Annotated in this window: 51 protein-coding genes and 1 pseudogene (2 of these 52 cut by a window edge); 24 read left to right on the top strand and 28 right to left on the bottom strand. The window is 60.8% G+C overall.

Going from position 1 to position 57,671, the window contains the following annotated elements; genetic code table 11:
• On the top strand, positions 1-74 hold the final stretch of the coding sequence (locus NX782_RS03795) for a YybH family protein (protein ID WP_075796154.1). 355 nt of this gene lie to the left of the window's left edge; only the last 74 of its 429 coding nucleotides appear in the window; its start codon lies off the left edge, out of view; it ends in the stop codon at positions 72-74.
• A 61-nt stretch (positions 75-135) separates the two neighbouring features.
• Here NX782_RS03795 and cadR read toward each other — a convergent pair whose 3' ends face one another.
• The 8 genes from cadR to NX782_RS03755 form a co-directional block, all read right to left on the bottom strand.
• Positions 136-576, bottom strand: coding sequence for a Cd(II)/Pb(II)-responsive transcriptional regulator (cadR, locus tag NX782_RS03790; RefSeq protein WP_075796155.1), 441 nt, complete (start codon positions 574-576; stop codon positions 136-138).
• A 93-nt stretch (positions 577-669) separates the two neighbouring features.
• A complete protein-coding gene (locus tag NX782_RS03785; RefSeq protein ID WP_075796717.1) occupies positions 670-1,728 on the bottom strand; it encodes a cation efflux transmembrane domain-containing protein in 1,059 nt (352 codons plus the stop codon).
• 102 nt (positions 1,729-1,830) lie between these two features.
• The gene (locus NX782_RS03780) at positions 1,831-5,031 is read right to left on the bottom strand and encodes an efflux RND transporter permease subunit (protein WP_258844105.1); all 3,201 of its coding nucleotides are present in this window, start codon (positions 5,029-5,031) and stop codon (positions 1,831-1,833) included.
• 36 nt (positions 5,032-5,067) lie between these two features.
• The gene (locus NX782_RS03775; protein WP_075796157.1) at positions 5,068-6,291 is read right to left on the bottom strand and encodes an efflux RND transporter periplasmic adaptor subunit; all 1,224 of its coding nucleotides are present in this window, start codon (positions 6,289-6,291) and stop codon (positions 5,068-5,070) included.
• 3 nt (positions 6,292-6,294) lie between these two features.
• A complete protein-coding gene (locus NX782_RS03770) occupies positions 6,295-7,569 on the bottom strand; it encodes a TolC family protein (protein ID WP_141839242.1) in 1,275 nt (424 codons plus the stop codon).
• Positions 7,570-7,625: 56 nt separating this feature from the next.
• Positions 7,626-9,557 carry a cytochrome c/FTR1 family iron permease gene (locus NX782_RS03765; RefSeq protein ID WP_075791031.1) on the bottom strand — a complete coding sequence of 644 codons (1,932 nt, stop codon included), beginning with the start codon at positions 9,555-9,557 and terminating at the stop codon, positions 7,626-7,628.
• Between the two features lie 23 nt (positions 9,558-9,580).
• Positions 9,581-10,819, bottom strand: a complete 1,239-nt coding sequence (locus NX782_RS03760; RefSeq protein ID WP_075791032.1) for a calcium:cation antiporter family protein — start codon at positions 10,817-10,819, stop codon at positions 9,581-9,583.
• A gap of 100 nt (positions 10,820-10,919) precedes the next feature.
• A complete protein-coding gene (locus tag NX782_RS03755) occupies positions 10,920-11,348 on the bottom strand; it encodes a hypothetical protein (protein ID WP_141839240.1) in 429 nt (142 codons plus the stop codon).
• 690 nt (positions 11,349-12,038) lie between these two features.
• Between NX782_RS03755 and NX782_RS03750 the strand changes: the two genes are divergently transcribed.
• From NX782_RS03750 to NX782_RS03730, 5 genes are all read left to right on the top strand, one after another.
• Positions 12,039-14,273: a heavy metal translocating P-type ATPase gene (locus NX782_RS03750; RefSeq protein ID WP_258844104.1), complete on the top strand. Its 2,235-nt coding sequence runs from the start codon at positions 12,039-12,041 to the stop codon at positions 14,271-14,273.
• 558 nt (positions 14,274-14,831) lie between these two features.
• Entirely contained in the window at positions 14,832-16,124 is a 1,293-nt protein-coding gene (locus tag NX782_RS03745; protein WP_075791035.1) for a TolC family protein, read from the top strand.
• 18 nt (positions 16,125-16,142) lie between these two features.
• Positions 16,143-17,357, top strand: coding sequence for an efflux RND transporter periplasmic adaptor subunit (locus NX782_RS03740; RefSeq protein ID WP_075791036.1), 1,215 nt, complete (start codon positions 16,143-16,145; stop codon positions 17,355-17,357).
• A gap of 14 nt (positions 17,358-17,371) precedes the next feature.
• On the top strand, positions 17,372-20,539 hold the full coding sequence (locus NX782_RS03735) for a CusA/CzcA family heavy metal efflux RND transporter (RefSeq protein WP_075791037.1): 3,168 nt from the start codon (positions 17,372-17,374) through the stop codon (positions 20,537-20,539).
• Positions 20,540-20,649: 110 nt separating this feature from the next.
• Positions 20,650-20,832 (top strand): hypothetical protein, encoded by a 183-nt coding sequence (locus NX782_RS03730; RefSeq protein WP_156895505.1) that lies wholly within the window; start codon positions 20,650-20,652, stop codon positions 20,830-20,832.
• A gap of 40 nt (positions 20,833-20,872) precedes the next feature.
• Here NX782_RS03730 and NX782_RS03725 read toward each other — a convergent pair whose 3' ends face one another.
• Positions 20,873-21,748 carry a WD40/YVTN/BNR-like repeat-containing protein gene (locus NX782_RS03725; protein WP_083684434.1) on the bottom strand — a complete coding sequence of 292 codons (876 nt, stop codon included), beginning with the start codon at positions 21,746-21,748 and terminating at the stop codon, positions 20,873-20,875.
• Between the two features lie 204 nt (positions 21,749-21,952).
• Between NX782_RS03725 and NX782_RS03720 the strand changes: the two genes are divergently transcribed.
• The 4 genes and pseudogenes from NX782_RS03720 to NX782_RS03705 all read left to right on the top strand — a co-directional run.
• The gene (locus tag NX782_RS03720) at positions 21,953-24,622 is read left to right on the top strand and encodes a heavy metal translocating P-type ATPase (protein ID WP_083684437.1); all 2,670 of its coding nucleotides are present in this window, start codon (positions 21,953-21,955) and stop codon (positions 24,620-24,622) included.
• On the top strand, positions 24,619-25,338 hold the full coding sequence (locus NX782_RS03715) for a ZIP family metal transporter (RefSeq protein ID WP_075791038.1): 720 nt from the start codon (positions 24,619-24,621) through the stop codon (positions 25,336-25,338). The genes NX782_RS03720 and NX782_RS03715 overlap by 4 nt, the downstream gene beginning before the upstream one ends.
• Before the next feature lie 143 nt (positions 25,339-25,481).
• Positions 25,482-26,087 carry an SIS domain-containing protein gene (locus NX782_RS03710; RefSeq protein ID WP_258844103.1) on the top strand — a complete coding sequence of 202 codons (606 nt, stop codon included), beginning with the start codon at positions 25,482-25,484 and terminating at the stop codon, positions 26,085-26,087.
• Between the two features lie 146 nt (positions 26,088-26,233).
• Positions 26,234-26,400 (top strand): annotated as a pseudogene (locus NX782_RS03705) (transposase domain-containing protein); the annotation flags it as partial.
• A gap of 31 nt (positions 26,401-26,431) precedes the next feature.
• On the opposite strand, the gene NX782_RS03700 reads toward NX782_RS03705, so the two are convergent.
• From NX782_RS03700 to NX782_RS03690, 3 genes are read right to left on the bottom strand one after another with little or no spacing between them, the layout of a single operon-like run.
• Positions 26,432-26,644, bottom strand: a complete 213-nt coding sequence (locus NX782_RS03700) for a GDCCVxC domain-containing (seleno)protein (RefSeq protein WP_075791064.1) — start codon at positions 26,642-26,644, stop codon at positions 26,432-26,434.
• 4 nt (positions 26,645-26,648) lie between these two features.
• Positions 26,649-26,924: a mercury resistance system periplasmic binding protein MerP gene (gene merP / locus NX782_RS03695; RefSeq protein WP_075791065.1), complete on the bottom strand. Its 276-nt coding sequence runs from the start codon at positions 26,922-26,924 to the stop codon at positions 26,649-26,651.
• 12 nt (positions 26,925-26,936) lie between these two features.
• Positions 26,937-27,281, bottom strand: coding sequence for a mercuric transporter MerT family protein (locus NX782_RS03690; RefSeq protein ID WP_075791066.1), 345 nt, complete (start codon positions 27,279-27,281; stop codon positions 26,937-26,939).
• Between the two features lie 66 nt (positions 27,282-27,347).
• On the opposite strand from NX782_RS03690, the gene merR reads away from it, so the two are divergent.
• On the top strand, positions 27,348-27,746 hold the full coding sequence (gene merR, locus NX782_RS03685) for a mercury resistance transcriptional regulator MerR (protein WP_075791067.1): 399 nt from the start codon (positions 27,348-27,350) through the stop codon (positions 27,744-27,746).
• Between the two features lie 85 nt (positions 27,747-27,831).
• On the opposite strand, the gene NX782_RS03680 is transcribed toward merR, so the two are convergent.
• The 4 genes from NX782_RS03680 to NX782_RS03665 are packed head-to-tail and all read right to left on the bottom strand — an operon-like array spanning position 27,832 to position 29,458.
• Positions 27,832-28,029, bottom strand: a complete 198-nt coding sequence (locus NX782_RS03680; RefSeq protein ID WP_156895506.1) for a hypothetical protein — start codon at positions 28,027-28,029, stop codon at positions 27,832-27,834.
• A 21-nt stretch (positions 28,030-28,050) separates the two neighbouring features.
• Entirely contained in the window at positions 28,051-28,752 is a 702-nt protein-coding gene (locus NX782_RS03675; RefSeq protein WP_229503783.1) for a cytochrome c biogenesis CcdA family protein, read from the bottom strand.
• On the bottom strand, positions 28,749-29,015 hold the full coding sequence (locus NX782_RS03670; protein WP_075791068.1) for a thioredoxin family protein: 267 nt from the start codon (positions 29,013-29,015) through the stop codon (positions 28,749-28,751). Before NX782_RS03670 ends, NX782_RS03675 begins: the two co-directional genes overlap by 4 nt.
• Positions 29,012-29,458 carry a heavy metal-responsive transcriptional regulator gene (locus NX782_RS03665; protein ID WP_229503784.1) on the bottom strand — a complete coding sequence of 149 codons (447 nt, stop codon included), beginning with the start codon at positions 29,456-29,458 and terminating at the stop codon, positions 29,012-29,014. The genes NX782_RS03670 and NX782_RS03665 overlap by 4 nt, the downstream gene beginning before the upstream one ends.
• Before the next feature lie 116 nt (positions 29,459-29,574).
• Between NX782_RS03665 and NX782_RS03660 the strand changes: the two genes are divergently transcribed.
• The 4 genes from NX782_RS03660 to NX782_RS03645 all read left to right on the top strand — a co-directional run bounded on the left by NX782_RS03660 (position 29,575) and on the right by NX782_RS03645 (position 34,250).
• Positions 29,575-32,034 (top strand): heavy metal translocating P-type ATPase, encoded by a 2,460-nt coding sequence (locus NX782_RS03660; protein ID WP_075791069.1) that lies wholly within the window; start codon positions 29,575-29,577, stop codon positions 32,032-32,034.
• 24 nt (positions 32,035-32,058) lie between these two features.
• Positions 32,059-32,286, top strand: coding sequence for a heavy-metal-associated domain-containing protein (locus tag NX782_RS03655; protein ID WP_075791070.1), 228 nt, complete (start codon positions 32,059-32,061; stop codon positions 32,284-32,286).
• Between the two features lie 158 nt (positions 32,287-32,444).
• Entirely contained in the window at positions 32,445-33,641 is a 1,197-nt protein-coding gene (locus tag NX782_RS03650) for an MFS transporter (RefSeq protein WP_075791071.1), read from the top strand.
• Positions 33,642-33,920: 279 nt separating this feature from the next.
• The gene (locus NX782_RS03645) at positions 33,921-34,250 is read left to right on the top strand and encodes a YnfA family protein (protein WP_308632806.1); all 330 of its coding nucleotides are present in this window, start codon (positions 33,921-33,923) and stop codon (positions 34,248-34,250) included.
• A gap of 47 nt (positions 34,251-34,297) precedes the next feature.
• Here NX782_RS03645 and arsH read toward each other — a convergent pair whose 3' ends face one another.
• The 6 genes from arsH to NX782_RS03615 form a co-directional block, all read right to left on the bottom strand.
• Positions 34,298-35,014, bottom strand: coding sequence for an arsenical resistance protein ArsH (gene arsH / locus NX782_RS03640; protein WP_258844102.1), 717 nt, complete (start codon positions 35,012-35,014; stop codon positions 34,298-34,300).
• Positions 35,011-35,433: an arsenate reductase (glutaredoxin) gene (arsC, locus tag NX782_RS03635; RefSeq protein ID WP_258844231.1), complete on the bottom strand. Its 423-nt coding sequence runs from the start codon at positions 35,431-35,433 to the stop codon at positions 35,011-35,013. Before arsC ends, arsH begins: the two co-directional genes overlap by 4 nt.
• 25 nt (positions 35,434-35,458) lie before the next feature.
• Positions 35,459-36,739, bottom strand: a complete 1,281-nt coding sequence (locus tag NX782_RS03630) for an arsenic transporter (RefSeq protein ID WP_075791084.1) — start codon at positions 36,737-36,739, stop codon at positions 35,459-35,461.
• Positions 36,740-36,813: 74 nt separating this feature from the next.
• Positions 36,814-37,293: an arsenate reductase ArsC gene (locus NX782_RS03625; protein ID WP_075791085.1), complete on the bottom strand. Its 480-nt coding sequence runs from the start codon at positions 37,291-37,293 to the stop codon at positions 36,814-36,816.
• Positions 37,294-37,329: 36 nt separating this feature from the next.
• The gene (locus NX782_RS03620) at positions 37,330-37,674 is read right to left on the bottom strand and encodes an ArsR/SmtB family transcription factor (RefSeq protein ID WP_075796165.1); all 345 of its coding nucleotides are present in this window, start codon (positions 37,672-37,674) and stop codon (positions 37,330-37,332) included.
• A 61-nt stretch (positions 37,675-37,735) separates the two neighbouring features.
• Entirely contained in the window at positions 37,736-38,248 is a 513-nt protein-coding gene (locus tag NX782_RS03615) for an arsenate reductase ArsC (RefSeq protein ID WP_075796166.1), read from the bottom strand.
• A 523-nt stretch (positions 38,249-38,771) separates the two neighbouring features.
• Here NX782_RS03615 and NX782_RS03610 point away from each other — a divergent pair.
• The 4 genes from NX782_RS03610 (at position 38,772) to NX782_RS03595 (ending at position 43,953) form a co-directional block, all read left to right on the top strand.
• Positions 38,772-39,416, top strand: a complete 645-nt coding sequence (locus tag NX782_RS03610; RefSeq protein ID WP_258844101.1) for a hypothetical protein — start codon at positions 38,772-38,774, stop codon at positions 39,414-39,416.
• A gap of 122 nt (positions 39,417-39,538) precedes the next feature.
• Entirely contained in the window at positions 39,539-41,434 is a 1,896-nt protein-coding gene (locus NX782_RS03605) for a TnsB C-terminal domain-containing protein (protein ID WP_258844100.1), read from the top strand.
• 10 nt (positions 41,435-41,444) lie between these two features.
• A complete protein-coding gene (locus NX782_RS03600; protein WP_258844099.1) occupies positions 41,445-42,422 on the top strand; it encodes an AAA family ATPase in 978 nt (325 codons plus the stop codon).
• Between the two features lie 7 nt (positions 42,423-42,429).
• Positions 42,430-43,953 (top strand): hypothetical protein, encoded by a 1,524-nt coding sequence (locus NX782_RS03595; protein ID WP_258844098.1) that lies wholly within the window; start codon positions 42,430-42,432, stop codon positions 43,951-43,953.
• Between the two features lie 196 nt (positions 43,954-44,149).
• On the opposite strand, the gene NX782_RS03590 is transcribed toward NX782_RS03595, so the two are convergent.
• Complete coding sequence (locus tag NX782_RS03590) at positions 44,150-44,869, bottom strand: ZIP family metal transporter (protein WP_258844097.1); 720 nt, start codon at positions 44,867-44,869, stop codon at positions 44,150-44,152.
• Positions 44,866-47,460, bottom strand: coding sequence for a heavy metal translocating P-type ATPase (locus NX782_RS03585; protein ID WP_258844096.1), 2,595 nt, complete (start codon positions 47,458-47,460; stop codon positions 44,866-44,868). The genes NX782_RS03590 and NX782_RS03585 overlap by 4 nt, the downstream gene beginning before the upstream one ends.
• Before the next feature lie 147 nt (positions 47,461-47,607).
• Between NX782_RS03585 and NX782_RS03580 the strand changes: the two genes are divergently transcribed.
• The 5 genes from NX782_RS03580 (at position 47,608) to NX782_RS03560 (ending at position 54,324) form a co-directional block, all read left to right on the top strand.
• Entirely contained in the window at positions 47,608-47,970 is a 363-nt protein-coding gene (locus NX782_RS03580; protein WP_258844095.1) for a hypothetical protein, read from the top strand.
• A 111-nt stretch (positions 47,971-48,081) separates the two neighbouring features.
• On the top strand, positions 48,082-49,365 hold the full coding sequence (locus tag NX782_RS03575; protein ID WP_258844094.1) for a TolC family protein: 1,284 nt from the start codon (positions 48,082-48,084) through the stop codon (positions 49,363-49,365).
• Positions 49,362-50,561 (top strand): efflux RND transporter periplasmic adaptor subunit, encoded by a 1,200-nt coding sequence (locus tag NX782_RS03570; protein ID WP_258844093.1) that lies wholly within the window; start codon positions 49,362-49,364, stop codon positions 50,559-50,561. Before NX782_RS03575 ends, NX782_RS03570 begins: the two co-directional genes overlap by 4 nt.
• Before the next feature lie 11 nt (positions 50,562-50,572).
• Positions 50,573-53,737, top strand: coding sequence for a CusA/CzcA family heavy metal efflux RND transporter (locus NX782_RS03565; protein WP_258844092.1), 3,165 nt, complete (start codon positions 50,573-50,575; stop codon positions 53,735-53,737).
• Between the two features lie 257 nt (positions 53,738-53,994).
• The gene (locus tag NX782_RS03560) at positions 53,995-54,324 is read left to right on the top strand and encodes a YnfA family protein (RefSeq protein WP_308632805.1); all 330 of its coding nucleotides are present in this window, start codon (positions 53,995-53,997) and stop codon (positions 54,322-54,324) included.
• A gap of 83 nt (positions 54,325-54,407) precedes the next feature.
• Here NX782_RS03560 and NX782_RS03555 read toward each other — a convergent pair whose 3' ends face one another.
• The 4 genes in view from NX782_RS03555 to NX782_RS03540 are tightly spaced (at most 37 nt apart) and all read right to left on the bottom strand, a layout consistent with a single transcriptional unit that may run on beyond the window.
• A complete protein-coding gene (locus NX782_RS03555; RefSeq protein ID WP_258844091.1) occupies positions 54,408-55,769 on the bottom strand; it encodes an ATP-binding protein in 1,362 nt (453 codons plus the stop codon).
• Positions 55,766-56,431 (bottom strand): response regulator transcription factor, encoded by a 666-nt coding sequence (locus tag NX782_RS03550; RefSeq protein ID WP_258844090.1) that lies wholly within the window; start codon positions 56,429-56,431, stop codon positions 55,766-55,768. Before NX782_RS03550 ends, NX782_RS03555 begins: the two co-directional genes overlap by 4 nt.
• 32 nt (positions 56,432-56,463) lie before the next feature.
• Entirely contained in the window at positions 56,464-57,468 is a 1,005-nt protein-coding gene (locus NX782_RS03545; protein ID WP_258844089.1) for a YncE family protein, read from the bottom strand.
• 37 nt (positions 57,469-57,505) lie between these two features.
• Positions 57,506-57,671, bottom strand: the end of a protein-coding gene (locus NX782_RS03540) for an efflux RND transporter permease subunit (protein ID WP_258844088.1). It continues 2,915 nt past the right edge of the window; the window shows 166 of its 3,081 coding nt (coding positions 2,916-3,081); its start codon lies beyond the right edge, outside the window — the gene reads right to left on this strand; the stop codon is at positions 57,506-57,508.

The following is a 57,671-nucleotide window of genomic DNA, read 5'->3' as shown; positions in this document are numbered from 1 at the left end:
CCGCAGTCTTGGAAAAGAAAGGTGAGGGATGGGTCGTTACGCATTTCCACTGGTCGTCCCGGAAAGTGAAGTAGAAGAGTTGCTGCAACGGCACGGGTAGCTTTCGCGTTACCTTTCATGGTGCTCGAGCTTGCTTCAACGCTCAGCGACGTGTTCACTTCTGGGACCGTCTGACGAAGAGGTTTCGCCCAGTTGTTTGAGGATTTCACACCGCGCAGCGGGACGCGCAGAATCGCATTGCCTACGCAGTTCGGAAAGCTCGGCATGCAGGGTACGAAGGTCTGCAATCTGCCGGTCGATCTCAAGAATATGCTGGTCGACCAAATCGTTCACTCCGCCGCATGTCATGTCCGGCCGATCCTGAAAACCTAGCAGAGTCTGCACTTCATCCAACGATATTCCTAGCGCGCGACAACGGCGGATGAAGTGCAAACGATCAGCATGGCTGGCGTCGTACAAGCGGTAGTTCGCATGCGACCTGATCGGCGCCGGCATTAGCCCCTTTTGCTCATAGAATCGAATCGTCTCGGGTTGGCAGGCCGCGAGCTTCGCCAGTTCGCCAATTCGCATGTTCATTTTTACACCTCATGTTAGGCCCTCGAGTAGCCATAAGGATTCGAGTTCGTTCTTTCGCCTTCCTGCCACAGGAAGCAATCACGGCTTACGAATTCAGCGCAGTTGGAGGATCCTACGCGCCCCATTGAGGACCACCAAGCCGATGATAATACCGATGACCAGGTCCGGATAAGGCGAACCGGTCCAATTCACCAGTACACCGGCCACGATCACTCCAAGGTTGGCCACAACGTCGTTCGCGGAGAAAATATAGCTTGCCTTCATGTGGGCGCCGCTGTCGCGCTTTTTGGTAATAAGTACAAGACAGCTCACGTTTGCCGCCAGGGCGAGCAGGCCAATACCCACCATCAGGAGCGATTGCGGTTCGCTGCCGTACACGAAGCGCCGGACGACCTCGCTGAGCGCTCCGATCGCCAAAGCCATCTGCAACCACCCGGCAATATGAGCGGACCGCGTCTTCAGATGCGCCGCACGGCCGACTGCATACAGCGCCAGTCCATAGACTGCAGCGTCGGCGAACATATCTAACGAGTCGGCAACCAGGCCCGCCGACTGTGCGATCCACCCGACGAGCAGCTCGACAAAAAACATGACGCCGTTGATCGCCAGGAGCAGGCGCAGAGTCCGCGCCTCCGCCCCATCCTCGTCGCTTGAATGCCGTGAGTGATCCGGATCGGTGGTCGCCGCGCTCGAACTGCGCAGGCTGGCGCCCAGCCTGAGGGGCAGGAGCAGTTCGAGCACGTGCTCGGCCGATCCGGTATGCATCACCTTCAGCTCCCTGTTCGGCAAATCGAACGACATCGACAGTACGTGGAGGTCATCGTTGCACGCCATCCTGATGAGGTTCTCTTCGGATGCGCAGTCCATCTTGGGAATGGTGAACACGCTTTCCCATCGTGGCCCTTCCGAGGACGAACTTTCAGGAGTCAAAGCTGGTTGTGAAGCCTTGAGTACAGCGCCCAGGTTCAGCGGGCGCAGCCGACTCAATATCGTTTCCGCTTCACCCAGATGTACCACCGTAAGTTCCTGTTTGGATAGATCGAACATTAACGATCGAATGCCAGAACGGTTGCCAAGTGCCATGCGGATCAAGTTTTCTTCGGATGGGCAATCCATCTTGGGAATGGAAAAAGTGCTTTCCAAGTAGGTCATCGTAACGCTGGACATAGCTTGCTATTGATTCATGTAGGTTATCTGGATGTCGAGCTTACGTGATTGCAGATTCCGAGTGCGTGCACGAAGCCGTCCTCATTTTTACGAGACTGACGTTCTACCTCTCTCCGTCATGGCAGACGTGTTCGTCGGCCGTGCGAAGCGAGCACAAAGGGCAGGAAGGACGAACAGAGTCAGCAAGGTGGCCGAAATCAACCCGCCAATGACCACTGTTGCCAGCGGACGTTGAACCTCCGCTCCAGCGCCTGTCGCCAGGGCCATCGGTACGAATCCCAAGGACGCTACCAGGGCAGTCATCATGACCGGACGCAGGCGCCGCACCGCGCCTTCGCGTACTGCGCGCTCCCAAGGCATGCGTGTCGCGAGATCGTCGATCGCGCTCACCATCACCAAGCCGTTGAGCACTGCCACACCCGACAGGGCAATGAAACCCACGGCCGCAGTGATAGAGAACGGAAGTCCACGCAGCCATAGGGCAGCCACACCGCCGACCAGGGCCAACGGTACTCCAGTGAAAATGATCGCGGTCTTGCGCCAGGAGCCCACCGCCGAGTACAACAGCGACAGGATCAAGACGAAACAAAGCGGCACGACGATCGCGAGGCGGGATCGTGCGCGCTCCAGGTTCTCGAACTGGCCACCCCATTCGAGCCAGGTACCGGCCGGTAACCGCACCTGCGACGCGATGCGCGCCTGCGCTTCCTGCACCACGCCGGCGATGTCACGACCGCGAACGTTGGCTTGCACAACCACGCGGCGCTTGCCGTTCTCGCGGCTGATCTGATTGGGTCCCTTGGCTGCAACCAGCGAAGCCACCGACCCCAAGGGGACGAAGCCGCCCGCCGGGGTAGGAACAGGCAATTGCCGCAGACCGTTGATGTCCTGCCTTACCGCATCGGGAAGTTTCACGACGACCTCGAAGCGGCGATCGCCTTCATACACGATACCTGCTTCCTGTCCGGCGAGCGCCGCAGCCAGTGTGCCGTACACATCCTGGGCCGTCAGTCCGACACGGGCCATGGCGTCCCGGTCGAGCCTTGCATCGAGAAGGGGAAGTCCTGCCACCTGTTCGACCCGCACATCGGCCGCTCCCTCGGTCTCACGCAACTGGGCGGCAATCCGTTCGGCCGTCTGGGTCATCGTCGTGAAGTCGTCACCGTAGACCTTGACCGCGATGTCTCCTCGAACGCCGGCCAGCAACTCGTTGAAACGCATCTGGATAGGCTGTGTCAGCTCATACGTTTGACCGGGAAGAACGGCGACAGCGCGCTCAATCTTCTCGACCACCTCGGCTTTCGACATGCCTGGTTCTGGCCACTCGGAGCGCTCTTTCAGGATGATGAAGGTATCGGTACCGTTGGGCGGCATGGGGTCGGACGCGAGTTCGGCGGTGCCGGTGCGGGAAAAGACCAGTTTGACCTCTGGAAGCTTCGCCACGGCTTTCTCGATCGCGAACTGCATCGACTGGCTTTGGTCCACCGAGGTTCCCGGAATACGCCAGGCTTGCAGCAGAACGTCTTTTTCGTCGAGTGTTGGCAGGAATTCCTGGCCCAGCGTCGTAAACAGCAGCAGTGCCAGACCCAGGGCGCCAACACCGATGCCACCTGTCAGCTTTGGCCGTGCCACGGCACGGTCGAGCCAGGTGGCGTAGCGCCTTGTCGTTCCCGCCACGAACCGGTTCTCCTGTTCCTCGACGTGTTTCGACAGCCAGAGGGCGATCATTGCAGGCACAAAGGTCAGCGACAGGACGAATGCGAACGCGAGCGCCAGAATGACCGTTACGGCCATCGGCATAAACATCCTTCCTTCGACCCCTTGGAACGTCAGCAGGGGAACATACACCAGCATGATGATGCCCTGACCATAGACACTAGGCCGGATCATCTCCCGCGCGGCGGTCGCTACCACTTCAAGGCGTTCAGCCTTGGTCAGTACGCGGCCGGCGTCGTGCTGCCGATCAGCGAGACGTCGCAAGGCATTCTCGACGATGATCACGGCGCCATCAACAATCAGCCCGAAGTCGAGCGCACCGAGGCTCATGAGATTTGCGGTCACGCCGGCCCGCAGCATGCCGGCCGAGGTCAGCAACATCGTTATGGGAATGACCGCAGCCGCGATCAGCGCGGCCCGGATATTGCCGAGCAGTGCGAACAGCACCACAATGACCAGCAGCGCACCTTCTATCAGGTTTTTGGCGACAGTGTGGATCGTTGCGTCGACGAGCCGGGTTCGATCGAGTACCGGCTTGACGATAACGTCAGCTGGTAACGAGCGGGCAATTTCCTTCAATCGTGCATCGACCGCGGCGGCAACGGTCCGGCTATTTTCTCCTATCCGCATGACGGCGGTACCGAGTACGACTTCGTGGCCGGACTCCGACGCAGAACCAAAGCGCACTGCATGGCCAACGGTAACCTGTGCGACTTGCGAAACGAGGATAGGTGTGCCGTTACGCGTGGCGACGACGATCTTGCTGAGATCGTCCACCGTGGTGACGCGTGCATCGGCCCGCACCGTGAGCGCTTCACCGTTACGTTCAACGATTCCGGCGCCTGCGCTGGTATTGTTGCGTTCCAGCCCCTCGGCCAGGGCGGTCATGGTCAAGCCTGCCGCCGCGAGTCGTTGCGGATCGGGCATGACCACGTACTGCTTGACGTATCCCCCCAGGACATCGATACCGGCAAGCCCTTTCGTTGTCTTGAGCTGCGGTGCTACGATCCAGTCCTGGATCGTACGCAGATACGTCGTTTTCTCGACCTCGTTATGCAGCCGGGTGCCTTCTGGCGTCACGTAGCTGCCGTCCGGTTGCAGGCCGGTCTTCGCCCCGGATTCGTGTCGGCCGGAAAACTCCACTGTCCACATGTAAACGTCGCCCAGACCGGTGGCGACAGGCCCCATGGCAGGAGCGACACCTGTAGGCAGATCGCGTTCGGCGGAGCGCAGGCGCTCAGCCACCTGCTGGCGGGCGAAGTAAATATCCGTGTCTTCCGAGAACACAGCCGTGACCTGAGCAAAACCGTGCCGGGTCAGCGAACGCGTGGATTGCAGCCCCGGAATTCCTGCCAACGCTGTCTCGATAGGAAAAGTTACTTGCCGCTCGACGTCGGCCGGTGACAAGGCGGGAGCCGACGTATTGATTTGTACCTGGACGTTGGTAATGTCGGGCACGGCGTCGATGGGAAGGCGCGACAGAGCGACGGCACCGGCCAGGGCCGCCAACAAGCTTGTGAACAGTACCAGCCAACGACGGGCTACCGCGAAGGTGACGATGCGAGCAATCATTTCAGGCCCCGTCCTCGCATCCGTGGAAGCGTCATGTTAATCATCATCACCACCTTCGCCTTTGCCCAGCTCGGCTTTCAGTACATAGCTGTTGGTCACGGCGACGCGCTCGTCACCCGTCAAGCCAGAGACGACCGTGACATAATTGCCATTGGACGGGCCGAGCGTGACAGGCCTGACTGCAAAGCCGTCATTCGTACGAACGAAGACGGAAGGCTTGTCCTCGACCGTCTGCAGCGCGTTCTGAGGGACAGCCAGGACAGTCTTTCCGTTCGGATGCTCCAGCAGGACGGCAGCGCGAACTGTTTCACCCACCCGCCAGAGACCTTGGGCATTCGGCAGGGTCGCCAAGGCCTGCACCTGACGCGTGTTTGCGTCGATCACCCGCGATACGAAGGCGATATGTGCAGTGCCATTGCGGGTCGGCGTGGAGACGTCCACCGCGGCGCCCACATGCACACGACTGGCATCCTCGGGGGCCAAAGCCAGCGCGACCGACACTTCGGACAAGTCGGCGATACGGAAAAGCTCAGTGTTGGGTCCAACGACGTTGCCCAATACCGCTTGGCGCGCAACCACGTAGCCTTTGATGGGGGAGCGCACCACAAGACGGTTCAAGGGGCCACTCCCGCTGCCTCCGGCAGCAGCCAGTCGCTGCTCGGCGAGCCGGTAACGTGTCTGCCCTTCAGCTGCGGCAGCCTTGGCAGCGATATAGTCTTGTTCGGCTGACACTTTTTCTTTGAACAGCCGCTCTTCGCGCTGCAAGGTGCCCCGCGCGAGTTCGCGGTCTCGCCGTGCCGCTTCCAAATCCGCTCTCAGCTGAGCCGCCTCGCCACTTTCGACGACCGCGAGCACATCACCACGATTTACTGGCTCTCCTAAATTACGGTGCAGGGCGGTAATCCGACCACCAACGGCGACCGCAACCACTTCGGAGCGTGAAGGACTCGCATCGATCATCCCTGGCGCTTCGACCGAGTCGGTGGCGATCTGACGTACTGGTGCTACCTCGATGCTCGATGCGACAAGTTGTGCATTCGTCATGCGAATGGTGTCGGCTTTACCCTTCTCGGAGGCTTCACCTTTCTCAGCCGACTCCCGTTTCTCTGCCTCTTCAGTTTTGTCATTCTTGCGCTGTTCGCCCGTGTGTTCCACATGCGGTTGTTCGGCAGCTGGTTCCCTGCCAGCCTGCGGTGATTTGGAGCACGCTGCCAGCCATAACAAGCACGCGTAGATGAGGGGACGGTAAAACTTGGGCATCAATCAGTCCTTATAAATTGGGTCGAGGTGTCCGAGCAGTCGCGCCAGACGAGCGCGGGCGTCGTGAAACGTGGCCAAGGCGTCGATGGCAGCTTCCTGCGTCTGTGACAGAGAGCGTTCGGCCTCAATCAGATCGAGTTGCGAAAACTTGCCCTCGGCGTAGCCGATACGCGCGATACGCGCCGCCTCCTGGGCCGCAGCTAGCTCGGGACCGCTCGCAGATATGGCGCTCGCCCTAGCGTCAGTGACGTCGGCCCGGGCAGATGCAAGGGCTTCAGCGAGGTCTAGTGCGGCAGCGTTGCGTTCTGCTTCCGCCTTGTCCAGTTCGGCCCTCGCACGGGCCACCTCTGCATCGCCCCGGTTGAACAGGGGAAGTGGAATCGATAGCGCGACGACTGCTGCGGTGTCGCTTGTTTCCTTTATCCGGCGCGTACCTGCGCTGACGGTCAGGTCTGGGATGCGGGCGCGACGCGCGCTATCTACGCGCGCACGGGCAGCCGCCACCTGGGCCTCGGCGGCCGCGCGTGACAGCGAGCTTTCTGGCGCATCGATCCCGGCTTCTGCACTCGTATCGTCGAACCACGGCGCCACGATTGCCAATGGTTGTGTTGCCCCGATTAATCGGGCCAGGTTTGCTCGCGCCACTTCTGTCGCACGCGCGGCACGACCTGCGTCGACATCCGCTCTGAGACGCTGGGCGGACGCTCTCTGTTCGTCGATAGGGGAGACCTTGCCGGCACCAACGCGAAGGTGTGCGACGCGTTCAGTCTGCACTGCCAGTTCCCGCCGTTGATCCGCTATCCTGAGACGCCGTTCGCTTGCCGCGACGGCAATGAACGCCTGGGTTATTTTTAACGTCAGGTCTGCTTTGGCGACGGCAACACCAATTTGTGCCGCCGACTGCTCGGCTTGTGCGACCCGAGTGCGGGAACTACGTTTCCCGCCAAGTTCCAGCGGCATCGCGACAGAGTAGGTCGTTTCGCTTCCGCCGAACCGTGCATAACGACCTGTGCCAAGAATGTTTTCAGCTTCCACGGATAATGTCGGGTTTGGAAGCAATCGTGCGGCCTGCACTGCAGCGTCGGCACTATCGACCGCGGCCTTGGCGCCCTGAACCCCAGGTGCACTTTCCTGAGCGCGTGCAACAGCTTCCCGCAATGTGAATGCCTGTCCAGTCGCAAATACTGTTTCAGCATGAAGCGGCTGTGCCGTCGACAAGACATTGGATAGTATCGCTATGAAGAGGAATTTCGATATGTTATGAGAGCAGTTCGCCATGCAGAACCTTTACGTACGGATATTCGCTATTTATAAACTCTGCAGTTACTGGAGGGTCAAGCACTTTCTGCGTTCAAGTTTTTTCTAGAGCGCAGATTGTATGTAACGGAAATAATTACGACGGCGACGAGCAGCAGTTGGGCTGTCAAGGTCTGCAAAGACGGGTAAATACCAAGAATCTCGATGTGCGGAGCGCTAACCGCCGTGTTCTCGAATATCCCCACTTTTTGCAGAGCGGCCACTCCCTTTCCGATCAATACCGTGGCGAGCACCGCAACCAGGGCTGAGCTGAATGCGAAGAACTGGCTTATCGGCAGACGCGCAGACGACCGCAGCAGGACGACTGCGATCGCGCTTAAAATCGCGATTCCGCACCCCAGACCTGCGAGCATGTACGGACCGTTCCCATCGCTCCACAGAGCCGCGTAGAACAGTACTGTTTCGAAGACTTCACGATAGACGGTCACAAAAGACAAGGTAAACAGCATTAATGCCGAGCTCTTTGTCAGTGCCGAAGATAGCTTGTCGCGCACATACGCCTGCCAGCGGCCGGCAAGACTCTTCTGGTGCATCCAGATTCCCACCGTGAGCAGGACAATAGCGGCAAACACGGCGGAGAAGCCCTCTGTCATTTCGCGGCTGGCGCCAGACACATCTACAAGATAGGTGGCCACTCCCCAGGTCGCGGCGCCGGCAGTCAATGCGGCGACCCAGCCCGCGTGAATGTACGGCAGAACATCGCGACGATCAGCCTTCTTCAGGAAAGCGATCATTGCAACTACCACCAGCAACGCTTCTATGCCCTCCCGCAGCAGGATCGTCAGTGCACCGATGAAGGTCGAGAGTGGATCGCTGGCTCCGCCAAGCGCCGCCTGGGCTTCGGTCAACAGGTCCTGAAGGCGCTGCTCGATAACCCGCGCTTCGGCTGGTTTTCCCGACGTGATAGCGCTTCGAAACGCGCCCATCGTCGTTTCGATGTGGTTGAACAAAGATTCATCCTTTGCCGCAAGTGCAGGTTCTACCGGCTCGAATCCATCGAGATAGGCAGACAGTGCCAGCCGCGATGCGCCTTGCATATCGCCTTTGTCGATAGCCGCCACGCTCTCTCGCAGCTTCGCCTTCGCCAATGGCAAGGTGTCTACGGTAGCGGCGCCTGCCGACGCCGGGGTTGACCGCAGGTACGCTACTAGCGGGCGAGCCACGTCAGCGCCAACGGTCGACACGAGGTTCGCTTCGGAGAGTTGGCTTAGCTTGGCTAAATCCGGCACGGCGGCGTGTAGATTCGGGCGCGACGCCCAAAGCGCTGCACCGGCCTGGCGGTCGTTGTCGCTGTACGAAAGTGATGAAGCGAAGTAGGCGAGTGCCCATCGGTCGTCATCGGACAGTTGGGCAAAACTGGGCATGGACGTACCTTGCACCCCATGCGTGATGATCTGCTGTAGTGCGAAGACACTTCGTTCCCGCGCCCTCGTATGGTCGGCGAGGACAATCGGCGGTGGACTCAGTGTCACTGACAGCGGCCCGTCGGAACGGCCAGACACGCCATGACATGCCGCACAGTTCGACTGATACAGTTCTGCGCCACGCTTCAGGTCGGGCAGCCGAACCGGGGCCATTGGGATTGGATAGATTGTGACGAGAGCAGCGGCTAAGGCGCGTGCTTGCGCCGAAACCACCTCGGCACTTGCTTTCTGGTCAATAGCGAGTCGAAGCTTATGAGCATTGGCAACCAGATCCTGCGACGGTGGCGGAGCCAATTCACCTAGTTGGCGCTCGGCGGCAGTGGCGAACTCCTGCATCTCGGCATACTCGGCGGCGCTCGAAACCGTGCCATCCTTAACCGCCTTTCTATAGTCGACGGCTAGATAGTCCAGTAGTTGCCAGATCTGCTTGGCCTTCGTCTGTGTCGACTGTTCGTCGGCATTGGCCATCGAAACGGATAAGAACAGCCAGGAGACGGCAATAACAAAATTACGAATCAAGTACATAAAATTTACGAAAAAATTGCTGCTTATTGGATGGGGGCGGGACCGCGGACAACTGATCTGATCACTGAAGCGAGACCAGGAAGTTGCTTAAGGAATAAGGGGACAGACAAGCCTAGATATACCCAGGCCAATATGGTCAATGAAGCGATAACCTTTCCTTCGTCGTGCTGAAACACGAACGCGATCGCAATCTGAGCGGCAAACAGCAGGATCAGAACCATCCCGCTCCATAGCGAGAAGCGAAGGCGTAAAAGCAGTGAAAGCGCAAAAATTGACTGCGCAGCGGTCAAGAAAAACTCCTCGTGCTGTCGCCCGTCCAGGCGCAACCCGATGACATCGCCGGCACCGAAGCTCATAGCAAGGGGAAGCATCCCAACCAAGAGGGTCCACTGATTAATTTTGTCGCTGATCATGGTTGTCAGCGCATTGGCAGCACGTCGGGAAAGCACAAAGAGGATGGCGATTGAAATCGATGGGGCCTCACTGGCGATCGGCGCGATCCATTGAATGAGCAAAAACTCGTCGATGCCGATTTGCCGTCCGGATGCGACAATAGCTTCGGCGAAGGGTTCAGCTGACATCAGGATGGCGAATGCCGCGAACAACCCGAGGCCTGCCATCCAGGCCCACTGGGCGCAAAGCGGCAGTGCCGACAGCGCAGCGGCGGGTCCTGGCTCCTCATCCTCTTCGGCCGCTTCGCTGTTCTCTGCTTTTGGAATGCGGCCCACCTGCCATATATAGCATGCGAACACGGCGAACAAGACGGCAAAATCGATCAGATCGATCCGGTTTTTGAAAAGGATTACAAAGCCATACACGCTTGCGAGCAGCAGGAAACCAATTTCGAGCCTGTTCGCGGAGCCGAGCACGATGTGCCGCTCTCGATTACGCCACCAGTGCAGCAACATGATCGTAGGCCAGGCAAGACCGACGAGCATGCGATTGGCCCCGGTCATATTGGCGGCAGCATAATGGACGTAACTGGACTCTGGAGCTTTACCCGCCTGAAACGCGTAGTACATATCGACAGCGTATTCGGGCAACACGGTGACCAGAGCAACTGCCGCGAGAATCAAGCCTTGGGAAATGTGCTTCTCAGCCGTCTCCGCTCCCCACGAGAGCATGAACCCGGCGGCTACCACTGCAATACCGAAAGTCGAGGCAGCAGCAAGAGGTGACAGCTTCCACCCTGTCATTCGGACGAAAAGCGCGGGAACAATAGCGGCGAACGCGATGCCAACAAGCATCAAAAATCGTTTCATCTGTGAACTCCTGTCTTGCCACATGCGGGGTAACGACACAATTTGGTAAGTGCCTGACCAGACTCGTCGGCGTTGCCGAAGTAACTGATGCTGCGACCGTTCACGAAGCGGGCTTCAATATCTGGATTACTTGTGGCACCGTGCCATCCTTGCAGAATGGCGGTGAGATCTCGACCTTGTCGTGGACATGGAGTTTTATCGAAGCAGGGACCAACGCACTTACATATCGATAAGAGCGAAAGTGAGACACCGAAATTTCGGCATATCGGTTTTCTGCTATTTGCTCGGCGCTGAGCCCGGCAAGACACTTGGGGCGATCTTGCTGCAGTTTCTCCACAGTATAAAACTCGGTTACCCACCCGGTTTTACTGTTTGGCCCCAGTCGTGGATCAGCACACCCCGCCAAACCAATCAGCGTAACCAGTCCAAGGGCGTGAATTGTTATGTTTGTCATCATTGTTCCTTCATCGATCGGCGTTCCACCGTGCGTCATGTACAAACGCACGGCAGTACAGGTGATGTCACGCATGGTGACAACCTGACGGTACCTAGCAAGGAATTAAAACGACTAGGTCAGCGAGATCTCTCGCACGAGCCTTGAAAGAGCGTAGAAGAAGGCACGCCGTCAGCTCAGCTGACGTGACGCCACTGGGGCCGGATTGGCCCGTCTGGAATGTATGATCGATACTCGAGGAACGTCGATGGGAGGAGTATCGATACCTGAGCAGGCGAAGGTGCGACACCGAGCGTGCTCACCGGAAGCGGTGCGGCAAAGTGACAGAACACGTGGCATCCGGCACAGCAGCCCATCTTGTACTTGCTATCCTCACCCGTGAATGACGCAGGTAACTCAGACGCCGTCGAGGCACTCAGCGCTGGGGACGATGCAGTGCTGAACTCAGCCAGTTCACGCACGCCTGCCACCGCTGCCCACGTAGTGTGAAGCGGTATCAATGCCATCAGCAGGATGAGTAAAAGGCGTTTCATACAAAGCGATTATACACAAGCACACCCAAGATGCCCGGAGTGGACTTCCGCCCACTGCGCTAAACATTCCTTGCCCCTAGCAAAATTTCGCCGAGCCAACAATCTTCATAACTTCGCCGATTTTCCTTGACTCTGAGGTCGCTACAGGGTGTTAACTCCAAGCTTATGGTAGACATGGCTGCGGCCAAGTCTGGATTCAGTCGTGGTATTGCTTTTCAAATTTGAGACGCTTATGAGTGAACTTAGCCGAACTACTTGTGACGCCGCTGGCAAGGCATGCGGATGCTCGGAATCTGCCTTTGTCCCTGGTGCGGTCCCGGTCGCCGAAGGGACCACCGTCACTTATCGTATTGCCAACATGGACTGTCCGTCGGAAGAAGGACTGATCCGCCGTAGGCTTCACGGCATGGACGGAATTCTTGACTTGCGCTTCAACCTGATGGGGCGTTCGCTGGACGTCGTGCACGATTTGCGATCCGTACAGCCGATAACCGAAGCACTGCACGGCATCGGCATGAAAGCGGTTGTCGTGGATGAGAGTGCACCAGCGCCCGTCGTCGCAGAGGAGGCAGCACTCAGCCCTTTACAGAAGGTGGGACTGGGAGTGGCTGGTTTATGCGCCGTCGCGGCCGAAGTCCTTGCGTGGCAAGGAGCGGCAGAATCTTCCCCGCCTGTAATCGCCTTGTCCCTGATTTCCATCCTCACGGCAGGCATCCCAACGCTGCGCAAAGGGTGGGTAGCGCTCAAGACGTTCACCCTCAACATCAACTTCCTGATGTGCCTGGCAGTTGTCGGCGCCGTTCTTATTGGGCAGTGGCCGGAAGCGGCCATGGTGATTTTCCTGTTCGCGATTGCCGAATTGATCGAGGCTTTGTCCCTCGACCGTGCCCGGGGAACGGTCCATGGCCTGTTGCGCCTGGCGCCGGATGAGGCCAATGTGCGCGACGCGCAAGGACAATGGCAGGTAATCGAGGCCGATCGAATCAATGTCGGGGCGATCGTACTAGTCAAGCCGGGCGAGCGGATCGCGGTAGACGGCGAAGTCGTCGAAGGGGAGTCGTCGGTGAACCAGGCTCCCATCACGGGCGAAAGCATGCCAGTACGGAAAAAGCCCGGCGACGCCGTCTACGCCGGCACGATCAACGAGCACGGCCTGCTCGAAGTGCGGGTCACGACGCAGCGCCGCAACAGTACGCTCGCCAAGATCGTATGCGTCATCGAAGAGACGCAGCAGAACCAGGCACCGACGCAGCGGTTCGTCGATACCTTCGCCAAGTACTACACGCCGGCGGTCGTCGTGGCCGCGCTCCTGGTCGCCATTTTGCCGCCGTTGCTTTGGCATCAGCCGGTACACGAATGGTTGTACAAGGCGCTGGTGATGCTGGTGATCGCCTGCCCATGTGCATTAGTGATTTCGACGCCGGTCACCGTGGTCAGCGGGCTGACAGCTGCAGCCAAGCGGGGCATCCTCATCAAAGGCGGACAGTTTCTCGAAGCCGGCTACAAGATCAAGGCGATCGCTCTCGACAAGACCGGTACGTTGACGCAAGGTCGGCCAGCAGTGGTCGCCGTTGCCCCGGTGTCCACTCATTCGCGCGATGAAGTCTTGAACATCGCCGCGAGCCTCGACGCGAATTCCGATCATCCGCTGGCTCGAGCCGTCGTGGCCGCGGTCACGCCAGGTACGCAGTTGCAGCGCGTGCAGGGGTTCGAAGCTGTAGCCGGGCGCGGCGTGCGCGGCGTGATCGACGGACTCCAGTACTACTTGGGAAACCAGCGCCTGATGACCGAGCATGGAGTTAATTTCGATGCGGTGCGCGACGACCTGGCGGAACAGGAAGCAGTCGGACGTACCGCCGTGATGCTGGCCAATGACAATGGCCTGATGGGCATGATTGCGATCGCGGATGTCTTGCGCGACAGCGCTATCCCCGCGGTCGAGCGGCTGAAGGCGCTCGGCGTTACGCCTGTCATGCTCACCGGCGACAACCTCGCGACAGCACAGCAGATCGGGTACCAGGTGGGAATCGACCAGATTCACGCTGACCTACTACCCGAGCAGAAGCTCGGCGCTGTCGAGGTCCTGGAATCGAAATATGGCGTGGTTGGCATGATCGGGGACGGCATCAATGATGCCCCTGCACTGGCCCGCGCAAAGGTTGGGTTCGCCATGGGCGCGGCCGGCAGCGATACCGCGATCGAAACAGCCGACGTTGCCCTGATGGATGACGACCTGCGAAAGCTGCCGGTCTTCGTCAGCCTGAGCAGGCAGACGCGCCGGATCCTGGTGCAGAACATTGTTCTTGCACTTGGGATCAAAGTAGTTTTCTTTGCGCTCGCCCTGTCGGGGCTTGCCACGCTCTGGATGGCGGTCTTTGCAGACGTCGGTGCGAGTTTGCTGGTCGTATTCAACGGACTCAGGCTACTGAGGTTCGATCAGGCTGCAGCCACGAACAAGAGGGTCTGAACGCAATGGTATATCGGATGGCGAGTAGCAGCGGTGTACGAACTGGCCTGCGGAAGAAGGGCCATCCATGCTATATTTCGCGGATGGCTCGCCGCTTCGTCTACATCCTTCTCGCTGTCATTGCGCTCCAGTTCAGCTGGTCGGCGGTGGCTGCGTATTGCATGCACGAGACAGGCCGCGCCGCACAACATTTCGGGCACCACCAGCATGTCGAGGACGGTGACGAGTTTCCTGTTGCCAATAAAGATACGCCTGCCGTAGTCAAGAAGTTCTCTGTGCACTCACACTGTGCATCGTGTCATCACGCTACGGTAGCGATCGACACATTCCACGTTCCGCTGTATTTGCATGTGGCTGCCGCCGCTCCGGACACGGAAATTGTCCCGCTGTCGTCTGTCTACATCCCTCCGCCTGAACGGCCTCAATGGAACTCCGCTGCGTAGATCCGGCGGAACCATACTTTTCTCAAAGTTAGTACCTTTGCTTGAGGGCTCGATGCAGCCCTGACTTTGCTATGGCGCCGCCGGATGACCTTCGTTTTCATTTTCGGAGTTATCCATGCAAACCAGACTTATCATGCTGGGAGTTGCGGCTTTGTCCATGCCGCTGCTCGCAGTAGCTGCACAGCAAAGTGGTCAGCAAACAGTTTTAGTGGCCGAGCGCCCGCATACGTCGGCACCCACGACCACGGGCACGATCATTACGCTGGACGAGGCAATACGCCTGGCTTTGGCGTCGAATCCGACATTGCGTTCTGCTACGCAAAGTGTCGCGATTGCCGATGCAACCAAGTCGCAGGCCGGTCTCATCGTCAATCCCGAGCTCTCCGTTCTACGCGAGGGCATGGATCGGGCGAACCGGACACAAACCGTCCAGATCAACCAGCGCCTCGAACTGGGCGGCAAACGCTCGGCGCGGGTCGACGTGGCTGAACGTGAGCGGCAGATGGCTCTTCAGGACGTCGCGGTCGCGCAAGCGCAGTTGCGTGCCGATGTGACTACCGCCTATTTCGAAGCGCTCATTGCCCAGGAGCGCCTGGAGCTCGCACAGGCATCGGTGCAGGTCGCCGAAAAGGCCACGCTAGCTGCGTCCAAGCGCGTCACTGCGGGCCGTATCTCACCCATTGAAGAATCGCGGTCAAAGGTCGCGGAAGCGGGTGTGCGGCTCGAGTTGGCGCAAGCGTTGTCCGAGCTAAGCCTGGCCAAGCAGCGGCTTGGCGCACTCTGGGGCCGCATCGACGCAGGGCCGCTGTCGCTGGAGCGGCCTGCCGGCGACGGCACGGCGTTGCCGCCTTTTGACATGCTGCGCCAGCAGCTTGAAGCGGGGCCCCAACTGCGCCGCGCCCGGAACCAGGTTGAGCGGGAAGAGGCCCAGGTACGGCTCGAACGCGCCCAGCGTGTACCGGATCTCACGGTCACCGTTGGCAGTCAGCGCGACAACCAGATCGGCCATAACCAGGCTGTCGTCGGCGTATCGTTCCCACTGCCGCTGTTCAACCGTAACCAGGGCAACATGCTGGCCGCGCTGCGCCGTACCGACAAAGCGCGCAGCGATCTCGACGCAGAACGCCTGCGTGTGAGCCAGGCGCTGAGCGAGGCCTATCAGCGTGCCCAGTTGGCGCAGCAGGAAATCGCCAGCATTACGACCGACATCCTTCCAGTCGCGCAAACGACCTATAACGCCGCGGTAACAGGCTTCGAAGCCGGCAAATTCAGCTTCCTCGATGTGCTCGATGCCCAGCGGACCCTGTTCCAGACGCGTGCCCAATATTTGCGAGCGCTGTCCGATCGCTACCGCTCGGTAGCCGACCTCGGGCGCTATGTCCAGCTCAGGCCGGACCAGAGCAAGTAATTACACAGGAATCTCAACATGAAGTTCAATATCGATAAGAAGTCCCGGAAGTCCATTCTGGGCGTCGTACTCGTCGGCATTCTGCTCGGCGCCGCCATCATTTTCTGGAAGAAAGACGGGCAGACCGAAGGCGTGCAGGAAGCGCATAGCGAACAGGCGAGTTCGTCGAAAGAGGAAAAGGGAGAGGAGCACGCGGAAGCCAGTAACGGCCTCATCGTGCTGTCCGAGCAGCAGATCCGTACTGCCGGCATCGCCACCGCCAAAGCGGCGCCTGCAACCATCGGTGCGGTTGTCCAGCTGCCAGGCGAAGTACGTTTCAACGAAGATCGTACGGCCCATGTGGTGCCTCGGGTAGCTGGTGTGGCCGAGTCCGTTTCTGCCGACCTCGGACAGACTGTCAGGAAGGGACAGGTCCTGGCCGTCATCTCGAGCCCGGAACTGGCCGATCTGCGCAGCACGGCCCTGGCGGCACAAAAGCGCCTAGGCCTGGCGAAAGTGACTTACGAACGTGAAAAGAAGCTGTGGGAGGACAAGATCTCGGCCGAGCAGGATTACCTGCAGGCCCAACAGGCTCTTCGCGAAGCAGAAATCGCTGCCCAGACGGCGAACTCGAAGCTCACCGCTCTGGGCGCCAATGGACCAAGCGGTCCACTCAACCGATATGTTTTGCGCGCTCCCTTCGACGGCGTCGTCGTCGAGAAGCACATTACACAAGGCGAAATGGTGAAAGAGGACGCCAATGTTTTCCTCCTGTCCGATCTGTCCACGGTGTGGGTCAATATCGTGGTGACGGCAAAGGACCTGGAAGCGATCCGCGTTGGCGAGACCGCCACCGTGAAATCGACAGCATCGGACTCGTCGGCGACCGGCAAGGTTAGCTACGTGGGTGCGCTGCTGGGTGAGGAAACCCGCTCTGCCAATGCGCGCGTCGTTCTACCTAACCCCAAGCTGGCGTGGCGCCCGGGGCTCTTCGTCAACGTCAACATGACCCGCGGGACGCGTGAGGTTCCCGTTGCAGTCGCCGCGGACGCAGTGCAGACGGAAAATGGCAAGTCGAACGTCTACGTGCGTGTTCCCCAGGGCTTTCAGGAGAAAAGCGTGAGCCTGGGTGCGAGCGACGGCAAGTTTGTCGAGATTGTCTCCGGGCTTGAGCCCGGAGCTGTGTATGCCACGGCCGGCAGCTTCGTATTGAAAGCTGAGCAGGGCAAGGGCAGCGCCGAGCATGAAGACTGACAGGAGGCTGCCCCATGTTTGATCGCATTATTCGCTTCGCCATCGAGCACCGCTGGCTTGTCATGCTGGCCGTGTTCGGCATGGCCGCAATCGGGGTCTACAGTTACCAGAAGCTGCCCATCGATGCAGTCCCTGATATCACCAACGTCCAGGTCCAGATTAACACGTCGGCGTCCGGTTATTCGCCGCTCGAGGTCGAGCAGCGCGTCACCTTCCCGATCGAGACCGTGATGGCCGGCCTGCCGGGGCTGGAGCAGACCCGATCGCTCTCGCGTTATGGCCTGTCCCAAGTGACCGTAATTTTCAAGGATGGCACGGACATCTATTTTGCTCGCCAGTTGGTCAACCAGCGCATCCAGGAGGCCAGGGAAAACCTGCCGGCCGGTGTCTCGCCGATGATGGGGCCGATATCGACCGGCCTGGGTGAGATCTATCTGTGGACGGTCGAAAGCGAACCGGGCGCGAAGAAGCCGGACGGGACACCGTACACGCCAACCGACCTGCGCGAAGTCCAGGACTGGATCATCAAGCCGCAGCTGCGCCAGGTCCCGGGCGTCACCGAGATCAACTCCATCGGCGGCTTCGCCAAGGAGTATCACATCACGCCGGATCCTGCGAAGCTGAGTTCCTACGGCCTGACGCTCAAGGACGTCGTCGCGGCCATCGAGCAGAACAATGGCAATGTCGGCGCGGGTTACATCGAGCGCAGCGGCGAGCAGCTCCTGATTCGCGCCCCCGGCCAGGTGCGTACCCTCGACGACATCCGCAACACGATACTGCACAACGTTCGCGGTGTGCCGATCCGCGTGCGCGACGTCGCCGAAGTAGGCCTGGGCGCGGAACTGCGCACCGGTGCTGCGACCGAGAATGGGCGCGAGGTCGTGCTGGGCACGGTGTTCATGCTGATCGGCGAAAACAGCCGGGTTGTCGCGCAGGCAGTCGCGAACAAAATGGTACAGGTCAATCGCACGCTGCCTGCAGGTATCCATGCGGTCCCGGTGTATGACCGGACCGTACTCGTCGACAAGGCGATCGCCACGGTGAAGAAGAACCTGCTCGAAGGCGCCGTGCTGGTCATCGTCATCCTGTTCCTTTTCCTTGGCAACTTCCGCGCGGCGCTGATTACTGCGATGGTCATTCCATTGGCCATGCTGTTCACCTTTACCGGCATGGTCACGTACAAGGTCAGTGCAAACCTCATGAGTCTTGGCGCGCTGGACTTCGGCATCATCATCGATGGCGCCGTGGTCATCGTCGAGAACTGCGTGCGCCGCCTGGCGCATGCTCAGGAACACCATCGGCGCGAATTGACGCTGCGGGAGCGTTTCCATGAGGTGTTTGCGGCGGCCGGCGAGTCGCGCCGTCCGCTGTTGTTCGGACAGTTGATCATCATGGTCGTCTATCTTCCGATCTTTGCGTTGTCCGGCGTGGAAGGCAAGATGTTCCACCCGATGGCCTTCGCCGTCGTGGCGGCGCTGCTGGGGGCGATGATCCTGTCGATCACCTTCGTGCCCGCCGCGGTTGCACTCTTCATCGGAAAGCGCGTGGCGGAGAAGGAAAACCGGCTGATGGGCTGGGCGCGCCAGGGCTATGCACCGATGCTGGAGAGGGTGCTGGGGAACGGCGCACTGGTTGTCACGAGCGCGATCGTGCTCGTCGTGCTGTCGGGTTTACTGGCGGTGCGGCTGGGCAGCGAGTTCGTGCCCAGCTTGAACGAAGGTGATATCGCGTTGCAGTCGCTGCGCATTCCGGCGACCAGCCTTACGCAGTCGCTTGATATGCAGAAGCGCCTCGAGGCCGGGCTGAAAGCGAAGTTCCCGGAGATCGACCGAGTCTTTGCGCGAACAGGTACGGCGGAGATCGCATCGGACCCGATGCCTCAGAATATTTCGGACGGCTACGTCATGCTCAAGCCGGAAGACAAGTGGCCGGCGCCAAAGAAGAGCCGCAACGAGCTGATTGCCGCAATCAAGGAAGAGGCCGAGAAGTATCCAGGAAACGGCTATGAATTCTCGCAGCCGATTCAGCTCCGCTTCAATGAGCTGATCTCGGGCGTTCGCAGCGACGTGGCGGTCAAGGTGTTCGGCGACGATATGGATGTGCTGGCCGAAACGGGGCAGCGGATCGCCGAGGTGCTCGGGCGCGTGCCGGGCGCAACCGAAGTCAAGGTCGAGCAGACGGGGGGCCTGCCTATGTTGACCGTCCAGATCGATCGCGAGAAGACGGCCAGGTACGGCCTGAACATCAACGATGTCCAGGAAACGCTCGCCATTGCCACCGGAGGCCGTGAAGCCGGCACCGTGTTCGAGGGCGACCGTCGCTTCGACATCACGGTTCGCCTGCCGGAAACGCTGCGCGCCGACCTCGATGCGCTCAAGCGGCTGCCGATCTCGCGTCCGCCAAGCTCGCCTGAAGGCACGGCTTCCTTCATCCCGCTGGGTGAGGTCGCCACACTGTCGTTTGCCCCGGGGCCGAACCAGATCAGCCGCGAAAACGGCAAGCGCCGGGTGGTCGTCAGCGCGAACGTGCAGGGCCGCGACATTGGTAGCTTTGTGCCGGAGGCAGAGGCCGCGATTCAAAAGAACGTGAAGATCCCGTCCGGCTACTGGACGACCTGGGGCGGCACGTTCGAGCAGTTGCAGTCGGCAACGCGCCGCCTGCAGGTCGTGGTGCCTTTGGCGCTGTTCCTGGTCTTCACGCTTCTCTTCGTCATGTTCAACAACGTCAAAGACGGCCTGCTAGTGTTCACCGGCATTCCGTTCGCGCTGACCGGCGGTGTTCTTGCATTGACCTTACGGGGCATACCGATGTCGATTTCGGCGGCAGTCGGCTTTATCGCGCTGTCCGGGGTCGCAGTGCTCAACGGCCTGGTGATGATCTCGTACATCAGGTCACTGCGAGAGAGCGGCATGCCGCTGGAGGAGGCGATTCGCCACGGTGCGCTGACCAGGCTGAGGCCAGTATTGATGACAGCCCTGGTCGCGTCGCTTGGCTTCGTACCGATGGCTCTGGCCACCGGCACCGGTGCTGAAGTGCAGCGTCCTCTGGCTACGGTCGTTATCGGCGGCATCCTGTCCTCGACCGCGCTGACGCTGCTGGTGTTGCCGCTCTTGTACCGGCTGACGCACCGAAGCGATGACCTGGCGGACATCAAGTCGGAGCCGGTCCGGGTGCCTGTGTAAAGGCAGACGGAGCGTGCGCCACTGGCTCCTTGCTTGTGGCGTACGCTTCCAACAGTAGAGAGGTCGGGTGACAACCGCGGCCCATCGTTCAACTTCAGAGGAAACACAGTATGGATCCGCACGCGGATTTTCATGGCCTGACGATTGTTATTGCGATTGCAGTGGCAATTTGCGGTGTGTTGGCATTGCTGATTTTCTTTTTTTGGATTGAACGCCACAGCAAGCGCGGTTCCAGAACCGGCGCCGATCGCGGAAAAGTAGTACGGTCAGCACGCAAGAAAAAGCGAAAGTAACAGACCTGGTTTCAATACAAGTAGACGCGGCCTGCGCAGGTCACTCGGCAACAAATTCCCAAGTGACGCCCCGGTCGTTGCTGCGAATCAATTTGCCATTGATGGCCCCATACAGCCGGCTGGACGGCGTGCTGGCGAGTGCGGTAATCGGTGCAACTGGTGACCGCATCCGGATCCAATGGTCGCCGCCATCCTGGCTAATGAAGAATCCTTCACGCGCCGTGGCGTACACACGTTCCCGCCACCCGGTATCGCTGGCCACAACCTGGAAGTTCAGCTGGACTTCGCCGGCCTTACGCCATCCACAAAAACAATCCATAGCGCGACGAACACCTTTGGGTGTCGCCGCGAACAGCCATCCGGTTCCGATTTCACCTGGCATCCTCGAGTGTGCAAGTTGCACGACTGACTCGCTGGGGCCGTGATTTACGAAGCTCCAGCTTGCGCCGGCATCCCGGCTACGGAAAATCCCTTTCCCAAACACGTAGGCATACACGGTTCGGGCTTGGGTAGCGTGCGCGGCCAATGCCACAACGCCGCTGTTGGTCAGTCCTCGATTGCGCGACAGCCAGGTGCGTCCGCCATCGTGGCTGTGTAACACGCCTGAGCCGACGACTGCGACATAGATCGTTTTCGGGCGGCCCGCCGAGATCGTGAGCGAGGCGATATTGCCTTGCGCTGCGGCTGGCAGAGCCACGGACTTCCATGTCCGCCCCTCGTCATGGCTATGAGCAAGCGATCGGGAGGTCGCCTTCCAGAGCTTGCCGCTGGCATCGTCGAACTCGAGGGCAACAATCGGTGGAGCGGAGGGCGAGGGCGCCGCCTTTACCGCGCCAGGTAGCCCCGCCAGTCCAATCGAAACCGTTATGTTGCCAAGCGCCCATATGACTTGATCGCGTTGTTGCAGCAGTCTCATTGCGTTTCTCCGCGTTGAGTCAGTTAGGTGCCATCGCCCACCAAATAATCGCCATGACGAACACACAGTAACGTAAACATTAAAGCTCAAGCGCGACAGTATGAAGTGTCGCCTGATGTGATTCATGAGTACGATTCGGTGCGCTTCTGCACGGACCAGGCAGGAGCTGGACTCCATACTGCTCGCGTCGAGGAAAGGAACTATATGAAAACCGCCGAGCGAGTCCGACTGGAACTGCCTTTGGTACTCCCAGAGATAGACGACCCGAACGACCCATGCATCGATCGGCTGATCGGTCTACTTGAGGGGCGCCCGGGCGTCGAGCACGTCCATATGAAAACGCTTGAGAATGCCCAACCTGTACTCTGTCTGCATTACGATCCCGCAGTGATCAACGTGTCGAGGTTACGTGACCTGGTGAGGGCGATTGGAGCGCGCTTGACGGAACAGTTTGCACATTACATCGGGCGCACGCCAGTGCCGCTGCATGCCCGGAGTGCCAGGGTGTTCGCTGATCGGCTGCGCCGGACCTCGGGTGTGTTGGAAGCAGAAGTATCACCGTCGGGAGCCATTCGCATCGAGTACGAGCGCTCTGCGATCACGCAGCGGGAGTTGGAGGAACAGATACGGTCGCTCGGCGCGGCGCTCGCGAACGACGCTTCTCCTGCCGAAAAACTCACTGAATCGACTGCCGCTACCGAGCAGCCCACGCATGGTCGCCATCAACACGAGCACGACAACCATGCCGGCCACGGTCACAAGCATGACGAAAAAGAAGGGAAAGCACATGCTCATGAGGACCGGGATGGCCACGCGGGACATGCACATTCCCACGGTGGGATATTCGGCGAACACACCGAATTAATTTTTGCTGTCCTTGCTGGTGTTTTCGTCCTGGCCGGCTGGCTGGTCGATCGGAGCGAATCTGCTCCTGACTGGGTATCGCTAGCGCTATATATCGGGGCTTACCTGTGCGGGGGCTTTTTTACTGCAAAAGAAGCCATCGAAAACATCCGTGAGCGCCGCTTCGAAATCGATACGCTGATGCTCGTGGCGGCAGTCGGCGCGGCGGCCCTGGGTAAATGGGCAGAAGGGGGCCTGCTTTTATTCCTGTTCAGTCTCGGTCACTCCCTGGAACACTTCGCCATGGGACGCGCACGCCGCGCAATCGAGGCGTTGGCGGAGCTCGCTCCCGAGAAGGCGCTGGTCAAGCGTGGCGACGGCACAGAGGAGGTTGCGGTCGAAACCCTCAAACCCGGTGACGTCGTGCTGGTGAAACCGAACGAACGGCTGCCGGCGGATGGTGTCGTGGTGAAGGGTACGTCCAGCGTGAATCAGGCGCCGGTAACCGGTGAAAGCGTTCCGGTCGATAAAGTCGCTGTGAAGGATGGTCAGGCGGCGATCGCTGCATTCGACCGCGTAGACGCAAGTAACAGGGTGTTTGCCGGCACCATAAACGGGGCTGGGGCGATCGAAGTCATGGTGGCGCGCCTGGCGTCACAGTCGACCATGGCGCGGGTCGTCCAAATGGTTGCCGAAGCCGAAGCCCAGCGCTCGCCCACCCAGCAGTTTACCGACAAATTCGAGCGCATTTTCGTCCCCGTCGTCCTCGCGCTGGTAGCGCTGCTGATGCTTGCGTTTCTCGTCGTCGACGAATCCTTTTCGGACAGCTTTTATCGCGCGATGGCGGTGCTGGTGGCGGCGAGCCCGTGTGCGCTCGCGATCTCTGTACCGAGTGCCGTTCTTTCCGGCGTCGCGAGAGCTGGGCGCAGCGGTGTCCTGGTGAAGGGTGGCGGTCCTCTGGAAAATCTCGGCAGTCTCAGTTCGATCGCCTTCGACAAGACCGGGACTCTTACCGAGGGGCGTCCCAAGCTCACCGATGTGACGACGGCTGGCGGTGTCAGCGAAGCCGAGTTGCTATCCGTCGTCGTGGCCGTCGAATCACATAGTGACCACCCCCTGGCTACGGCACTGGTGGAGGGCGGACGGCAACGGCTGCAGGCTGGCGGCCAAGTTGTACAAGCCGAAGACGTCCGCAGCATCACCGGCAGGGGTGTCCAGGCGATGGTCGATGGCGAGAAGACGTACATCGCCAAGCCGGTGTTTTTCAGCGAAATGGATGGCATGAAGATGCCACCCGAGCTAATCGACGCCAACGACAGCTTGGTCAAGTCCGGACGGACCACGATGGTTGTGCGAAAAGGGGACCGATTCCTCGGTGTGATCGGCGTAATGGATACGCCGCGTCCGGCTGCAACGGCAGTAATGGCCCAGCTACGTGAGCTGGGAATCGAACGGCTGGTAATGATCTCGGGTGATAACCAGCAGGTTGCCGATGCCGTCGCACGTACGGTTGGCCTGACCGAGGCCAAAGGCGACCTGATGCCGGAGCAAAAGGTCGAGACCATCAAGGCCTTGCGCGAGCGCCACGGCAAGGTTGCGATGGTTGGCGATGGCGTCAACGACGCCCCGGCAATGGCGAACGCAACTGTCGGCATCGCCATGGGCGCAGCCGGTTCGGACGTCGCGCTCGAGGCGGCCGACGTCGCACTCATGGGCGATGACCTCAGCCAGTTGCCATTTGCGGTCGGGCTCTCGAGGCGTACCAGACGGGTGATCAAACAAAACCTTTGGGTGAGCCTTGGCGTTGTCGCGGTATTGATCCCCGCGACGAGCTTCGGCCTAAACATCGGCACCGCGGTTCTGTTTCATGAGGGGTCGACCTTGCTTGTCGTGATCAATGCGCTACGCCTGCTGGCTTATCCAGGAACGCCTAAAGCAAGCGAGGGGCAGGAACCTGCTGCACGGGCTGGGAAAGATGCGGACATCTCTGTTGCCACGAAGTCGCCAGAGCCACCAAAGGTTTCGTCATGACTAGCCTGCTACCGAAGGTATTGACGTATGCAGCGTTTCCGGCTGTCGCCATAGTGGTCGGCTCCCTTATCGCAGCCATACGTGAGCCTGGCGCAGGCTTACGCAGTGGTGTTCAGCATTTTGCTGCCGGCACGGTGTTCAGTGTTCTCGCGGTCGAACTGCTTCCCGATCTGATGCATCGCCGGATGCCGTGGCCTACCTTGATTGGATTCTCGCTTGGCGTGGCATTGATGCTGACGCTGAAATGGATTGGCGACCGAGCGGAAAAGGCGGAAGGTGAGCGCAGTACACGCGGCCTGGTCACAGCCATGGGCGTGGATGTCGGCCTCGACGGCACATTGATTGGCTTATCCTTTGCGGCCGGAGCGAAACAGGGATTGCTGCTGACAGTGGGGCTGGTCCTTGAGCTGCTTTTCCTTGGGGTTTCCTGCGCGACCTCGCTTCGCAGTGCGGGAAGGGCCAGGTCCGTGATCATCCGAACGACCGCGATGCTTGTTGTCGCACTACTGGTCGGCGCTGCAGCCGGCGCAATTCTATTAAGTTCCGTCACGCCGGTCTATGTAGACGCCATGCTCGCTTTTGGCGTGGCCGCATTGCTGTATTTGGTGACTGAGGAACTGCTGGTCGAGGCTCACGAGGAAATCGAGACACCGGTGCAGACTGCAATGTTCTTTTTGGGGTTCATCCTGCTGTTTATCATAGACATGCTGATATGACGTTGCCACGAACTTCCGTCGAACTACTCGTCGGCAGAATTCACTGCGACGTCTCGCTGCGGCAAGGAATGCATCGGTCCGATTCGACCGCGAAGCATGGCCAAGCGAACGGCACCGCCAATAGCAAATACCGAGGAAAAGCAATGATAGACTACATCAAGGGCAATCTCGTCGAGGCACGTGATGCGCTGGAACGCCTCATCAATAACAGTGCGCAACTGGGCAATATTGAGGCAAGCGCAAGCCTTCTAATCGAAGCGCTGGAACGTGGACGCCGCGTTATTTCGTGTGGGAACGGCGGCTCGATGTGCGACGCCATGCACTTGGCGGAAGAGTTATCCGGGCGTTTTCGTGATGATCGTCCTGCAATGGCGGCAGTCGCGATCAGCGATCCAAGCTATATCAGTTGCGTTGCCAACGACTACGGCTATGAGCAAGTTTTTGCTCGTTTCGTTCAAGGTAACGGTAGTGCGGAAGATATTCTTTTTGCCATCAGTACGAGCGGTAATAGTCCTTCGGTGGTCCTTGCTGCCCAGGCGGCGAGAGCTAAGGGGATGAGGGTAATTGGTCTGACTGGACGCCCCCATTCGCAATTGGAACTCCATGCCGATATTTGCATTTGCACCAGCGCGGGCCAATACGCTGACCGTGTGCAAGAGCTTCATATTAAGGTTATCCACATTCTGATTGAGCTTGTAGAACGTGCTTTGCAACCAAAAAATTATGAGAATGAATCGCCACGAGTTTAGTTGATGGGTGTTACGAATGCCTGGCAGGCCGACGAGGAGTGCGATACCCCCAGCCGGAATCGGCCCGGCCCTAGCTAGTGCCACCGTCCTCGCCTTTAAGCCTAGAGTCAGTTAGGACAGCGTACCATGAACAAATTCCTGAAAATGAACGTGGCGGCGAGCGCGAGGCCGCCGCCTATTCGCTGATCGGCATGGCGAAAGTGACTGGCGTGGGTTCTGAGACATGGTTGCGCCATGTGCTTGCCATATTGCCGACCATCCGGTGAATCGCATCGACGAGTTTTTGCCGCCGGATTGCGCGGAAGTGCTGTCGTCAGCAATAGCGAAGCTCCAAGGAACGTACGTTAGCCACAGCAGGGACGCTCCAGTTGAATCGGCGGGCACTTCACCGTACCGTATGAGCAAAAGACACAGCAGTCACCGGCCTTTGGCCGCAGCACGACGGCACAGCCTTCGCACTCGTAGTAGAACTGGCATGCATCAGTCGGCATGGTTTCCAGTTTGCTCAGCCCGCAATGCGGACAGGTCAGGGTCGACTCTAAAATTGCCTCGGTCATCGCATCACTTCCTGACGGTCGAAGGGAAGCCTGCGTCAGCGGTCGCTTTGGTCAGCATGGAGACGTTGGCTTTGTCCGTATCCAGGTGCACGGTGGCCGTCTTGTGCACGAAGTCGATGCTCACCTCGCTCACGCCAGGAACGTGTTCAAGCGCCTTCTTGACCGTGATCGGGCATCCGGCACAGGTCATGTTTTGCACGTTAAGGGTAAGCGTTTCTGAGGTGCCGGCGAAGGCTGATCCGCTCAGTAACACGGACACGATTAATGTAGAAATACGCATCGGGAAATCCTTTTAATAGAACAGCGGGGCGTACAAGGGAAACGTCAGCAGTAGTACGGAGGGGACGGCAACGAACCAGAACATGATGCGCTGGTTCCTGAGGACACGGTCAACGGCGCAGGCGTCGCCAAGCGCGCAGGCGCGCCGGCGCAGGTACAAGTTGTGGAAGGCGGCTCCTAAAAATAGCACCGTCAGCGCGGTGAAGTAGGGGCTGTAGGGTTCGAACGCAATCAGGTGAGATGCCCATCCGCCGCTAATGCCGAGCAGCAGGAGGATGAGCGGACCGGCGCAACATGCTGAGGCGCCAAGCGCCGCCAACGCGCCTGCGACCAAGGATCCCTTCGTTCCGATTGCCATGCTCGCTCCAAACAGCTTTTATGGTGAAACAGGATAAACTCCGTACACATATACGGAGTAAAGTACATGACAGAGAAAATGACCATCAGCCGCTTGGCCAGCGCCGCCGGCGTGAATGTGGAGACGGTCCGGTTCTATCAACGAAGTGGACTGATCGATGAGCCGGCGCGGCCGTACAGCGGCTACCGCACCTATGCGGGCGAGGATGTACGCCGGATTCGCTTCATCAAGCGGGCACAACACCTTGGCTTTACGCTCGATGAAATCGCGAGTCTTCTCAAGCTGGAAGGCTCGCAGACCTGTGCCAGCACCCGCGACCTGGCAGCGAAGAAGCTCGCCATGGTAGAGGCTAAATTAAGCGATCTGCTTGCAATGAAGACAGCGCTCGCAACGATGGTATCGCGCTGTGATAGCGAGCATCCTGGTGCCGGTTGCCCAATAATCCAGGCACTGATCGATGACTGATTTCTTTCACGTCCTTGCCAGTGGCCGGCCAGTCGCAGCGGCAAACAAGGTGTTAACGGTTCGCATCTTACCTGCAAGAGCGTTCTCAAGGTATTAATCGACTCTCAGAGGAGAAAACAAGCCGGAGGTGGCGCGTCCTTCGTGCCTGTTCATCGGCCTGGTCGCGCTCGGACAGTGCTTCCAGTGCCTGGAGTAGGAACTCGGCAATTTGCCAGTCCTTCTCCCTGCACGCGCGTCCGAATGCCGCTGTGATGTCATCAGATAACGTGGTCGATTCGCTCATGGCGATCACCGTTGAGGCGGCTCACGCCGCCAGCGATGGAATGATGAAGAAATAGGCGTTCAGCATGTATAGCCCCGCCGCGATCAGCGCGATGCCACCGATGACTTCGAACGTTTTCGAGTATTTGGAAAATGGCTTCAAGTTCTCCAGCCAGCCTATAGCCCACGCCCCCAAGCCAACAGGGATCGAGCGCCCGATCGCGAATGCCAACAGCAACGCAGCGCCCAGTAGTGGCGAGCCGGCCGAAGCGGCCCCTCCCAACAGGACCAGCAAGGCTGGCGTGCAAAATGGGCAGACCGCTACCGAGAAGACCATGCCCAACGTGAAGGCGCCCCAAACGCCGGTAACACGCCGCGCGCGAACGGACACGGTCGGGAGCGGCAATCGAAGCCAGCCCGGCCAGATCAGACCGAGGAGAATCAGGAACGGCCCAAGCACGAGTCCCCATTGGCGCCCGAGCAGGCGCGCGACCCAAAGTCCGCTCAGGCCGGCCAGCAACCCGAGCAGCACGTGCATCGCGAGCATGCCAAGAATGAACATGCTTCCAAAGGTGATGGACTCGCTCCGGTCCCGCGCCTTTGTGACGTAAGCGAGCGACACCGGGATCGCCGCGACGGCCACGGGATTCAGGCTGAAGAAGAGACCGGTCAGAAACCCTACGCCAACAGCAGCGAAACCGGCATGCTGGACGGCTTGCCCCAGCGCTGAGGGATCCATGATCATGACCTTTCCACGCTGGCCGCCTTACGAGCGATGGCAGCGGCAAACTGCTTCACGTTTGGCAGCGCCGGGAACTCGAGCACTCCCTCGATGGCGATGGCCGGCAAGGTAAGCACCCCAAGTTCGACGGCATATTCCATATGCTCGAGCACGTTCAACTCGCACCACTCGACGTCAGGGATGCACTGGCTGGCAGCTGCCTTGAGATTCTCACGATTGGCAGCGCATTTGTCGCAGCCTGGTGCGTAGAACAGTTCAATCTTCACGTTTTTCCTTCGTTGTCGGAAGATGTGCTTGCCTTCTCGAGAGCCGCCAGGATCGGGCAGCCGTTGATAGGGTGGGTTTCATTGGCACAGTCAGCGATCAAATGGTCCAGCGCCTTGGACATGGCCGAGAGTGCCCGTATCTTTCCCTCCACCTGCAGCTTCTTTTCGATCGCCCGCTGCCGGACATCGCCACAGCAGGCCTCGCTCTGGCCGCGCAACACCAGCAACTGCTGGATTTCGCCCAGCGTGAAGCCGCAGTCCCGCGCCTGTTTGATGAACCGGAGCCGGACGACCGAATCCTCATCATAGAGCCGGTAACCGCCTTCGCTCTTGCTCGCCGGAGCGAGTAGGCCCTCGCGCTCATAAAACCGCAGCGTATCGACCGTCACGCCCGACAATGTTGCCAGTTTTCCTATCGTTATCACTTGCACCTCCGATTGCATTCTAAACCCTGGAGGTAGGTCCAGAGTCAAGCCCTGTCTTGCGAGCGAAAAGGCCTTGACCCTTGACTATGCTCCAGCCTTCAGAATGGCGGCATTCGACAACTTCGGACCAACTCATGAGCACGGCTGAAAGCACTCTGGAGGCTTCTTCTAATCTGGAAAGCCCTATGTGGACACAGGAACCAGGTAGCCACCCCGACCGGATGCGCATGCGAGCGCGGGTCGCCGGGATGCACTGCTCACTTTGCACGGGCACGATTGAAAAGGCGCTGCGCCAGCACCCGGGCGTCGACGCCGTGGCCGTCAGCCTTACGCACGAGCAGGCGCTGGTGGAGTACGACCCGGCCAAGGTTCGGCCACAGGTACTGCTGGAGACTCTGCGCCAGATGGGCTACAGCATTTCGGATCCACGCAAGCTAAAGCCCTTTGAAGAGGATGAACGCGATCTGGTACATGGAGCAAGGCGGTTTCTTTGGGCGACGTTCTTCAGCCTGGGGTCGCTGACGCTGGTCGCGCGGCCGGGGGATTTCTGGTACGCACTACTCGAAGCGTTTGTCGCCGTATCGCTCATTGCGGCGGTGTTCCTCGTATTGCGCCCGCGCGGTTGGGCGCAAGCGACTGCAGGAACACTCCTTGCGCTGGTCGAAGTCATTGGCCTGACATGGCTGCGGCAAAGCGGGCGGATGGGGGGCCACGAAGCTTGGCTCGCTGCCGTTCTTGCCGTGGTAGTCGTCTTCGTGCTCGCGCGGCAAATCCTTTACATCGCCTGGCAATCGCTGCGACGCCGGATCATCAACCAGCACGTCTTGCTGGAAGGAGCGGCGTTTGCGGGCCTGGCCGGCGGCGTGTACGGCATCGTTGCCGGCGGCCCGACCTTTCCGGCAGCCCCCTTCTTCTGTGTGGCTGTCATGGTCTGCAATTACCACATCTTTTCGGAGTGGCTATCGCTAATCGTGAAGACGCGCAGCTCACAAGCGGTGCGGCGCTTGCTTGATCTGCAGCCCGACACCGCGTACGTGCTGCGTAATGGCCAGGAACAAGAGCTTCCGATCGAACAGGTCGTTATCGGCGACCTGGTGCGTGTCCGTCCTGGCCAGCGTATCCCGGTCGACGGCGTCGTGGCCGACGGCCATTCGTCCGTCGACGTCTCGCTGGTCACCGGCGAGCCGCTTCCGGTCGAGTGCAGGGCCGGCGGCACTGTCGTCGGGGGATCGATGAACGGACTGGGTACATTACTTGTTCGCGTGACCGCGGTCGGAGCAAGCAGTTTTCTGCAGCGCGTAGTGCAAGAGGTCGAGGATGCCCGCGCCTTGAAGCCCGGAATGCTGCACCTGGTCGACAAGGTGCTGAAGCTCTACGCTCCTGCCGTGCTGTCGCTGTCCGCACTTTCCTTTCTCGCCTGGTGGATTCTCCCTTTGCTGACCGGCAACAGCCCGGGCATCGAGCGTGCCGTGTTTGCAGGCCTTACGGTTCTCGTGATGGGCTACCCTTGCGCCCTCGGCATCTCGGCGCCGCTGGCGATCGTTCGCGGTGCTGGCGAAGCTGCGGAGCGCGGCATACTGATGCGCACGGGCGAAGCCTTCCAGGGGTTGCGGCTGGTGACACACATCGTGTTCGACAAGACGGGGACGCTTACCGAAGGCAAGCCGGATCTGCTTGAACTGGAAGCTGTGAGCGACACGGAAGACGAATTACTTGGCGTGGCGGCCGCGGTGGAAACGGCTTCGGAGCACCCGCTGGCAAAAGCCGTAATGACTGCAGCGCTGGAACGCGGGATTGGACTGCCGCCGCTCGACCACTTTGAAGCGGTGCCGGGCCGGGGCGTGCGGGCGACGCTGAAGAATCAAATGGTCCTGGTCGGAAATATTGTGTTTTTCAAAGAGCAGGCAGTGCCCTTGGGGGACATCGAGTCGCGGGTACGAACGCTGGAAGAAAAAGGCAGGACCGTCGTTCTCGTAGCGCGCGAGAACGCAGTTCTCGGGTTGCTCGCCTTCGGTGATGCCGTTCGGCCGAACGCCAAATATACGATAGACCGGCTACGCCAGGCAGGAATACGCACGATCCTGATGAGTGGCGATAACAGGGCTGCCGTCGAGCGTGTAGGAAACGAGGTCGGGGTCGATGAGGTTCATGCAGGCTTGCTTCCGCAGGAGAAGGCAAGCCTGATCAGGACGATGCAGCAAGCCGGAAGTGTCGCGATGGTCGGCGATGGGATCAACGACTCGGTCGCCCTGATGCAGGCAAACGTCGGAATCGCGATGGGGAATGGCGCCGACATCGCGATTGATGCGGCGGACATCATCATCTTGAACAACCGCCTGGAAGCGGTTCTGGATGCCCGCGAGATCAGCCGCTGGAGCTACCGCAAGATGTTGCAGAACGTCTGTCTGGCCATCATGTTCAACGGGATCGGGATCCCGCTTGCTGCGACCGGCCTGGTCTACCCCATCTGGGCGATGGCGGCAATGGCGTTCAGCGTCACCGCCATTTTTTCGAACTCGCTACGCGGTCGGCCCCGCCTCTTCTTCGATGCGATTTTGAGCGTCGGACGCGCGGCGGAGCCGGTCAGGATTTGAACTGTTATAGGAAAGGATATCAACATGATTGCCAAGGTCGATTTCGAGGTGATTGGCGAGGAGAAGATGCATTGCGGTGGCTGCGAGACCCGGGTCCGTTTTTCGCTGGGACGGATGCCCGGCGTTCAAGAAGTGGTTGCCAGCGCGAAGACACAGCGCATCGCTGTTGTCATCACCCCCGAACTGGTGACAGCTGAACAAATATTGGCGACCCTGAAGATTGCGGGCTTCGAAGCCAGGATCTTGAGCTGATTGCGAGACGATTGACGACTGAAGTGCGCGGCGAGCATTCAACGTAAGTACATTTTGCCGCCATCCGCCAAGCGGGTTCAAGACACCGTCAGCTTGTCCTTGATGAAGAAGCAGCCGCCGCCGAATGATCACTATTTCCCGAAACGAGAATATTAACAATGACCTCAACGACCATTGATATGAACCGACAGCGCGAAGCGCTGCTACGCGTGCTCGCTGCCGCAACGTTCATCATCTTCTTTCAGGCCTTCATGGTGGCCCCCATCATTCCCCAGCTAGCGGCCACATTCGCGGTCTCGCCGCACGAAACCGGGTTCATCGTCCCTGCGTATCTCATTCCATACGGTGCGGCAACGCTCGCCTACGGTTTGTTGGCCGACCGCATCGGCATCTGGCGGATCATGGCCGCCTCGCTGTGCGCGTTTGCGCTGCTGACGTCCTTGACAGCTACGGCACAGTCGATCACGCAACTCGCGTTTTGGCGCCTGATGACCGGCCTCGGCGCAAGTGGCGTCGTGCCGCTGGCCCTTGTCCTGATCGGCCGGTTATTCCCTTATGAGCGGCGAGGGCGCCCCCTGGGCTGGCTGTTTGGCGCCATGGCCGGCGGTATGGCTTTCGGTTCCACCATCGGCGCCGTTCTGGAGCCGTACACTGGATGGCGCATCATCTTCATCGGCGTCGGCATCGCGGGGGCCGGCATCTTGGCCGTTCTGCTTCCGTATCGGAATCTGATCGCAGACGCGACCCAGTCCATCCAGGGCGGCTGGAGCATGCTATTTCAAGCATATCGCGGTCTGATCACATCGGCACGGGGCCAGCGTACTTATCTGTTTGTGTTGCTCAATTCGATTTTCCACTCGGGCGTCTTCACATGGCTCGGCTTGTATTTCGAGCGGCAGTATGGCCTGGGCCCCGTCGGTATCGGCTTGGCATTGCTCGGTTACGGCGTCCCCGGCTTTTTGTTCGGACCCTTGATCGGACGCGCCGCAGATCGCTTCGGCCGCGGGCGCATTGTGCCACTCGGCCTGGGCCTCGGCGCACTGGCCGCTGCAGCGCTGCTCTCGCATACATCGTTGCTGGTCGCAGCGCTTGCGGTAACTGTGTTGTCGCTGGGTTATGACATGACCCAGCCGCTGTTCGCCGGCATCGTGACATCCCTCGGGGGCCAGCGCCCAGGACAAGCGATGGGCCTGAACGTATTTATGTTATTCATCGGTTTCGGGCTGGGCAGTCTCATCTTCGGGGAGGTGCTGAGCTTATTTGACTTCGGAAAGGCATTGACCCTTTTTGCCGTGGTGGAAGCGGTACTTTGTTTACTCGCGTTTAGGCTTTTCCGTGAGGAAACCGCGTCCTGAACGGAAAGATGGATTAGGTTGGGGGGCGCTTTCAAGCATTGGCAGCGGCGCTTACAGCCTGGCGTCCAACTCCTGATCGTATAATGCCAGGTCCTCCCCTTTGGCAGACCATGCGGAAGGAGGCAGCGTTGTTAATGCGCATCGGCGAATGCACGCCAAAGCTGACAAGGTTTCCCGTCCGTTGGTCTTCGCCCTGGATTGTTACCAACAGGATTCTGCTACCTCGGTCGAGCACTGGCATGTAAAGCAGACGGATCCTCGTAGACGAAAGAAGAATTAATGATCTGGAAGACTGGACTGTTGTTCATTGCCACAGCCGTTGCGGAAATTGTAGGCTGTTTTCTGCCATATTTATGGCTTCGTAAGAATGGCCCGATCTGGCTACTTGCCCCGGCTGCAGCAAGCCTGGCACTCTTCGTGTGGCTGCTGACTTTACACCCTGCCGCCAGCGGCCGCGTGTACGCGGCATATGGCGGCGTCTACGTTACTACTGCACTGGTCTGGCTACGCGTGGTCGACGGCGTGAAGCTGTCGACCATGGACTGGGCTGGCGCGGCGATCGCTTTGTTCGGAATGGCGATTATTGTCTCCGGCTGGTCCAGAGGCTGATTGGCCGCGGGTAAGAGGTCTGCTGGCGCCAACCCAGCCTCAGCAGTTCAAATTTTTTCGATCTGCCGATTGATCGCCTTGAGCGCACGCTCGTTGCGCTCGCTGTAGCGGTCGGTCAGAAAATCGGTTCGCCCCCGCATCAGCAACGTGATCTTGAAGAGCTCCTCCATCACGTCGACAACCCGATCGTAGTAGGCAGACGGTCGCATCCGGCCTTCGTCGTCGAATTCCTTATAGGCCATCGGCACTGAGGACTGGTTCGGGATCGTGAACATGCGCATCCAGCGCCCCAGCAGGCGCAGGGTGTTGACCACGTTGAAGGACTGCGAACCGCCGCAGACCTGCATCACCGCCAGCGTGCGGCCCTGGCTCGGCCGGATCGCGCCCATTTCCAGCGGAATCCAGTCGATCTGGTTCTTCATCACCGCCGTGATCGCACCATGGCGCTCCGGGCTGCACCATACCTGGCCTTCCGACCACAGGCACAGCTCGCGCAGCTCGACGACTTTCGGATGCGTCTCCGGCACGCTGCCGGCCATCGGCAGTTCCATCGGATCGAAAATCTTCACCTCTGCGCCGAAGTGCTCCAATATGCGCGCGGCTTCCTCGGTCAGGAAGCGGCTGAAGGAACGCTCACGCAACGAGCCGTACAGCATCAGGATGCGCGGCGGATGGCTCAGGTCGCCCACTGGCGCGAGCTTCTCGAGCGTAGGCTGGTCAAGCAGTTCGGGCTTGATGTTGGGGAGATTCGGGATTTTACTCATTTGATTCGCTTTCCTTGTTCGTCGACGACAGCTTCGCCGTCCTCTTTCGAGAAGGCGGCACGCTGCGGCGCCGGCAGGATGTCCAGCACGACTTCAGACGGCCGACACAGGCGGACACCGACTGGCGTGACGACGAAGGGCCGGTTGATCAGAATCGGATGCGCGAGCATCGCGTCGATCAGTTGCTCGTCCGTCGTCCCGGGATCATCCAGGCCGAGCTCCAGGAATGGCGTGCCTTTCTCGCGTACGGCGCCGCGAACCTGCAGGCCTGCGCGCTGAATCAGGTTGACCAGTGTTGCGCGGTCGGGCGGGTTCTTAAGGTATTCGATCACGGTCGGCTCGATGCCGGCATTCCGGATGAGGCCCAGCGTGTTGCGGGAGGTGCCGCAATCGGGGTTGTGATAGATCGTGACGTCCAGTGCCTTGTTCATGTTCGGTCCTTTCTCAGCTCAAGCGCAGGGCAAGCGCGCTCAGGGTCACCAGCAGGATCGGCAGGGTCAGGAGAATACCGATCCGGAAGTAGTAGCCCCAAGAGATCTGGATATTCTTCGCCGAAAGCACGTGCAGCCACAACAGCGTGGCGAGGCTGCCAATCGGCGTGATCTTCGGGCCGAGGTCAGCACCAATCACGTTCGCGTACACCATCGCTTCGCGCACAACACCCTGTGCCGTGGTGGCGTCGATTGCCAGCGCGCCCACGAGTACGGTCGGCATATTATTCATGATCGACGACAGGATGGCAGTGATGAAGCCGGTGCCGAGCGCTGCGCCCCACACGCCATGCTCGGCGCACCGGTTGAGCAGGGCAGTGAGGTAGTCCGTCAACCCGGCATTGCGCAGGCCATAGACCACCAGGTACATCCCCAGCGAGAATACGACCACCTGCCATGGGGCGCCGCGCAGCACCTCGCGGGTCGAGATCCGGTGCCCGCGCGCAGCGACAGCCAGCAGCAGCACTGCGCCAACCGCGGCCACGGCACTGATCGGGATGCCGGCAGCGTCGAGCCAGAAGAAGCCGACCAGCAGCATGCCCAGCACCCACCAGCCGGTGACGAAGGTGGCGCGGTCATGGATGGCCTCCTCGGGGCGTTTCAGTTGTGTCACGTCGTAGTTGGCCGGGATGTCCTTGCGGAAGAACCAGACCAGCGCGGCAAGCGTCGCGGCCACCGACACCAGGTTCACCGGCACCATCACTGCGGCGTAGCGCGCAAAGCCGATATTGAAATAGTCGGCCGAGACGATATTCACGAGGTTCGACACGACCAGCGGCAGGCTGGCAGTGTCGGCGATGAAACCGGCCGCCATTACGAAGGCCAGCGTGGCTTTCGGCGAAAATCGCAAGGCGACCAGCATGGCGATGACGATGGGCGTCAGGATCAGCGCCGCGCCATCGTTGGCGAACAGCGCGGCCACGGCCGCACCCAGCAAGACAAGAAGCACAAACAGGCGCCGGCCGCTGCCGCCGCCCCAACGCGCCACGTGCAACGCAGCCCACTCGAAGAAGCCGGCCTTGTCGAGCAGGAGGCTGATGATGATGACGGCCACGAACGCACCGGTGGCATTCCAGACGATATGCCAGACGGTGGGAATGTCACTGACGTGGATGACGCCCGCGAGCAAGGCCACGGCGGCGCCCGCGGCGGCGCTCCAGCCGATACCGAGGCCGCGAGGCTGCCAGATGACGAAGGTGAGGGTTATCAGGAAGATGAGAAATGCGATCAGCACGGAAGTCTTTCAGGGAGCTACGGGCACATGGACAAGCCGGGCAATGGCCCGGCTGACGTAACGGAAGGTGGCGTTCAGGCGCCGATATGGCCGATGCGGTCGAGTTCGGTCTTGAACTTCGCGCGGTCGGATTTCAACTTCTCGAGCGGCAGGGCGAGGAAGGCTTCGATACGTGCGCGGAGGATGGCGTAGGCCTTTTCGAAGGCGGCGTCGATTTCCTCTTCGGTACCGACGACGTGGCTTGGGTCTTCGACACCCCAATGCGTACGAAGCACCGGACCGAGGTAGGCCGGGCAGGTTTCACCGGCAGCGCTGGCACACACCGTTACCACGAGGTCAGGGGTGACGGGCAAATTGTCCCAGGACTTGCTGTAGTAGCCCTCGGTGGAAATGCCTTTGCTGGCGAGCAGGGCGAGCGCCTTGTCGTTCAACTTGCCGGTCGGTTGGCTGCCTGCGCTGATGGCGTGCCAGCCAGTTGGAGCCAGATGATTGAAGACGGCTTCACTGATGAGCGAGCGGCACGAATTGCCGGTGCAAAGAAAAAGTACGTTCACGGTAGACCTTAGGTTGAGAGGAAATAAGCGCAGAAATTAGCTTGTTTGGCTGGAAGCGATGGGCTCACATCCCGAGCCATTCGTTGGCGAACAAGGATTGCCGCCACAGCAGTTCTCGGTCAGGAAGCCCAGCAGCTGATTCATCGTGTCGAAGTTCGCTGCGTAAATGATGAAACGGCCTTCCTGGCGCGGAATCACCAGGTTGGCGTGGGTAAGTTCTTTCAGATGAAAGGACAGCGATGAGGGAGGCGTGCCGAGTGCCTCGGCAATCTTGGTTGCGGAAAGTCCTGCAGGGCCAGCCTGCACGAGCAAGCGAAAGGTTGCCAGCCTTGATTCCTGGGCGAGGGCGGCAAGCGCGGCAAGTGCGGGTTTCGTGTCCATGATCTCGTCCAAATATTCGATAGTTCCAGTATAGTGGAATTGACGCCTGTGCGGCAAGCCCTCACAGGAGCGGCACGTCCGAACGGCCGATGGCGGCCAGTTCCTTTTGGATAGCCAGGCGCGACAGCGTCGCAAACGGAAGCATGGAAAAGATGTCGAGGCGATTCTTGATCTCGCGGCATGTGCGGGCAAAGACCTGGCGATGCTCCCGGTCGCTGCCCACGAATGCTGCTGGATCTTCGAAGCTCCAATGCGCCGTGATCGGGTGCCCTGGCCAGCGGGGACACGCCTCGCCAGCGGCCTTGTCGCATACCGTGATCACGAAGTCCATGTGCGGAGCATCGGCAACTGCGTACTCATCCCAGCTTTTGCTGCGCAGGCCCTGGACGGGGAAGCCGAGCCGTTCGATCTGTTCGATCGCAAAGGGATGCACCGAGCTGCCTGGATGGCTTCCTGCGCTGTAGGCGCGAAACCGGCCAGCGCTGGTGGCGTTGAGGATGGCCTCGGCAATAATGCTGCGCGAGGAGTTGCCGGTGCAAAGAAATAGTACGTTGAAAATCCTGTTGTCAGTCATGGCGGTCTCGACCTGTTCGGTTGGTTGATACGACACTTCCAAATATATCGAAACATCTTGACCGTTTGATGACAACGACGATATTCTATATTCGTCGATTAACGAATAACCGGTTCAGGCGCGCGTCCGGGTCTATCGCTGCGCCCATGCATTCGTAATTCGACGAAATAGGAAATGCCGAGGTTTGGCTGCGGACCAACAGAACTTTGCCTGACGTACGATGAAGTAAATGTGTGACTGCGGAGCGTCTCCCGTCCGCCTATACAAAATCTCCCGCCGCCCCTTCAAGAATCACACTTTTGCTTCATCTGGCGATGAAGGAAATGTGTGACTTTCCGCTGCCTAGATAATCCCGCAAATTGCCCCTGGCCACGACTCTGTGACGTGTAAGACCGCATAGTCCCGTCAACAAACCGCCTATCACCCTGGCATATCTTTTCCAATGTACGGTACCGCACAATCGTGCGCCGGCATCGCACGAAAAGCATACCATCGAGCTTCCTGTTGAGTTCTAGGAGGCTGCATGGGATCCGTTCCGCGCTATAAAGAGTCTGTACTCAACAGGCGGCCATATCATAGCCATCGTTACGATGTCTATGCACCCAAGTTACAACGGCAGGTCACCCTGTTCGGCCGCGACGCCCTTGACCTGTGGACCTCCCTCGAAGCCAGTACCCAGGTTCTAAGCTACTGCGAACGCCCGCTCCTCGTACCCGACATGCGACCGCAACGCGCATTCGACTTCTGGGTTCAACGCCCAGATGGCGATGAGCTTTTAATCCTGCTGCGCGAGGGCGATTCGGATATCGCCAACGAAGATGCCGGCGTCAGCGTGCGGGCGCTCGACACGAAAACGATCGATGGGATCCCGATCAGATGCCTGGACCCAAACGACATGGTCCAGCATCGTACGGCCTTGGCCAACTGGGGCACGATCATCCGTGACCTCGCTGCGTTCCAGCGATTCGTACCAGAACCGCTGTGTCGCGAATTGCTCTCCACGTTGGGTACCGGGAAGACGATTGGCCAGCTTCAGTCCGAACTGACGGACTTCGATAGTTCTACCGTCCGGCTGGCTATCTACATGGTGCTGCACCGCGGCCACGCGGTGTGCAAGCAGCTGGTGACGCTTCCGCTCGGTCCGAACCACATGATCGAACGGCCATGACGCGGTCATCCGCCAAACGCTTCGACAGGCAAGCGCTTCTACTGACAGCGCCTCCGGTCGAACTTTGGCCGACTGTCGACGCGTCACATCTACCGGCCGCCGAGCAACAACAGGTACACGCATTGTGCGAGGCACTGTGGGACCTGTTTGCGGACCAAGACACGGCTGTCGCGCGCATCCTCGAGCGTCATCGCGTGCACCGCGAAACGCTTTATCGCGCGGCGAGATGCTGCCTCGACAAGCACGAAGATGGCAAGATCTTCGGGTTTCGCGTCGCTTTGCGCTACGTGCGCACGAAGGGCTACGAACGGGTCACGCTTGTGGCGCCGACCCCGTATGCCCGTGACGGTTGCGCCGGCGCGTTCGGACAACTCATGCGGGACTATCCCGCCATCGATCAGCTGATCCGCAAGGCGGTCCAAAGCCGGAACAAGTCAGTCAAGCTGGGCGGCCAGGTTCGTCAGCCCATCCGGGACATCCATCGGGAATTCATCGAAGCATGTCGGACTGCAGGGATCACGGGGGACAAGTATCCCCTCAATACGAAGCGCCTGGCGGTACGTTCGCTAAGCGCATACATCCGCGGCATCGTGGAAAAGGACTTCGACATGGCTGTCTCACATGCACGCGGCCGCAAGGCGCGCATGGCGCCGAGCACGATGGAGCAAGCACCGGCGGCGACCCGACCGTTCGAGGTCGTGGAATTCGATGGACACCAAATCGATCTGCGGGTCACGGTCAGACTAATTGATCCCTTCGGAATGGAACAAACGCTCGAGCTTCACCGAATCTGGATACTAGTGCTCCTCGATGTCTACACTAGGGCAGTACTTGGATATCACATTGCTTTGGGTAAGGAATACAACAAGGACGATGTCGCCGCGGCGCTGCAGGCGGCGCTGACGCCCGCTCTTCCACGCTACTACTGTATACCGGAGCTAACTGTCCGCGACGGTGGTGGCTTCCCGTCGGCCGTGGTACCCGAGACGGCGTTTGCGTGTTGGGACTGGTTCCGTATGGACGGTGCCAAGTCCCACCTGGCCGCAGACACCCTTACACGCTTGAATCAGATCGTCGGCTGCTGGACCGACAACGGCCCGCCCGCAACGCCCAACGACCGCCCCTACATTGAACGCTTCTTCCACCTGATCGCGCGGCATTTCGCGCACCGTCTTCCTGGTACGGTAGGGAATTCGCCGGAGGCTATCGAACGTGCGCTCAGCGAACCGAAAGGCGACGCAAGATTGAACGTCGAGCTGCCTGAACTTGAGGACATGATCCATGTGCTCATTTCGAATTACAACGCGACAGCTCATCCCGGGGTAGGAGGAAAAACGCCTCTGGAAGCCATGTCCTACTCACTGCAGGTGTCAAACGCATTCTTGCGCAAGCTGCCCATGCCCCTGCGCAGCAATTTATGCCTGATGCAGGAAGCGAGGGTGGTGCCGATCAGGGGCTCAGTGGAGGCCGGCATCAGGCCTCACATCAACTTCTGGCATGTCAAATACACCAGCGCCGTCCTGGCCACGAACGCTGGTCTCATCGGCCGTAAACTGCGCATCTATTACGATGTGAGGGATATCCGGGCCGTCAAGGCATTCTTCGAAGACGGTACCGAGCTGGGTATTCTCACGGCCGCTCGCCCTTGGCACATTACTCCCCATTCCCTACGCGTACGACAGGAAATTTATCGGCTCATTGCCGAACGCAAGCTGGCGGTCGAGCGCGACGAATGTCCCGTCGTGGCCTGGGGCCGCTACAAGTGGCGTCAGGCGAAAGGCAACAAGCGGGCCGCAAACGCTTTGACCAAGCAGCAGAGTGACTTGTTGTCCATTCCAAGCGCCGCGTCACCGCCAGCACTGGAAGCCCCTCCCGCCATCGCCGTAGCGGCTGTGGCACCAGCAGAGCCGCAGGGCGAGCGGCCAGCCGCGACCGAACCCTCCGCGCAGCAGGTGCCACAACCTACCGCGGCGCCGAAGCCAAAGCCCATGCAAATTCGGCGTACGATCACTTTCTGAGGAGTCAGGCATGTCCAGTGCGCATGTCCGTCCGATTTCGGTTGACCAGCATCCGGTGACGCGGCACCAATACATTGTTCCAACGCCCTCCATCGATGCCTTGATGCAGAAAGTGAAGCGGCTCGTACGCATGCATACGCCCGGCGCGGTGATTTTCGCCTACCCACGCTTCGGAAAAACGTATGGCATCCGATATGTCAAGAACGCCCTGCAGGGCGAGTACCCTGGCGTGGTGTGCCTCAGTTGCGGTACCGAGGCGAAGAAAAAACCTTCCGAGGACGGCTTTTTCACCACGCTCCTCGAAGCGACGGGTCACCTTGGCGCTTTGACAGGATCCATAACCCGCAAGCGGCGGCGCCTCATCGAGCGCATCTCGGAACTCGTGGACGCGTCAGGCTATAACTGGTTCGTGATCTTCGCGGACGAGGCTCAGCGTCTCGAAGTCATGGAATACGAATGGCTACGCGATGTTCACGACTGCCTCGAGAGGAAGGGAATCCGGATGATTACGCTTCTGGTCGGACAGCCGCAATTACTCAACCAGAAGACCGCTTTCCGCCAGAGTAATCACACCCAGATCATCCTGCGCTTCATGATCGCGGAAATGCGGTTCGACGGCCTCGCAGATCCGGACAGCCTGGCAACCTGTCTTCAAGGCTACGACGACGCGATTCATCCACCATCCACGCCCTGGACCTACACGCGCTTTTTTTACCCGCAGGCATATGACAACGGCTTTCGCCTGGTGGACGAAGCACTCGCGCTGTGGGATGCATTCCTTCGTGCCCACAACAGCGCACGCATCAACGTGCAGATGGAAATCCCGATGCAGTATTTTGCGCACGCCGTGGAGATCGCACTGGAAACGAATATGCAGCTCGACAGGGCCGGGTTCAAGTTCACGCCAGAGATGTGGGACGAGGCGGTAGCCGAGTCTCTATTCGTGGAGGCACTGCGCGAACTGCATCTCGGCATGCCGTCGAACTGAGACGGCGATGAGCGGCGCCCGCATCCTTCTCGACACCTACCGCGAGCAAGCTGAACAATGGTGTTGGCGAACGGAATGGCATATCCAGGGCGAGTCGGCCTTGACGCTGTTCTGGAAATTCGCGCTCCTGAACCAACTGACCGCGCGCGAATTGGCTCCCTTGATCACGAACCGGACGTCCGGGCGGCGCAGCAAAATCTGCGTCAAGCCCGACATCGACCTCCGCGACGCCAGCGTCTTCGATCTCGACCAGCTTGCCCACATGTTCCGCGTTCCGACGGCCAGAATCCGACGCGCCTTCCTATACGAAATCTTGCCAGGGAGCGTATTGCGCTCGCACGGCCACCTACGTTGGTGTACCCAATGCCTCAACCACGGTTTCCACACGCCGCTCTTCCAGATGAGGCAGACCCGGACGTGTCCAATCCACGAACATCGCTTGCGCGAAGAATGTCCAGCCTGCGGGCAGCAGATCCCGTTTCGCCTCAATAACCCGTTCGTCCTCAAGCCGTTCTACTGTCCGCGCTGCGGCTTTGGTCTGGCGCCGGCCATGAACCAGGAGCGTCCGGAACTGCTGCGTCTACGTCAGGAGCACATCTCGAATCTGTCGTTACTGCTTCAGTTTCATCGCGCCGCCGACGCCGACCAGGTCGATGTCAACGATTCTGATCGGCTCTTCATCAGTGCACGAAAGGCCGGGATATTCCATGTCAACGTCGAGGAACATGAAATCCATTCCCGCTACGCAAGCTTTATCGCCCACGTGGTCAACGACGTCGCGCCAGGGCTGTTCAAGAAACGGTCCGGCCTGCGCCCGGAACCCGTCAGTCGGTACGAGTGCGGGTGCTGGCGCCCGATCAAGTCCGATGACGATGACGAATTCGCAGATCATGACTGCAGTTCCGCAGACGGGGAGCAGATTGATCCCGCCTCGGAAAGCTGCCTGAGCGCTCTGATCGACACGTACAAGGCCATTCGACGGCGGCTTTGGCGACAAGTGCTCTGGAAACACCAGCGATGTGTCCGATCCGCGGCCGCCCGCATGGGGTGGCGCGTGGACGGCCAACGTACTGGGGCATTTTGTTCGCAGGCGCTGGCATTCATCCGCTGGCGCATGCTTTGGGAAGGGTGCGGCACACCACGGTACCTGTTTGCAAAACCCGCATTGGAATACTACGGCATCGTGGGCTGGCATCTGGCCAGGCCATGTCAGGTACCCTCGCACTGGTCGACGCCGACAAAGGCCTGGATCAGCAGTCAGATTTTCGGTGCAACATGCTTGGCTGCCTTCGACGAAGTGTCGTCCTGGTCGGAGACCGCGTGCAAGAACGAAATCATCGATTGGACCCGGTCGAAGAGCGCGATCGATCACACCTGTCTTTGGGCTGTTGCCGGTCGAGATTGCTGCGATCGGCCCGCGACCGTTTACCTACGCAATCCAAACGCATCACGCTCGGGCATGCATGGGGCCGAAAACTTGGCCGTCCACTGGCAACGCCATCAGGCGCAAATTGAACGTTTGCAGCGGTAGCTCGACCTGATCACGCCCGCCTCCTCGGAGTCGAGGCGCTGCGTCTTGAGTCCTGATATGGGTTCACACCTTGTAGTACAGCTTTGACATCTGTCCGTAGACCGCCCTTGTGCTCGTTCGCCGCACTCGCTATAGCGATTCATCAGACATTTCACACGTCGACACATCAAAAGCGTGATCTAGTCAAAGGGAATCCCTAGACCAACATGTCGATCATGAACAGCAGAATGAACCCAAGGAAGAACATCGCCGTTTGAACCGGCGTTTCGGGCGCTTCATGCGCCTCCACCAGCAACTCCTCGGTGACCAGGTAAAGCAAGGCAGCTACACCAAACGCAAGCAGGGCATCGACATAGACCGGGCTGACCGAAGCCAAAGCCGCCGCTCCTACACCGGCCCCAGCCAGGAGAATGATACCGAGCAGTGCCGCAGTGCCGGCTACCCTCGGCGAAGACCGCCCAGCTCCGCGCAAGGACGTCCCGCACGACACGCCAAGAAAGAGCAATTCCAGCACCAGGCCGACTGTCAACAGCAGCCCCTGCTTCTCTCCCGCCGCAAATGACAAGCCGATCAGGGCGCCGTCGAGGGCAACGTCGACGCCCATGGCGGTGAGCAGTCCACGGGTGCTGCGTCCTTCCGTCTCGTCCGTGTTCCGGTCGCCGAACCATTTCAGTAACAGCATGAACGCGACACCGAGCGTGAAGCCGATGAAGGTTGGCCAGGGCAGGTGCCGGTGCATCAGGTCCGGCAGCAACTCGACCGCAAGGACGCTGAACACGGTTCCCGCCGCGAAGTGCTGGACCGCGCTGCGCAATCCGGCACCTGGTTGCCGTATGAGCGAGATGAGGGCGCCCACCAGAACGGCGATCGCCGGCATTGCCGCGTAAGTGAAAACCTTCGAAAGCGTGGCCGTCATGTCGGCGCTTTCGACGATTCGACCTGACGGGCGCCGGCAGTACGCTCCGCATCGGCACGCGCATGCGACGCATCCTCTTCGCCGGCAGGCCGTGAAGTGGCGCCTGGATAGGCCAGCAGGCGCAACGCATTGATCACCACCAGCAGGGTTGAGCCTTCATGGAACAGGACCGCGGTGCCGATATTCAGGCCGAAGATCGTCGCCGGGATCAGCACGGCCACCATGCCCAGGCTGACCCACAGGTTCTGCTTGATCACGCGGCGGGTGCTGCGCGACAGGCCTACGGCGAACGGAAGCTGGCTGAGGTCGTCGCTCATCAGCGCGACGTCCGCCGCTTCGAGCGCGACATCCGAGCCGGCCGCGCCCATTGCGATCCCGACGGTCGCGTTGGCCATCGCGGGCGCATCGTTGACGCCGTCGCCGACCATGGCGACCTTGCCGTGGCGTTCGCGCAATGCCTTGATGGTCTCGACCTTTTGCTCGGGCATCAGATCGCCCTTGGCCTCGGTCAGGCCGACCGTGCGCGCCACCGCATCGGCGACCTGCTGGTTGTCACCGGAGATCATCACCAGGCGCTCGATGCCGAGCTCGCGCAGCTGCGCCATCACGCCTGGCGCAGCCGGACGCGGCGTATCCATCACGCCGATCACCCCAAGGAAGCGCTCGCCCTTGCGCACGACCATCGTGGTCCTGCCGGACTGGACAAGCTTGTCGTTGGCGGCGGCCAGTTCGGGCGGCATTTGCGTGCCTTTCAGCTCGCTGAACAGCACGGGTTTCGCAATGTAGACTGTTTCGCCGTCGACTGATGCCTGGACGCCCCGGCCAATGACGCCGCGTACGTCATCGGCACGGACGGTTTCCCCATTCCCACCCAGGCGTTCGCGCCCGCCGCCCACGAGCGCGGACGCCAGCGGATGGTCGCTGTGCGATTCGACCGCCACGACCACGGACAGCAGTTCGGCCTCGTTCACGCCGGAGGCCGTCACCACGTCGGTCAGCTTCGGACGACCCTCGGTCAGGGTGCCGGTCTTGTCGAAGGCAATCGAGTTCAGGCTGCCGAGGTTTTCCAGCGGACCGCCGCCCTTCACGAGCACGCCGCTGCGGCCGGCACGGGCTACGCCGGACAGCACTGCGCTCGGCACCGAGATCGCCAGCGCACACGGGCTGGCAGCCACCAGCACCGCCATCGCCCGGTAGAAGCTGGCGGAGAACGGTTCGTCGACGACCAGGAAGGCGAGCATCAACAAGGCCACCAGGGCGAGGACGACCGGAACGAAGATGCGCTCGAATTTGTCGGTGAACTGCTGGGTCGGAGAACGTTGGGCTTCGGCTTCCGCCACCATCTGCACGACCCGGGCCATGGTCGATTGCGAAGCCAGGCGCGCCACCATCACTTCCATCGCGCCGGTGCCGTTGATGGTGCCGGCGAAGACCCGGCTGGAAGCGGGAACGCGCTCGAACGCGGCAATCGCGGCCTTGCCGTCCTGGACTGGCGCCTTGTCGACCGGCACGCTTTCGCCGGTCACCGGCGCTTGGTTCACGCTGGACGTGCCTTTGACCACCACGCCATCGGCCGGCAGCCGTTCATTCGGCTTGACCAGGACGACGTCGCCGGGCTGGAGGGTTTCGACCGGGACTTCCTCGGTAGCGTCGCCGCGCTTGACCAGTGCTGTTTCTGGGGCCAGCTTGGCGAGGGCTTCAATCGCGCGCCGGGCGCGGCCCATCGCGAAGTGTTCCAGCGAATGCCCGAGGCTGAACAGGAACAGCAGCAGGCCGCCCTCGGCCCAGTTGCCCAGCGCCGCGGCGCCGGCAGCGGCGACCAGCATCAGGGTGTCGATCTCGAAGCGGCGCGCGAGAAGGTTTTCGATGGCTTCCTTGGCGGTGAAGTAGCCGCCGAACAGGTAGGCACCGACATACAAGGCGGTGGGGAGCCAGTCGGGGCCGGCTGCGCTGCGCTCGACCAGCCAGCCGGCCAGCACGCACACGCCTGCCAGCACCGCGAAAATCAGTTCTGCGTGTTCGCCGAAGATGCCACCGTGGGCATGTTCGTGGCCTGCATGCTCGTCTTTGCCGCCATGGGCGTGCTCATGGTCGTGTTCGAGTTCGTGTTCGGGCTCTTTGCCGTGCGCGGGTTCGCCGTTGGGCACCAGTTCTGCGCCGAGTTCGCGCACCAGGCCGTCCAGCTTTTCGCGCGATATGCCGGCGCGCTCATATTCGATCCGGATCCGGCCCGAGGCCGATACCTCCGCTTCGAGCACTCCCGGGACCTGGCGCAGCCGCTCCGAAAACAACCGCGCATTGCGGGCATGCAAGGGAGCCGGCGCACAGCCGAGGTAGTGTCCGAACTGCCTGGTGATTTGTGCGCCGGCGGCGTTGACCAGTTCGCGCAGCCGCGTCACGCTGATCACGGCGGGATCGTAGTGCAGGCACAGCAAGGGCGCACCAGCCTCGGGCGTCTTCATATGGACACGTTCGACGCCGGGCCGGCCGTTCAGCAGACCGATGAGCCGGCCGATGCATGGGTCGTTCGGGTCGTCGACTTCAGGTAGGATCAGCGGCAATTCCAGCCGCACGCGTTCCGGCTTTTCCATTTGTTCACCTATGTCTCGACGCGGCCAGTATGGGAGTGCCATCGCGCCTTGTCCGTGCAGCATCGCACCTACAGGCGTTTGACCGTGCTCGCCTGTCGAGCGCGCAGAGGCGAGGCTGTCAGGGTGGCGTGCTATACTTTTCGAATCATGGCCCGTCGCTTCCTGTACGTCTTTCTTGCAATGATTGCGTTCCAGCTCAGCTGGAACATGCTGTCGGCGTATTGCACGCATGAGACGGGCCGCGCGGCGATGCATTTCGGACATCACGAGCACCACTCGACCGCGAATGAATTGGCGGTCGCCGTCAAAGACAAGCAGGGACCAACAAAGAAACTGGTGCACGATGCGCATTGCTGCGCCGGCGCCCACATGTCGCTTGTCGCACCCGACTTGCTAGAGTCGACCATCATCGCCAAGAGTCCGGAGAGGCTTGCGTCCGAGCCGGTTCTTGCGCCAGATTCCGCCTTCCTCACACCTCCAGAACGCCCCCAGTGGACCGGCCGCGCCTGATACCGCGGCTGCCCCAGGCTACGACTTTTCTAACGCGTAAGCCTCGAACCGTTATCGGTTCGTGCTGGGCTGCCGCGGACTATTTCCACTAATAGTCTTCGGAGTTCATTCATGCAATCCAGGCACTTCGTGCTGGGAGCGACGGTATTGCTGCTGCATACCGCGTTCCCGGCTGCCCATGCTAGCGGGCAGCCAACACCCTCATCCATGCCAGGCGCGGACCTGGTCCAGCCGGGCACGTCTGCCCAGCCCCTGACGCTTGACCAGGCCATCGAACTGGCATTGGCCGCCAACCCGGCATTGCGCTCGGCCACGCGCTCGGTCGGCATCGCCGACGGCGCCGTCCTGCAGGCAGGCACGCGCCCGAATCCCGAGCTGTCGCTCCTGACGGAAGGGACCGACCGGAATACGCGGACCGAAACGGCCCAGGTCAGCCAGGTGATCGAACTGGGCGGCAAGCGGTCCGCGCGGATCGCCGCCGCCGAGCAGGAGCGCAAGCTCGCGCTCGACGATGTAGACGTGAAGCGTGCGGACCTGCGTGCCGACGTGATCACGGCCTACATGGAAGCGCTGACGGCGCAGGAGCGGGTCGTCCTGGCCCAGGCGTCCGTCGACCTGGCGCACAAATCCACCGACGTCACCGGCCGCCGCGTAACGGCCGGGAAGCTCTCGCCCGTCGAGCTCACCCGTGCCAACGTCGCCGAAGCCTCGGCCGCACTCGAACTGATACAGGCGAACGCCGACCTGGCGCTCGCCAAACGCCGGCTGGCCTCGCTGTGGTCAAGCACGCGGCCACTCGATCGTTCCTTGCAAACACCCGATGCCGCCTTCGCCCGATTGCCGGCATGGGAAGACCTGGCGGGAGGCCTGGAAGGGGCGCCACAACTGCGCCGGGCACAGTCGACGGTCAGCGGGCGCGACGCCCAGGTCGCGCTCGAACGTGCGCAGCGGATACCGGACGTGACCGTAACGCTGGGTGCCCAGCGTGAACGCGATCCCGGTCGCAGCCGGGCCGTGGTCGGCTTGTCCGTGCCGCTTCCGCTCTTCAATCGCAACCAGGGCAACCTGCTTGCCGCGCTGCGCCGCGCCGACCAGGCACGCGACGACCTCGAGGTCGAGCGCCTGCGCCTGACCCAGGCCCTGGCCGATGCTTATCAGCGCGCCGAGGTGGCGACGCAACAGATGACGGCCTTGCACGACCGGGTCCTGCCGGCCGCCCAGAGCGCATATGAGGCCGCGGTCACCGGCTTCGAGCTGGGCAAGTTCGGCTTCACCGACGTGCTCGACGCCCAGCGCACCCTGTTCCAGACCAGGACACAGTACCTGCGCGCGCTCGCCGACCAATACCGTTCGATCGCGGATATCCACCGCTACATCCCGGGGAAATTTCAATGAAGTCCATCAGTCAAAACAAATCCTGCAAAGCTGTGGCGGCGATCGTCGCGGTCGGCCTGGTGCTTGCCGCAGCCATCCTCTTCTGGAAGAAGGAACCGAACCAGCCAGCCGGGGAACAGGAACACGCGGCTGCGCCGAGCGAAAAAGCTGAATCGCACGGCAGCGAGGAGGGCCTTGTCCGCCTCTCCGCGCAGCAGATCCAGCAGGCGGGTATCACGACCGCCATAGCCGGGGAAGCAACGATCGTAACCTCGGTCCAGCTCCCGGGCGAAGTCCGCTTCAACGAGGACCGGACCGCGCATATCGTGCCCCGACTGCCAGGTGTCGCCGAGTCGGTTTCCGCCAACCTCGGCCAGATAGTGAAAAAGGGGCAGGTTCTCGCCGTGATTGCCAGTCCGGAGCTTGCCGAGCTGCGCAGCTCACTGGGCGCAGCCAGGACGAAAGAAGACCTCGCCCGGGTGACCTACGAGCGTGAAAGAAAGCTCTGGCAGGACAAAATCTCTGCCGAGCAGGACTACCTGCAGGCCCGCCAAGCCTGGGAAGAAGCGAAGATCGCGACGCGCACTGCGCAGTCCAAGCTCACCGCCCTGGGCGTCACGCCCGGCAGCGGTCAACTGAACCGTTATGAACTGCGCGCCCCGTTCGACGGCATCATCGTAGAAAAGCACATCAGCCTGGGCGAAGCCGTCAAGGAAGATGCGAACGTCTTCCTCCTGTCGGACCTGTCGCGCGTCTGGGTCGACGTCGTCGTCACCCCCAAGGACCTGGGCATCGTCCGCGTCGGCGAAACCGCCACCGTGAAGGCGGCAGCCGCCGACCTGAGCGCCACCGGCAAGGTCAGCTACGTCGGCGCCCTGGTTGGCGAGCAGACGCGCTCGGCGACCGCACGTGTCGAACTCGTGAATCCCTCGCTGGCGTGGCGTCCGGGCCTGTTCGTGAATGTATCGCTGGTACAGGGATCGAAGCATGCTGCGGTGGCCGTCGAGAGCGATGCCCTGCAGACCGTCGACGAAAAGCCGGTGGTCTTCGTCAAGGTGCCGGAAGGGTTCAAGGCCCAGCCCGTTACCGTCGGGGCCAACGACGCCCGTCATGTCGAGATCCTGCAGGGATTGCGCGTCGGCGCGGTCTATGCGAGCGGCGGCAGCTTTGTCCTCAAGGCCGAGCAGGGCAAGGGCAGCGCCGAGCATGAAGATTGAGGAGCATGACCATGTTTGAACGCATCATCCGCTTTGCCATCGGCCACCGATGGATCGTCATGCTCGCCGTGTTCGCGATGGCGGCCATCGGCGTCTACAATTACCAGCGCCTGCCGATCGACGCCGTCCCGGACATCACCAACGTCCAGGTCCAGATCAACACTTCCGCCGAAGGCTATTCGCCGCTCGAGGTGGAGCAGCGCGTGACCTACCCGATCGAAACGGTCATGGCCGGCCTGCCGGGCCTGGAGCAGACCCGTTCGCTGTCGCGCTACGGCCTGTCGCAGGTCACCGTCATCTTCAAGGACGGCACCGACATCTATTTTGCCCGCCAGCTGGTCAACCAGCGCATCCAGGAAGCCCGGCAAAACCTGCCCGAGGGCGTGACGCCGGCCATGGGGCCGATCTCGACCGGCCTGGGCGAAATCTACCTGTGGACCGTCGAGAGCGAACCGGGCGCGAAGAAGGCGGATGGCACGCCGTACACGCCTGCCGACCTGCGCGAGGTCCAGGACTGGGTCATCAAGCCGCAGCTGCGGCTGGTAGCAGGCGTCACCGAGATCAACTCCATCGGCGGCTTTGCGAAGGAGTATCACGTCACCCCCGATCCGGCCAGGCTCAGTTCCTACGGCCTGACCCTGGGAGCGGTCGTCGACGCCATCGAACGCAACAACGGCAACGTCGGTGCCGGCTATGTCGAGCGCCGCGGCGAACAATTCCTCATCCGGGCGCCTGGCCAGGTCCGGTCGCTGGACGATGTTCGCAACACCATCGTCAGCAATGTGCGCGGCGTGCCCATCCGCGTGCGCGACGTCGCCACGGTCGGCCTCGGCCGGGAGCTCCGTACCGGTGCGGCGACCGAGAACGGCAAGGAAGTCGTGCTCGGCACCGTGTTCATGCTGATCGGCGAAAACAGCCGGGTGGTAGCGCGGGCCGTGTCCGACAAGATGGTGGAGATCAACAAGACCCTGCCTGCGGGCGTCAAGGCGGTCCCCGTCTACGACCGCACCGTGTTGGTCGACAAGGCGATCGCCACGGTGAAGAAGAACCTGCTGGAGGGCGCGGCACTGGTCATCGTGATCCTGTTCCTCTTCCTCGGGAACATCCGTGCCGCCATCATCACGGCGCTGGTCATTCCGCTGTCGATGCTGTTCACATTCTCCGGCATGGTGTCGTACAAGATCAGCGCCAACCTGATGAGCCTTGGCGCCCTCGACTTCGGCATCATCATCGACGGCGCGGTCGTGATCGTAGAGAACTGCGTGCGCCGCCTGGCGCATGCGCAGGAACACCACAAGCGGGAGCTGACCTTGCAGGAGCGCTTCCATGAGGTGTTCGAAGCCGCCCGGGAGGCGCGGCGCCCGCTGCTGTTCGGCCAGTTGATCATCATGGTCGTGTACCTGCCGATCTTCGCGCTCGCAGGCGTGGAAGGGAAGATGTTCCACCCGATGGCCTTCTCGGTCGTGCTCGCCCTGCTTGGGGCGATGATCCTGTCGATGACCTTCGTGCCTGCGGCGGTCGCGCTGTTCATCGGGAAGCGCGTTGCCGAGAAGGAAAACAGGTTGATGAACCTGGCGAAGCGCGCGTACGCACCGATGCTGGCCAGGGTACTCGGCAATGCGCCGGTCGTGCTGGCATCGAGCATCGTCCTCGTCGTCCTGTCTGCCCTGCTGGCCACGCGCCTCGGCAGCGAATTCATCCCGAGCCTGAATGAGGGCGACATCGCCATCCAGGCACTGCGCATTCCTGCCACTAGCCTGACGGAGTCGGTGGCGATGCAAAAGAAGATCGAGAGCGGCCTGAAGGCGAAATTTCCGGAAATCGAGCGCGTGTTCGCCCGCACTGGTACGGCCGAGGTGGCGTCGGACCCGATGCCTCAGAATATCTCCGACGGCTACATCATGCTCAAGCCCGAGTCTGCCTGGCCACCGCTGAAGAAGAGCCACGCGGAGCTGGTCGCAGCGATCCAGAAGGAGGCCGAGAAATACCCCGGTAACGCCTACGAGTTCTCGCAGCCGATCCAGCTGCGCTTCAATGAGCTGATCTCGGGCGTGCGCAGCGACGTGGCCGTCAAGGTCTATGGCGACGACATGGACGTGCTGGCGAAGACCGGCCAGGACATCGCCGCCGTGCTGGAAAAAATCCCGGGCGCTTCCGAGGTCAAGGTCGAGCAGACGGGCGGGCTGCCGATGCTGTCGGTGGACATCGACCGCGAGAAAACCGCACGTTACGGCCTGAACATCGCGGACGTGCAGGAGGCGCTGGCCACGGCCACGGGCGGGCGCGAAGCCGGCACCATGTTCGAGGGCGACCGCCGCTTCCCGATCGTCGTTCGGCTGCCGGAAGAACTCCGGAGCGACATCGATGCGCTGCGGCGCCTGCCGATCCCGCTTCCGGCTGGCGAGAACGGCGCCGCATCGTATGTGCCGCTGGGCGAAGTGGCCGAGTTGTCGTTCGCGCCTGGCCCCAACCAGGTCAGCCGCGAGAACGGCAAGCGCCGCATCGTGGTGAGCGCCAATGTGCGGGGACGCGACGTCGGCAGCTTCGTGCCCGAAGCGGAAGCGGCGATCGCTCGCTCCGTCAAGATCCCGGCCGGCTACTGGACAAGCTGGGGCGGCACTTTCGAGCAGCTGCAGTCGGCGACGCAGCGCTTGAAGACGGTCGTGCCGTTGGCATTGTTCCTCGTGCTGACCCTGCTGTTTGTCATGTTCGGCAACCTCAAGGATGGACTGCTGGTGTTCACCGGTATTCCGTTCGCGCTGACCGGGGGTATCGTGGCGCTGTCGCTACGCGGAATCCCCTTGTCGATCACGGCCGCGGTCGGGTTCATCGCCTTGTCCGGGGTCGCGGTGCTGAACGGCCTGGTGATGATCTCCTTCATCCGCTCCCTGCGCGAGAACGGCATGCCGCTGGATCAAGCCATCGTCCAGGGAGCCTTGACCCGTCTGCGTCCGGTCCTGATGACGGCCTTGGTGGCCTCGCTCGGCTTCGTGCCGATGGCGCTCGCCACCGGAACCGGCGCGGAGGTGCAGCGGCCGCTCGCGACCGTCGTGATCGGCGGCATCCTGTCCTCGACGGCGCTGACCTTGCTGGTGCTGCCCCTGTTGTATCGGCTGGTCCATCGCAGGGATGCCGAAGAGGTGAACGCCGGCGCGCGGGCCGTGACGGCGCATTAAATTGAAAGGACCGACGATATGGAAAGCGAGGCGAGTAATTTACCTTCGGATGTGCTATGGACTATTTTGGCGACTTCCGTGGCCAGCCTTGTGCTGCTGTTCGCCGGTCTTTATTTTGCCAGGAAGATTAAGCCCCGGCAGCAAAGAAAGGGGAAGGGCAAGGCGCCGGCAGGCAGGCCTGCCGGTCGTGCGAAGGCCAAGCCCAAGGACCGGCCTCCCGGTCTCAAGAACAGATAAACCAAGGAAAGAAGCGTTTAATGATCTGGAAAACAGGCTTATTGTTTATCGCAACCGCTATTGCCGAAATCGTCGGGTGTTTTCTGCCTTATTTGTGGCTGCGTAAGAGCGGGCCGGTATGGCTGCTGTTGCCGGCCGCGGCAAGCCTGGCCCTCTTTGTGTGGCTGCTGACCTTGCATCCCGCGGCCAGCGGCCGGGTGTATGCGGCCTACGGCGGTGTCTACGTCGCCACGGCCCTGGTCTGGTTGCGGGTGGTCGATGGCATCAAGCTGTCGACCCTGGACTGGACCGGCGCGGCGATCGCACTGTGCGGGATGGCCGTCATCGCTTCCGGTTGGTCCAGGGGCTGAGGCCGGTTTCACTGTGCTCGGAATTTCAGCGCTTCAAGACGCGGACCTGCGCCAATTGCCTGCAAATGGTCGCGGTTTCGTCTTTAATTCTCATTCGGCTCCGCTGGCGGCTCGCCATTGTTCAAATTGGTTGCCCGTACCGCCACAGACGCCGCATCGAACGAGACCGTCACGCATAGCCCATGACCCGATGGATTGTCGTGGAGCCCAACGGCAGCCCCGTGAGCCGCTGCAATGCTGGCGACAATCGCCAGGCCCAGTCCACTGCCCCATTCTTCATGGCCGCCGCCACGGTAAAAGCGGCCAAATACACGCGTGCGTTCGTGCGCCGGAATTCCTGGGCCATTATCCCGTACCCGCAGGCAAACGAGATCGTGGTCGTGATCGATGGTGACGTCAACCCACCCGCCCGGCTGGGTATATCGCAGTGCATTGTCGACCAGATTCCCGAGGAGGGTGCGCATGTCGTCCGCGTGCCCATCGATGACTGCCCGGATGGCGGTCGCCGGAATGCCCAGGTCGATTCCTTTGGTGCTGGCAGCGACGTAGCGATCCGCCACGCATGACTGCGCCAACTCGAGCAGATCGACCTTTCCCATTGGCCGATTGCGCGGCATGCTTTCGTGCCGCGCGGCGACCAGCAATTGCTGCACAAGGTGAATGGCGCGCTCCAGCCGGTCATGCAGCTTTTCGAACGCTGCTTTGCGCTGGGCGCTGCCTTCAGCCCGTTCGGCCAACTGCATTTGCAGCTTGAGCGCGGTCAGCGGCGAGCGCAGTTCGTGGGCGGCGTCGGCGACAAAGGCGCGCTGGCTATTGAGCGCATGTTCTAGCCGCCGCAACAGGTCATTCAGCGCCGACACGACCGGTATCAGCTCCGGCGGATGGCCTTCGCTGGGCAGCGCCTGCAAGGCATTGGGGGAGCGCCCGGCCACAAGCGAGGCCAGTCGCCGGAGTGGCGACAGCGCACGGCCCACGACCACCCACATCAGCAACGCCAGCACCGGGATCATGATCAGGAAAGGCGACAGCGAACGCAGCGCCACACCGGCGGCAAGTTCCTCGCGAGCGGAAATGGCCTGCGCCGCCTGCACCCTGTCGTTCCCGCGACGCGCCAGATACACGCGCCAATGCTCGCCCTGAACCGCAATGTCGCCATAGCCGGGTGCCGGTGCGGCAGGAAGGGGACGCGGTGTCGACGCATAGACCAGACGGCCTGCCGGGTCCCATACCTGGATGGCGACCACCTCCTCGGGGTCGCCGTGCATTGTCGCCGCGGCAACGCTGGTACCGCGTATCGGTACCGTGATCGCGAGCGTCCGCAGCTCGTAATCGAACAGTTCGTTGGCTTCTTCCAGCAGTTTCCGGTACATGCATGCGCCGGCCAGCAGCGTGCACAGCAGGGTAACGCCGAGTAAGCCCAACAATAACTGGCGACGCAGTGTCATGATCCGGACATCTCCACAAGGTACCCGACGCCGCGCACGTTCCGGATGAAGTCGGCGCCGAGTTTCTTGCGCAGTCGGTGCACGTAGACGTCGATGGTATTGCTCTCCACGCCGTCATTCCACCCGTACAATTTCTGCTCGAGTTGAGCGCGCGACAGCACGCGGCCTGGCGGGTCCAACAGCGCCGCCAACACCGTGAATTCTCGTGCGGACAACGGGAGCGGCGCGTCATCTTTGAAAGCGGCGCGCGTCGCCATGCGCAGTGTGACGCCGCGGTGCACGATGTCGGGTTGTGCGCGTCCAATCCCTCGTCGCCCCAACGCACGCACGCGGGCGAACAGCTCCTCCAGATCGAAGGGCTTGACCAGGTAATCGTCTGCGCCGGTATCCAGGCCCTGGACGCGCTCGGCCGTACTGTCGCGTGCGGTAATGATGAGTACCCCCACCTTGCCTCCGCAGCCTCGGTAACTGCGCAATACCTCGAGCCCGCTGCGCTTTGGAAGCCCCAGGTCCAACAGGATGACGTCGTGCACATCCGTCATCAGGGCGATTTGCGCAGCTTCGCCGTCACGCACCCAGTCGACGGCAAAACCTTCGCCGCGCAGGCCCTCGACGATGCTGTCTCCGATCATCGGATCGTCTTCGATCAAGAGCACGTTCATCTTATCCTCCGGTATGGACCGTGGTGCCGTCTTCAGGGGCTAACGACCAACATATTGAAATGGTGATCGTCGCCGACCGGCAAGTAGACGCGGTGATTGCTGCTGTCGAGAGCCAATGTGCGTGCTCCCTTTCGTGTCGCGACCGTGGCGGCGACGTCATAATGATCGGCATCGCGCTGGTGAACGATGCTCAGGCTCCCCTCACCATTCGAGGAGAAGATGGTGCCCGTGCCCGGGTCGAACGCCGCGGCGTCCGGATGTGCGCCAATCGCCACCCGCGCCACGGCATGGCCGTCCGTGCTGTCGGTCACGGCCATCACGCGGTTGGCGCATACCGAAAACAGGCGGCGATGGGCGGCATCGAGCGCCAGGCCGGACGGCCCTTCGCAGCCGGCCAGCGGCCAGTGCGCCAGCACTCGGTTCGCGTGCTCGTCGATCTCGACGATTTCGGACTTGTCCTCAAGATTCACGAAGATGTGCCCGACACCGTCACCGGCCGCGAATTCGGGACCGCCGCCCATCGGAATTCGCGCCAGAAAATGCATGTTGGGGGCATCGAATACGCTCACGTCAGCGCTCTTGCCGTTAAAGGTGTATAGCTTGTGCGTCTCCGGCGCATACAGGATGGCATCCGGATTAGTGCCTCCAACGGGCACCTCTTTCTTCACTTGCAGCGTGTCGAGGTCGAACACGGTAACGGTGTTGGACCGGCCGTTGCTCGTGAACCCAAGCTTCAGGTCTTGTGCGAATGCGACGCCATGTACGCCGTTCGTGCCCGGAATATTGCCGATCGTATGTCCGCTGTCGGAGTCGAGCACTTGTACCCAAAGGCCGCGCGTGACATACAGCCGGTGGCGGAGTTGATCGACGGCCGCGTAGTCCCATCGGCTGGGAACACCGATATTCCATTGTTGTCGAACGGCATAGCTATGGATCGGGGTTGCTCCATCGGACGCGGTTGCGTGACCTGCCAGAATGATACCGAGAGCAATGGCCAGCAGCGGCGTTGTCAGCGCGAGCAGATTTGGACGAAACATGGATTTCCTTTCATGGACAGACAATGGAGCGATCGATTCAGACTACGTGACCTTCAGGCCCGGCTGACGGTGCCGGCTTGGGCGGTTCTTTGCGGTCGCGCATCACGTGAAACACGGCGGGCATGAACAGCAGGACCAGCGGCAGCTGTACGACCAGGCCGGCGATGATGGCGATGGCGAGCGGCTGCTGCATCTCCGATCCC

Source organism: Massilia norwichensis (genome assembly GCF_024753245.1).
Taxonomy (GTDB): Bacteria; Pseudomonadota; Gammaproteobacteria; order Burkholderiales; family Burkholderiaceae_D; genus Telluria; species Telluria norwichensis.
This window is presented reverse-complemented; position numbering and strand designations above follow the sequence as displayed.

Bases quoted from the DNA above. Each gene is read 5' to 3' on its own strand.
- cadR (WP_075796155.1), bottom strand. From the start codon at position 576: ATGAACATGCGAATTGGCGAACTGGCGAAGCTCGCGGCCTGCCAACCC.
- NX782_RS03785 (WP_075796717.1), bottom strand. From the start codon at position 1,728: ATGACCTACTTGGAAAGCACTTTTTCCATTCCCAAGATGGATTGCCCA.
- NX782_RS03780 (WP_258844105.1), bottom strand. From the start codon at position 5,031: ATGATTGCTCGCATCGTCACCTTCGCGGTAGCCCGTCGTTGGCTGGTA.
- NX782_RS03775 (WP_075796157.1), bottom strand. From the start codon at position 6,291: ATGCCCAAGTTTTACCGTCCCCTCATCTACGCGTGCTTGTTATGGCTG.
- NX782_RS03770 (WP_141839242.1), bottom strand. From the start codon at position 7,569: ATGGCGAACTGCTCTCATAACATATCGAAATTCCTCTTCATAGCGATA.
- NX782_RS03765 (WP_075791031.1), bottom strand. From the start codon at position 9,557: ATGTACTTGATTCGTAATTTTGTTATTGCCGTCTCCTGGCTGTTCTTA.
- NX782_RS03760 (WP_075791032.1), bottom strand. From the start codon at position 10,819: ATGAAACGATTTTTGATGCTTGTTGGCATCGCGTTCGCCGCTATTGTT.
- NX782_RS03755 (WP_141839240.1), bottom strand. From the start codon at position 11,348: ATGCGTGACATCACCTGTACTGCCGTGCGTTTGTACATGACGCACGGT.
- NX782_RS03750 (WP_258844104.1), top strand. From the start codon at position 12,039: ATGAGTGAACTTAGCCGAACTACTTGTGACGCCGCTGGCAAGGCATGC.
- NX782_RS03745 (WP_075791035.1), top strand. From the start codon at position 14,832: ATGCAAACCAGACTTATCATGCTGGGAGTTGCGGCTTTGTCCATGCCG.
- NX782_RS03740 (WP_075791036.1), top strand. From the start codon at position 16,143: ATGAAGTTCAATATCGATAAGAAGTCCCGGAAGTCCATTCTGGGCGTC.
- NX782_RS03735 (WP_075791037.1), top strand. From the start codon at position 17,372: ATGTTTGATCGCATTATTCGCTTCGCCATCGAGCACCGCTGGCTTGTC.
- NX782_RS03730 (WP_156895505.1), top strand. From the start codon at position 20,650: ATGGATCCGCACGCGGATTTTCATGGCCTGACGATTGTTATTGCGATT.
- NX782_RS03725 (WP_083684434.1), bottom strand. From the start codon at position 21,748: ATGAGACTGCTGCAACAACGCGATCAAGTCATATGGGCGCTTGGCAAC.
- NX782_RS03720 (WP_083684437.1), top strand. From the start codon at position 21,953: ATGAAAACCGCCGAGCGAGTCCGACTGGAACTGCCTTTGGTACTCCCA.
- NX782_RS03715 (WP_075791038.1), top strand. From the start codon at position 24,619: ATGACTAGCCTGCTACCGAAGGTATTGACGTATGCAGCGTTTCCGGCT.
- NX782_RS03710 (WP_258844103.1), top strand. From the start codon at position 25,482: ATGATAGACTACATCAAGGGCAATCTCGTCGAGGCACGTGATGCGCTG.
- NX782_RS03700 (WP_075791064.1), bottom strand. From the start codon at position 26,644: ATGACCGAGGCAATTTTAGAGTCGACCCTGACCTGTCCGCATTGCGGG.
- merP (WP_075791065.1), bottom strand. From the start codon at position 26,924: ATGCGTATTTCTACATTAATCGTGTCCGTGTTACTGAGCGGATCAGCC.
- NX782_RS03690 (WP_075791066.1), bottom strand. From the start codon at position 27,281: ATGGCAATCGGAACGAAGGGATCCTTGGTCGCAGGCGCGTTGGCGGCG.
- merR (WP_075791067.1), top strand. From the start codon at position 27,348: ATGACAGAGAAAATGACCATCAGCCGCTTGGCCAGCGCCGCCGGCGTG.
- NX782_RS03680 (WP_156895506.1), bottom strand. From the start codon at position 28,029: ATGAGCGAATCGACCACGTTATCTGATGACATCACAGCGGCATTCGGA.
- NX782_RS03675 (WP_229503783.1), bottom strand. From the start codon at position 28,752: ATGATCATGGATCCCTCAGCGCTGGGGCAAGCCGTCCAGCATGCCGGT.
- NX782_RS03665 (WP_229503784.1), bottom strand. From the start codon at position 29,458: ATGCAATCGGAGGTGCAAGTGATAACGATAGGAAAACTGGCAACATTG.
- NX782_RS03660 (WP_075791069.1), top strand. From the start codon at position 29,575: ATGAGCACGGCTGAAAGCACTCTGGAGGCTTCTTCTAATCTGGAAAGC.
- NX782_RS03655 (WP_075791070.1), top strand. From the start codon at position 32,059: ATGATTGCCAAGGTCGATTTCGAGGTGATTGGCGAGGAGAAGATGCAT.
- NX782_RS03650 (WP_075791071.1), top strand. From the start codon at position 32,445: ATGACCTCAACGACCATTGATATGAACCGACAGCGCGAAGCGCTGCTA.
- NX782_RS03645 (WP_308632806.1), top strand. From the start codon at position 33,921: ATGATCTGGAAGACTGGACTGTTGTTCATTGCCACAGCCGTTGCGGAA.
- arsH (WP_258844102.1), bottom strand. From the start codon at position 35,014: ATGAGTAAAATCCCGAATCTCCCCAACATCAAGCCCGAACTGCTTGAC.
- NX782_RS03620 (WP_075796165.1), bottom strand. From the start codon at position 37,674: ATGGACACGAAACCCGCACTTGCCGCGCTTGCCGCCCTCGCCCAGGAA.
- NX782_RS03615 (WP_075796166.1), bottom strand. From the start codon at position 38,248: ATGACTGACAACAGGATTTTCAACGTACTATTTCTTTGCACCGGCAAC.
- NX782_RS03610 (WP_258844101.1), top strand. From the start codon at position 38,772: ATGGGATCCGTTCCGCGCTATAAAGAGTCTGTACTCAACAGGCGGCCA.
- NX782_RS03600 (WP_258844099.1), top strand. From the start codon at position 41,445: ATGTCCAGTGCGCATGTCCGTCCGATTTCGGTTGACCAGCATCCGGTG.
- NX782_RS03595 (WP_258844098.1), top strand. From the start codon at position 42,430: ATGAGCGGCGCCCGCATCCTTCTCGACACCTACCGCGAGCAAGCTGAA.
- NX782_RS03590 (WP_258844097.1), bottom strand. From the start codon at position 44,869: ATGACGGCCACGCTTTCGAAGGTTTTCACTTACGCGGCAATGCCGGCG.
- NX782_RS03585 (WP_258844096.1), bottom strand. From the start codon at position 47,460: ATGGAAAAGCCGGAACGCGTGCGGCTGGAATTGCCGCTGATCCTACCT.
- NX782_RS03580 (WP_258844095.1), top strand. From the start codon at position 47,608: ATGGCCCGTCGCTTCCTGTACGTCTTTCTTGCAATGATTGCGTTCCAG.
- NX782_RS03575 (WP_258844094.1), top strand. From the start codon at position 48,082: ATGCAATCCAGGCACTTCGTGCTGGGAGCGACGGTATTGCTGCTGCAT.
- NX782_RS03570 (WP_258844093.1), top strand. From the start codon at position 49,362: ATGAAGTCCATCAGTCAAAACAAATCCTGCAAAGCTGTGGCGGCGATC.
- NX782_RS03565 (WP_258844092.1), top strand. From the start codon at position 50,573: ATGTTTGAACGCATCATCCGCTTTGCCATCGGCCACCGATGGATCGTC.
- NX782_RS03560 (WP_308632805.1), top strand. From the start codon at position 53,995: ATGATCTGGAAAACAGGCTTATTGTTTATCGCAACCGCTATTGCCGAA.
- NX782_RS03555 (WP_258844091.1), bottom strand. From the start codon at position 55,769: ATGACACTGCGTCGCCAGTTATTGTTGGGCTTACTCGGCGTTACCCTG.
- NX782_RS03550 (WP_258844090.1), bottom strand. From the start codon at position 56,431: ATGAACGTGCTCTTGATCGAAGACGATCCGATGATCGGAGACAGCATC.
- NX782_RS03545 (WP_258844089.1), bottom strand. From the start codon at position 57,468: ATGTTTCGTCCAAATCTGCTCGCGCTGACAACGCCGCTGCTGGCCATT.